This is a genomic window from Pseudomonas sp. 43A (assembly GCF_013363935.1).
GTDB classification, from domain to species: Bacteria; Pseudomonadota; Gammaproteobacteria; order Pseudomonadales; family Pseudomonadaceae; genus Aquipseudomonas; species Aquipseudomonas crudilactis.
Window position 1 is genome coordinate 115344 of record NZ_CP054880.1, and the last position, 57671, is coordinate 173014.

Genomic DNA, 57671 nt, shown 5'->3' on the forward strand with positions numbered 1-57671 from the left:
AGCGCTACATCGCGCTTGAGGAATGTTTCGATCCTGCCGACATCCACACTCCCGCCACCCCGGCACAAATGATCCCGGTTTCCTGTCTCGATGACGCCGAACGCGCAGCAGAGCAACTTCGTCAGTTCTGGGGAATTGGTAGCGACCCTATCGCCAATCTGACCGAACAGCTGGAGGAGCACAGCATAAAAGTCGCCATGCTAAACGGCCCGGACGACTTCGACGGCGCTTGCGCTGCCACCGGTAACGGCGAACACGTGTTGATTGCACTGAATGCCGATCGCCCAGGCGAACGAATCAGGTTCACTGCCGCGCATGAACTCGGTCACTGGGTCATGGCATTACCAGAGGATATGCCGGAGAGGGACAAGGAAAATTGTTGCCATCGATTCGCAGGCGCGTTTCTTTACCCGGCGAAAAGTGTCACCGGCGACTTCGGTAGCCATCCTCGCTCCAGAGTTCATCCACGAGAACTGCTGATTGCAAAGCGTCAATACGGGATCTCAATGCATGCCGCGCTGAGACGCCTGAAAGATCTGAAGCTTCTCAGCGAGAGTGGCTATAAATCCCTCACTATCCAATTCAGCGCCAACGGCTGGCGCAAATCAGAACCTGAGCCGCTACCTTGCAAACCGCCACAAAGATTTGAGTCGCTAGCATTCTGGGCGTTGGCAGAAGGGCTGATCACCAAGTCTCGGGCTGCCGAACTCCTGCGCAAACCAGTTAGCGCACTGGACCCCAATTTCCTGGGTTCACTGGAGAATGCATGAGTTTGATCTTCATCAGTGATACGAATATCTGGATTGACTTCAGAAACGCCGGATTACTGGAGCAGATGTTTCAATTGCCATTCACACTTTGCTGCACCGACTTTGTCATGCAGGAGCTTGCAGACTTTCCCCACCAGGAATTGCTTGATCGAGGACTGAGTGTCGAATCGTTCGATGAATTTGGCGTGATCAGACTCTTTGAGCTGAAAGTCGAGCACAACAACAGCTCACTGGCGGACGTGTCTTGTTACCTGCTCGCACAGGAAACAGGACGTCCGTTGCTGACCGGAGATGGCAAGTTAAGGCGCCAGGCACAACGAGATGGACTGGAGGTGCACGGCGCTCTTTGGTTACTTGATCTGATGGTTGAGCATCAAGTAATTGAAAAGTCGGATGCCGCAAACGCCTTGACCCACATGCTTGAGCATGGCGCTCGACTCCCGACTGGAGAATGTGAAACAAGGCTCTCACTCTGGCGAGAGCCCTAGAAGCAGAATCTCAGGATCAGCGCCCCTTCTTCCATAGCCACGCCCCCACCAGAATCCCCATCGCGCACAGCACCGCCACATAGTAGGCCGGCCCCATCGCGCTTTCTTTCAGCAGCAAACTCACCACCATCGGCGTCAAACCGCCAAAGATCGCGTAAGCCACGTTGTACGAGAACGACAACCCGCTGAAGCGCACCACCGGCGGGAACGCTTTAACCATCACATACGGCACCGCACCAATGGTGCCGACCAGAAAACCGGTCAGCGCATACAGCGGGAACAGCCAGTTCGGGTGATCGGCGAGGCTGTGATAGAACGTCCACGAGCTGATCAGCAGGCCCAGGCAACCGAACACGAATACGCGGCCGGCACCAAAGCGATCCGCCAGTGCGCCAGAAATGATGCAGCCGATGCTCAGGAACACGATCGCCAGACTGTTCGATTGCAACGACTCGGTCGGCGTGAAGTGATAAACGGTTTGCAGCACGGTCGGGGTCATCAGAATGACCACGACGATGCCAGCGGAGAGCAACCAGGTCAGCAGCATCGAGATCGCAATCGCGCCGCGATGGTCGCGCAGCACCGCACGCAGCGGCACTTCTTCGGCCAGCGCCTTGCGCTGTTGCAGTTCGGCGAACACCGGGGTTTCGTGCAGCCAGCGGCGCAGATACACCGAAAACAGGCCGAACACACCACCCAGCAGGAATGGAATCCGCCAGGCGTAATCGGAAACTTCCGCTGGCGTATAAATGCTGTTGATCGCGGTGGCGACCAGCGAGCCAAGCAGAATGCCGGCGGTCAGACCGCTGGTGAGGGTGCCGCAGGCGTAACCCATGTGCTTTTGCGGGACGTGTTCGGAAACGAAGACCCACGCGCCCGGCACTTCCCCGCCAATCGCCGCGCCCTGAATCACGCGCATCACCAGCAGCAGGATCGGCGCCCACATGCCGATCTGTGCATACGTTGGCAGCAGGCCCATGATCAGGGTCGGCACGGCCATCATGAAAATGCTCAGGGTGAACATCTTCTTGCGCCCCAGCAGGTCGCCGAAGTGCGCCATGACGATGCCGCCCAGCGGCCGCGCGAGGTAGCCGGCGGCGAAGATGCCGAAGGTCTGCATCAGGCGCAGCCACTCGGGCATGTCGGCCGGGAAGAACAGCTTGCCGACCACGGTGGCAAAGAACACGAAGATGATGAAATCGTAAAACTCCAGCGCGCCACCAAGGGCGGACAGCGACAGAGTCTTGTAGTCATTGCGGGTCAACGGTCGTGCGGGTTGCTCGGGCTGCGCGAGGCTCGAAGGCGCTGTGGTCATGGCAAGGGCTTCTCTTATAGTCGGATCTGCCGCCACAACAACGCTGGCGGTGGCTTGGGCAGGTTCGGCACCATAGCAAATTGTTCGAAAAAGCACATAGAGGCGCGTATTTGACGGTCGAAATGAGAACCGGATGGTCGTCGCGGAGTCTACCGACCGATATACTCGCAACCTGCTCCGGTTTGTAGGGGGTTGCTGTGCGAAAACGTCGTTGGCCCGGCCTTTGCTCGGGATTAGCCGGTTTCGCAGAGTTTCTCCTTAGGCGCCTGATGGAAAACGTGACGAACGTAGTATGTTCGGTGCTGAATCGTTTTTCCCGAAGACGGCTACCACCAGCAATACCAACGAAGAGTCACGGGTCAGAGGCACCCCCGGCATGATAGAGCTCGAACAAGAAGATCCGATCCCGCAAGGCGACCTGGCCCTGCAAATCACCGCACTCCCACGCGAAACCAACGGCTTTGGCGATATTTTCGGCGGCTGGCTGGTAGCGCAGATGGATTTGGCCGGCACCGCGATGGCCAGCCGTGTCGCCGGTGGCCGTGTGGCAACCGTTGCCATCGATCGCATGGCTTTCCTCGTCCCGGTCGCTGTCGGCGCGCAATTGTCCTTTTATACCCAGACCCTGGAAATCGGCCGCAGCTCGATCCAGATGATGGTCGAAGTGTGGAGCGACGACCCACTGTCCAGCGAGTGGCGTAAAGTCACCGAAGCGGTATTCGTCTTCGTTGCCATCGACGGCAGCGGTCGCACTCGCTCGGTTCCGCCACGCGCGCGTTAAACCTCGCGGCCGTTTTGCGGTCGATAATCGTCCCAAGTGTCTGATCGAGAGCTGTCCCATGAACACGCCCAACGTTGAAGCGGTGAAACTGGATGAACTGAACTGCTGGCGCATCCGCCACGGTCAGGCCGAAGTGCTGGTGGCCCAGCAAGGCGCGCACATCCTCAGTTATCAGATCGATGGCCAGCCGCCGATCATCTGGCTCAACGACAAGGCCGAGTTCAAGACTGGCAAAAGCATTCGCGCCGGCGTGCCGGTGTGCTGGCCGTGGTTCGGCAAGTTCGAACGCAACCCGCAGAACGTGCAGGCCATGTACACCGGCGATCAACCGGCGTCGGCGCACGGTCTGGTGCGGGCAATGGATTGGGAGCTGGGCGGCATCGAATCAGAGGCTGACGGCGTCAAGGTCGAGTTCAAACTGCCCTACCCCGAAGGCGGCCTGCCGGGCTGGCCGCATCAGGTCGATCTGACCCTGACCCTGCATTTGTCCGAGCAACTGAGTTTCAGCCTGACCAGCCATAACCGTGGCGGCGAAACCGTCAGCCTGAGCCAGGCGCTGCATACATATTTCGCGGTCAGTGATGTGCGCAACGTGCACGTCGATGGAGTTGATGGCTTGAATTACATCGAGACGCTGGATGACTGGAAAACCAACAGTCAGCAAGGCGACCTGCATTTTGCCGGTGAGACCGACCGCATCTACCTCGATGCGCCGCCACAACTGAGCATTGTCGACCCGGCGTGGGAACGACGCATTGTGCTGACGGCTACCGGTTCACGCACGGCGGTGATCTGGAACCCGTGGATTGATCGCGCGGCAGCGTTGGCGGATATGGATAACGATGGCTGGCAGCGCATGCTGTGCATCGAGACGGCGAATGTGATGGATGACATCGTAACGCTGGCGCCGGGGGCTAGCCACACAATGGGCGTCAGCGTCGCCAGCAAATCGCTTTAAGCCACACCCGATAAAACTGTGGGAGCGAGCTTGCTCGCGAAAGCGTCGTATCAGTCAACATCAATGTGACTGAGAGACAGCATTCGCGAGCAAGCTCGCTCCCACAATTGTTTTGTATAGGTCCTACAGATCTGATTCCTGCACCACCCGCACTTTGTCCGCTTCCAGCGCATACGCCGCATCAGCCAGATCATTGCTGACCTTCTCGACTTTCAGCGTGCCGGTCACCCACAGCGGCGTGTAGATATCGTCCAGTTTCAAACCTTTCGGATAACGCACCAGCACCAGTTGATTCGGCGGCGGTGGCGGCACATGGATGCAGGCGCCCGGGTACGGCACGAGGAAGAACAACGTGCTGCGGCCCTTGGCATCGGACTCCAGCGGCACCGGATAACCACCGATGCGGATGTGTTTGTCGTTCATTGACGCCACGGTTTTGGTCGAATACATCACCGCCGGCAGACCTTTGGCCTGTTTCATCCCGCCCTTCTCGGTGAAGGTGCCGGTGGCTTCCGGGGAGTTGTGGTCGATTTCAGGCATGGCCTCGAGGGCCTTTTGATCCGACTTGGGCATCAGTTCGAGCCAGTCGGTTTCCGGCAGTTCGCCGGCGTGGGCCAAACCGCCGCCCAGGAAAAGGAGAGTCAACAGAAGACGGCGCATGAAGGTGCTCGGTATGGAAAGGAAGGAACAGTGAATCGCCGAGCATTCTAGCCCTCCCGGCCGCTTTGGCAGAGAGGGCTTTGTCGCTTTGGATCAGTTCTTTTTGATCAGGCCGTAGATCACCAGCAACACGATGGCGCCGACCAGTGCGCCGATGAAACCTGCGCCCTCGCCTGCGTGATAGATGCCCAGAGCCTGGCCGCCGTAAGTGGCTGCCAGCGAACCGCCGATACCGAGCAGGATGGTCATGATCCAGCCCATGCTGTCATCGCCCGGTTTCAGGAACCGCGCCAGCAGGCCGACGATCAAGCCGATAAAGATGGTTCCGATAATTCCCATGGCATTTCCCTCTGAATAGTAGATATGCGAAGCCTAGTCAGACTTTGGCATCCTGCCATGAGAGAACGGCGGCCCCTGAATGGTTCCGCCGCTGCCACATGAAACTGTTTTACTCGGCGATCAGCGCTTCGACTTTGACGATCTGCGCTTGCAGCGTGGCCATGTCGGCGCAGCGCAGGTTGGCGTGGCCGACCTTGCGCCCGGCCTTGAAGGCTTTGCCGTAGTGATGCAGGTGGCAATCTTCGATGGCGATGACCTTCTCAACCGGCGGTACCACGCCGATGAAGTTGAGCATCGCGCTCTCGCCGACCTTGGCGGTCGAACCCAGCGGCAGGCCGGCAACGGCACGCAGATGGTTTTCGAACTGGCTGCACTCGGCGCCTTCGGTGGTCCAGTGCCCGGAGTTGTGCACGCGCGGGGCGATTTCGTTGGCTTTCAGGCCACCGTCGACTTCAAAGAACTCGAACGCCATGACGCCGACGTAGTCGAGTTGCTTGAGCACACGGCTCGAGTAGTCTTCGGCCAGCGCCTGCAACGGGTGATCGGTGCTGGCCACCGACAGCTTGAGGATGCCGCTGTCGTGGGTGTTGTGTACCAGCGGATAGAACTTCGTTTCACCATCGCGAGCACGCACGGCGATCAGCGAGACTTCACCGGTGAACGGCACAAAGCCTTCCAGCAGGCAGGACACGCTGCCCAGTTCGGCGAAGGTGCCAACCACGTCTTCCGGCTTGCGCAGGACTTTCTGGCCCTTGCCGTCATAACCCAGAGTGCGGGTTTTAAGCACGGCCGGCAGACCGATCGAAGCCACGGCGGCATCCAGATCGGCTTGCGATTGAATGTCGGCGAAGGCTGGGGTCGGAATGCCCAGGTCCTTGAACATGCTCTTTTCGAACCAGCGGTCGCGAGCGATGCGCAGGGCTTCGGCGCTCGGGTAGACCGGGACGAATTGCGACAGGAATGCCACGGTTTCGGCCGGGACGCTTTCGAACTCGAAGGTCACCAGATCGACTTCATCGGCCAGTTGGCGCAGATGATCCTGATCGCCGTAATCGGCCCGCAGGTGTTCGCCCAGCGCCGCGGCGCAAGCGTCCGGCGCAGGGTCGAGGAAAGCGAAGTTCATGCCCAACGGAGTGCCCGCCAGAGCCAACATGCGACCCAACTGGCCGCCACCGATTACACCGATCTTCATCTCAACAACCTCAGGCAATACGTGGGTCTGGATTGTCCAGGACGCTGTCTGTCTGCTCGGCACGGAAGGTTTTCAGTACCGCGTGGAACTGTGGATGCTTGGCGCCGAGAATGCTCGCCGAGAGCAGCGCGGCGTTGATCGCGCCAGCCTTGCCGATGGCCAGGGTGGCAACCGGAATACCGGCTGGCATCTGCACGATCGACAGCAGCGAGTCGACGCCCGAGAGCATGGCCGACTGCACCGGCACGCCCAGCACCGGCAGGTGGGTCTTGGCCGCACACATGCCTGGCAAGTGGGCTGCGCCACCGGCACCGGCGATAATCACCTCGATGCCGCGGCCTTCAGCCTCTTCGGCGTACTGGAACAGCAGATCCGGGGTGCGGTGGGCAGAGACCACTTTGACCTCGTACGGGATGCCGAGCTTTTCCAGCATATCGGCGGTGTGGCTAAGGGTGGACCAATCGGACTTGGAGCCCATGATCACGCCAACCAGTGCACTCATCGTCGCGCCTCTTCTCTCTGGAGCGCCCGCAGGCGCGTCATAAAACAACAAGCCACGCAGGTTGCGTGGCTTGATTGTACGAAAAATGGCCGGACGTGCCGGCCGAAGGCCGCGCAGTATACCGCAAAGAAAGCAATAAACAGCCCCCTGCGCGACCATCTGTCATCTGCCGCAAATGCCCGGTTTTATTGACCTGAAGGTCAGCGACAGAACACCGCAAATCCCCTGTAGGAGCGAGCTTGCTCGCGAAAGCGGTGTGTCAGTCGCCATCCATGTTTCTGACACGACGCCTTCGCGAGCAAGCTCGCTCCCACAATTGGCTCTGCAGTCGCTCAGGAGGCTTGGGCAGCGCCGCCTTCGAGCTTGCGCCACAGCAGACGCACGTTGGCTTTGCGCACCAGTGCGCAGCGATACAGACGAATCTCCAGCGGCACATGCCACTGCGGGCCGCCACAGACCACCAGTTCGCCGCGAGCCAGTTCGGCGCGCACGCTCAACTGCGGCACCCAGGCAATGCCAAGGCCTTCCAGCGCCATGCTTTTCAGGCTGTCAGCCATCGCGGTTTCGTAAATAGTGGTGAAGCGCAACTGACGCTGACGCAACAAGCCATTCACCGAACGCCCAAGAAACGCCCCGGCGCTATAAGCCAGCAACGGCACGCTCGCCTCTCCTTCGAGATCGAACAGCGGCTTGCCATCAGCATCCGCTGCGCACACCGGCAGCATCTCGGTCTGGCCCAAATGCAACGAAGGGAAAATCTCCGGGTCCATCTGCATCGCCGCGTCCGGGTCATAGAACGCCAGCATCAGATCGCAGCCACCTTCGCGCAAGGCATGCACCGCGTCGCCGACGTTGGTCGCGACCAACCGCGTGGCGATGTTCAAGCCTTCATTACGCAGTTGCGCGATCCAGCGCGGAAAGAAACCCAGTGCCAGCGAGTGAGCGGCAGCGACTTGCATCACCTCGCCCTGCCCGCCTTCCAGATGATGAAGGTGGCGCAGCACCTCACCGAGCTGTTCGACGACCGTGCGCGCAGTGACCAGAAACAGTTGCCCCGCCGCCGTCAGTTCGATCGGCGTGCGCGAACGGTTGACCAGAGTCAGCCCCAGCGCCGCTTCGAGGCTACGAATCCGTCGGCTGAACGCCGGCTGAGTCACGAAGCGCCGTTCGGCTGCTTGCGAGAAGCTGCGGGTGGCGGCCAGAGCACTGAAGTCCTCGAGCCATTTGCTTTCCAGATTCATCACGTCCTCCCGGACACGCACCAAAACAGGTCACACGTCTGCCGCGCACGCGGCGTCACACGGGCATTATGCCGAATGTGCATAGGGCAGTGCTGAACAGCATTGGCCCAAAATTTCCCACAAGCCTAGCATTCGCAGCGTTCCGGCACAGACCGGGTCCATATCGAGATGATTTCTATCATGTCCTCCGCTGCATCTTTCCGCACAGAAAACGACCTGCTTGGCGCCCTCGAAGTACCGGCTCAAGCGTATTACGGCATCCAGACCCTGCGAGCGGTGAACAACTTCCGTCTCTCCGGCGTTCCGATTTCGCATTACCCGAAACTGGTTGTCGGTCTGGCAATGGTCAAACAGGCCGCTGCTGACGCCAACCGCGAGTTGGGTCATCTGAGCGAAGCCAAGCACGCTGCCATCAGCGAAGCCTGTGCCCGATTGATCCGCGGTGATTACCACGAAGAGTTCGTGGTCGACATGATCCAAGGTGGCGCCGGTACCTCCACCAACATGAACGCCAACGAAGTGATCGCCAACATTGCGCTCGAAGCAATGGGTCACGAGAAAGGCGAGTACCAGTACCTGCACCCGAACGACGACGTCAACATGGCGCAGTCGACCAACGACGCCTACCCAACGGCGATCCGCCTGGGTCTGCTGCTCGGTCACGACACCCTGCTGGCCAGCCTCGACAGCCTGATTCAGGCGTTCGCGGCCAAGGGCAAAGAATTCGATCACGTCCTGAAAATGGGTCGTACCCAACTGCAAGACGCCGTGCCGATGACCCTCGGCCAGGAATTCCGTGCCTTCGCCACCACCATGGGCGAAGACCTGGCCCGTCTGAAGACGCTGGCCCCGGAACTGCTGACTGAAGTGAACCTGGGCGGCACCGCGATCGGTACCGGCATCAACGCCGACCCGCGTTATCAAGCGCTGGCGGTACAGCGTCTGGCCCTGATCAGCGGTCAACCGCTGGTTCCAGCCGCCGACCTGATCGAAGCAACTTCCGACATGGGCGCGTTCGTGCTGTTCTCCGGCATGCTCAAGCGCACTGCGGTGAAGCTGTCGAAGATTTGCAACGACCTGCGCCTGCTGTCCAGCGGCCCACGCACCGGCATCAACGAAATCAACCTGCCAGCGCGTCAGCCAGGCAGCTCGATCATGCCCGGCAAGGTCAACCCGGTGATTCCGGAAGCCGTGAACCAAGTTGCATTCCAGGTCATCGGTAACGATCTGGCGCTGACCATGGCAGCCGAAGGCGGCCAACTGCAGCTGAACGTGATGGAGCCGCTGATCGCGTTCAAGATCTTCGACTCGATCCGCCTGCTGCAACGCGCCATGGACATGCTGCGCGAGCACTGCATCGTCGGCATCACCGCCAACGAAGCGCGCTGCCGTGAACTGGTCGAACACTCGATCGGTCTGGTCACCGCCCTGAACCCATACATCGGCTACAAAAACGCCACCCGTATCGCCGGCCTCGCCCTTGAAAGCGGCCGCGGCGTGCTGGAACTGGTGCGCGAAGAAGGTCTGCTCGACGAAGCCATGCTCGCCGACATCCTGCGCCCGGAAAACATGATTGCTCCGCGTCTGGTTCCGCTGAAAGCCTGAACCGACACGTTACTTGTAGCACCGCTCACCAGGTCGAGGGACTAGACACCTCTCACCTTTTGAGGGCTTGGGGATTTAGTCCCCAAGCCCTTTTTTTTAACTTTCTGACCCTGAGACCCGTATGTCTGGGGACTGCTCGCTCTGACAGAAGAGCAGTCCCTGCACAAGCCCGGCGCCGGTAACGCCGGGTGTTTCAAAGCCTCGTTTCGTCGCTTGCACCACTACCGTGCAGACGGGCGCGTCACTGATCGGTATAGTGCCGCCCCTCTTCGCGTGAGCGGTCGTCGGTAACGAGGCCACAACCCATGCGAAACCCGAACTAATAACAAACCCGCGAAATGGATCCGGGACGAAACCTTCGCCCACCTGTCGTGCCGCGCGCACACCGGTGTAACACGATATTTCTTCCATCCAGCATTTGCTCACACAAAAAACAGCGAGGATAAATCCATGCTCGAAGTCATTAACGACTTCCTCTCAGGGAAAGTACTGATCGTGCTCATTGTCGGGCTCGGTAGCTACTTCACGATTCGCTCGCGTTTCGTTCAATTGCGCCACTTCTTCCACATGTTCGCGGTGTTCCGCGACAGCCTCAAAGGCAGCGCCGGGCAACTCAGCTCGTTCCAGGCCCTGATGCTCAGCCTTGCCGGCCGTGTCGGCGCAGGCAACATCGCCGGTGTCGGCATCGCCGTGACCCTCGGTGGTCCGGGTGCAGTGTTCTGGATGTGGGTGACCGCACTGGTCGGCATGTCCAGCAGCTTCTTTGAATGTACCCTGGCCCAAGTCTACAAGCGCGCCGATGGCGACGGCCTGTACCGTGGCGGCCCGGCCTATTACATCCAGCACGGCCTTAAGTTGAAAGGCATGGCGGTGGTGTTTTCCGTCCTGCTGTTGGTTACCTACGGCTTCGCCTTCATTGGCCTGCAGTCCTACACCGTGACCCACTCGCTGCAGAACGCCTTTGAATTCAACCCACAACACACCGGTATCGTCCTGGCAGTGCTGCTGGCCATCACCTTCATCGGCGGCATCAAGCGCATCGCCTCGGTGTCCGACCTGCTCGTACCGATCAAGACCCTCGCCTATATCGGCGTGACCCTGTACGTGATCGGTACTCAGATCGAACACGTGCCAGCCATGCTGGAAACCATCTTCAAGAGCGCCTTCGGCCTCGATCCGGCCTTTGGTGGTCTGCTCGGCAGCGCCATCGTCATGGGCGTGAAGCGTGGCGTGTTCGCCAACGAAGCGGGCCTGGGCAGTGCGCCGAACGTCGCCGCCGTGGCCGCCGTGAAGCACCCGGGCGCTCAGGGCGTGGTTCAGGCTTTCAGCGTGTTCCTCGACACCTTCGTGATCTGCACCTGCACCGCGCTGCTGATCCTGCTGTCGGGCTTCTACACCCCGGGCTTTGAAGGTGACGGCATCGTCCTGACCCAGAACTCGCTGGCCGCGGTGGTCGGTGACTGGGGTCGCATGTTCGTCAGCGTCGCGCTGTCGCTGTTCGTCTTCACCTGCATCCTCTACAACTACTACCTGGGCGAAAACAGCCTGCAGTTCCTCACCCGCAACCGCGCCGCGCTGATGGTTTTCCGCGGTCTGGTGCTGGCGCTGGTGGTATGGGGTTCGATGCAGGACCTGTCGACCGTGTTCGCCTTCGCCGACATCACCATGACCTGCCTGGCCTTCGTCAACCTGGTGGCCCTGGCCATGCTGTTCAAGGTCGGCATGCGCGTGATGCGCGACTACGACGGGCAGCGCCGCGCCGGCGTCAAACAGCCAGTGTTCGACTCCAGCAAATTTGCTGATCTGGACCTCGACCTGAAAGCCTGGCCAACCAACCCGTCTGCCGCTGCCGGCAAGACCGAAGCCGAGCCGCAAGGCGTGCCTGCAGCGCAACGCTGACAGGTGAATGACGGGCGCATCCCCTGCGCCCGTCAGTTATTGTGGTGCAATAACTTGTAGGAGCGAGCCTGCTCGCGATAGCGGTCTTTCAACCAACATCAATGTTGAATGATGAACCGCCATCGCGAGCAGGCTCGCTCCCACAAGGACCTCATCCTTTCGGAGAATCCCCATGAATTCGTCGACCTACCCCGCTGCCCAACACGTCATGGTGCTCTACACCGGTGGCACCATCGGCATGCAGGCCAGCGCCAACGGTCTGGCCCCGGCATCCGGTTTCGAAGCGCGGATGCGCGACTACCTGCACAGCCAGCCTGAGCTGGTGGTGCCACAGTGGCGCTTCCGTGAAATGTCGCCGCTGATCGACAGCGCCAACATGACCCCGGCCTATTGGCAGCAACTGCGTGAAGCGGTGGTCGATGCCGTGGATGTGCAAGCATGCGACAGCGTGCTGATCCTGCACGGCACCGACACACTGGCTTACAGCGCGGCGGCGATGAGTTTCCAGTTGCTCGGCCTGCACGCCCGCGTGTGCTTCACCGGCTCCATGCTGCCGGCCGGCGTTACCGACAGCGATGCCTGGGAAAACCTTGGCGGCGCACTGGTTGCCCTGGGCCAGGGCCTGGCACCTGGCGTGCATCTGTATTTTCACGGCGAACTGCTGGCTCCGACCCGTTGCGCGAAGGTGCGCAGCTTCGGACGTCATCCGTTCAAGCGTCTGGAGCGTCAGGGCGGCGGTGTCAAAGCCCCTTCGATTCCAGCGTCGTTGAACTACAACCAGCCGAAGCAACTGGCGAAGGTCGCCGTGCTCCCGTTGTTCCCGGGTATCAGTGCCGAGGTGCTCGACGGCCTTCTCGACAGCGGCATTCAAGGTCTGGTGCTGGAGTGCTACGGCAGCGGCACCGGGCCGAGCGACAACCCTGAGTTTCTGGCTAGCCTTGGCCGTGCGCGGGATAACGGCGTCGTCGTGGTTGCGGTTACGCAGTGCCATGAAGGTGGCGTTGAGCTTGATGTGTACGAAGCAGGCAGCCGCTTGCGCGGTGTGGGCGTGTTGTCCGGTGGTGGCATGACCCGCGAGGCGGCGTTCGGCAAGTTGCATGGGTTGCTGGGGGCAGGGCTGGCTACAGGTGATGTCCGCCGGCTGATGGAGCTGGATTTGTGTGGTGAGTTGCTCTGAGCAAGGCTCTGGATCGGCCCTCACCCTAGCCCTCTCCCGGAGGGAGAGGGAACTGACCTTAGTGTCTTGCGCTATACGCCGACCTGAAAAAAGTGTCGATTATGGATTCGGCACAGTTTTTTCACGTCGGCGTATCTCTTCAATCTCCCCCGATCGGCCCCCTCTCCCTTTGGGAGAGGGCTGGGGTGAGGGGCTACTGCGGCATGCAACTTGCTGCGTTCCAGCCACCCTCAGGCTGGAAGATCTTATGCTTCACTCCCACCTCACCACCCTCAACGCCGTCTCGCTGGTGCTCAACACCTTCAAGGCCGAAGGCTTGTCGAGCGAAGCGTTGTTGGCCGGCAGCGGCATCAGTGCGGCAGATTTGCAGCGCGCCGACACCCGCATCACCACCAATCAGGAGATGCAGGTTTGCGCTAATGCCGTCGCGCTCAAGCATGACATCGGCCTGGAACTGGGCCGGCGCATGCACGTTTCCTGCTACGGCATCCTCGGTTACGCGCTGCTTACCTGTGCCACCTTCGGTGACGCTTTGCGTCTGGCGATCCGTTATCCGGCGCTACTGGGAACACTTTTCGAACTGAGTCTGGAAGATGACGGCGAGCGCGTCTGGTTTGTCGCCGCCGACTATCGTGAAAGTCCGGCAATGGCGGTGTTCAACGCCGAGTTCTGTCTCGTTTCACTTAAAGTCATTTGCGACGACTTGCTCGGGCACCCGTTGCCCTTGCTGGCGACGCGGTTCGAGCACGCCGCGCCGGACTATCGCGACAGCTACGCCGAGCACTTCGACAGTCAGCTGCACTTCACCGCCAAGGACAACGCCTTCGCCTTCGACCGTCACTGGCTCGATCAACCGCTGCCGCTGGCCGATCTCATCACCCACCAAGCCATGGCCGAACGTTGCCGCAAGCAGAACCTTGAATTCACTGGGCGTCAGGCGTGGTTGGGGCGGATTCGGCAGCTGCTCAGCGCGCAATTGAACGCCGCGCCGGGTTTGGAGGGTTTAGCGCAGCAGATGAAGTGCTCGCCGCGCACCTTGCGCCGGCATCTCAAGGACATGGGCTGCAGCTATCAGGAACTGCTCGATGAACTGCGCTTCGAGCGAGCCAAGCAGATGTTGTGTGAGGATCAACTGCCGATCTACCGCATTGCCGAAACCCTCGGGTTTAGCGAGACAGCCAGTTTCCGCCATGCGTTTGTGCGCTGGAGTGGCGTGGCGCCGAGTCAGTTCAGGGCCTGAGACAGGGGCGAATTGCGGTCAGTGTTTTTGGCCATATCCATCCCCTTTTGGCCTTTCCTGCCGTTCTCCGATTCGCCGCGCGCCGCAACACTGACAACAACCGAATCAGCCCTGCGGAGAACAACAAATGCTGACGATCTACTCGGACGATCACCACCTGCACCATGGCCGCTGCGAATTGATCGATGGCCAGCTCAAGCCCTGCTTCGAGATGCCATCGCGCGCCGACCATGTGCTGCAAAGGGTGCAGCAGCAGAATCTCGGCCCGGTCGAGGCGCCCAGGGATTTCGGCCTCGAACCGATTGCCCGTATCCACAGCCGCGACTACCTCGACTTCTTCAAAGGCGCCTGGGAGCGCTGGACCGAATTCAACACCGACGGCGATCTGCTGCCCTACACGTGGCCGGCACGCACCCTGCGGGCGATCAAACCGACCAGCCTGCATGGCCAGCTCGGTTACTACAGCTTCGACGGCGGGGCGCCGATCACCGCGGGCACCTGGCAAGCCGCCTACAGCGCAGCGCAGGTTGCCCTGACCGCACAAGCGGCGATCCAGCAGGGTGCGCGCAGTGCCTTCGCCCTGTGTCGTCCGCCGGGACACCATGCTGCCAGCGATTTGATGGGCGGTTATTGCTACCTCAACAATGCGGCCATCGCGGCCCAGGCTTTCCTCGATCAGGGCCACCAGAAGGTCGCGATCCTCGATGTCGACTATCACCACGGCAACGGCACGCAGTCGATTTTCTACGAGCGCAGCGACGTGCTGTTCACCTCGATTCACGGCCATCCGGAAGCCGAGTTCCCCTTCTTCCTCGGGTACGAAGATGAACGTGGCGAAGCTGCCGGTGAAGGCTTCAACTTCAATTATCCGCTGCCGGCCGGTTCTGCCTGGGATGTCTGGAGCGCGGCACTGGATCAGGCCTGCAATGAGATCGACAGCTACGGCGCCGACATCATCGTCGTCTCGTTGGGGGTCGACACGTTCAAAGACGATCCGATCTCGCAATTCAAACTCGACAGCCCGGACTATCTGGCAATGGGCAGGCGCATTGCCGCCCTCGGCAAACCCGTACTGTTTGTAATGGAGGGCGGATACGCGGTGGAAGAAATCGGAATCAACGCAGTGAACGTACTTGAAGGTTTCGAAAGCGCGCAGTAACCCGAAAACAGCTGAGGACCCGCGCTCGCGGGTCTTTTTTTGCCCGCAAGATTTATGTACCGCACACCGCCACGACGCGACCTCTACCTTGCCCTGATATGAATCTCTCTCGTCAGATCAGGAATGGCTCATGCCCGATTTTCCCCTCCCCAATACCATTGATGTAGTGACCCAACTGATGACCGGCCCCTCGTTGCGCGAGGTCGCCTCGAAAACCCTGCAACCGGCACTCAAGACGCTGTATCCGACGCTGGGCATTGATCCGCAACAGGCCATGGTGGTGACACCGTCATGGTTCTACGAGGGCGGGCGCATCGTCCCCGGCCGCGAACAGATCGAATCGCTGACCGATGCTCTGGTACGGCTCACGCTGAACGGAACCACCGTGACCTACCTCGATGCAGAGCACTTTCTGACGTTGCAGCCCGGCAGACTGGCGATCCAGTTACCGGTAAAGATCGACGCCGTCGGCCGCCTGCTCAACGAACTCGCGCCCCTGATGTTCGTGGCCTTCAAAGAACAACATATTACTTATTGGGGCGCATTCACCGCTGCGCATCAGCCACGCTGGCAGCAAATGTCGGACGCTCTGCGCAACGTCTGGAATGTCAGCGCCCGTACTGGCTGGGATACCGATCAACTGGCCATGGCTCAGGCTGTTTTCAAGGTCCCGGACAAGCACCAGCGCTTGCCCGCAGACCCCTACAAGACCCGCGCCTGCCTGATTGACCTTGATCAGAGCCAGGCCGCTGACGAAGACAGCAGTCACCTGACCCTGCTGGACAGCGCCGTACTGATCGGCACAGTTGGGCAGCGCACGATGATCCTGACGTATTCAGTGATCCATGGCTTCCAGAATTTCGATTCGCTGGATGAGCTCGGTGAGGCGCTGCCGCGCAAGTACTGGCAACGCACCCCTGACCGCGGGCTCAAGTGGCGGCTGGTGGAACCGCAAGGCAACTTCTTCGACCACCAGGCCTGCACGCTGATCGCGCTGGAAGGCGACGCGCTCGGCGAGATCAATTTTTTCGAAGGCCCGACATTCAATCTGCTCTACCCTCACACCGGTCGCCCCCGGCGGCCACCGCCAGGCATCAAGCCCCATGTCGACCGCCTGCGCCCGATGCTGCCTGCCTGGCTGGACAACGCCGCGCCCGCCGATCAGGCCGCTTTCAGTCGTTACCTGTTGGACCTGACGGTGTTGCAGCATTCGCACAAGGGTCGGTCGTTTCAGGCACAGGTCGCCAGTCTGCAGACCTTTACTCGCGATGCCCTGACGCGGCAGATTCTCAAGGAGCACCCGAGCGCGGGCGACGTGAAAATCGACGACATCGAGATCAGCATCGCCAGTCTTGAGGTTTGGGGCACATTCGTCTTGCCGGGCCAGATTCAAACCAGGAGCCTGTCGCTGACCGAGCTTGCCCTGCAAAACCTGGCAGGTCTGCCGCTGGGCAATAAAACCGTACGCTACAAGGGCGACAGTGCTCTGCCGGACTGGATGACCGTGGCTTATGTCGAGCGACTGGTGAGCACCGTCGACATCGGCAAAACCTACCCCGCGCACCTGAAGAAGCTGCTGATTGACGATGCCGTGCAAGCGGCTGCCTTGCAGAAGCTTTACACCGATCAGTTGGCTCTCGAACTACCGTTGCTGGCACTGCAAAACAAGATTCGTGGAACAGCAGGTATCGACGAGCAGGGTTACCGATACGTGGTCGCCGTCCTTGACGATCGTGCCGAAGCGCGTCAAGTCGATGGGCAAGAGATCGTCATCCGGCCACTGGCGTTCGTAGCCCATCGCACAAGTTCAGCGGCCGACACCGTGACCAACATGTTCGTCATCGGCCCGCGCGACGCAAGCAAGGGCCCCTGCGTGCTTTATCGGCCGCTGTTCGACATGGCACTGATTCAGTACCCCAGTCACGCCAACCTGCTGTATTCGATCCGGCATTCACGACACCTGCGTGAGTCGGTACTGGCCTGGTTGCCGGACGATGTGCGATTCAATTACAGCCAGTTCGTGTTCACCGCTAAATTGCCGTCGGTGTGGACGATCCCGCAACTGTTGGTCAACCCGCTCACCTCAATCGATATGTCCGGCCCCGTTGCCCTGGGTACTGCCGTCATCGAAAGTGACATCCTGGCGACCTTGCACACCACCAACGCTCAAGCTGTCATCACTCAAGCCGACCGCCAGTCTGTCTCCAATGCGGAAGCGCGTTGGGCCACACTCAAAAGCGGCGGCTGGATGCTTTTCAATGCGGCACTGCCGTTTCTGGGCCGCAGTGTCGGCACGGCGGCATGGATCTGGCAGATCATGGACGACTTGCAGGAGATCAGCGACGTCGCCAATCAAGAGTCCGGCAAGTTTGCCTGGACGGCGCTGGCCGATATTTTCCTCGCGCTGGGCATGGTGCTCGCTCATCGCGCCGCGGTCGGCGACGCGCCCCCCGCCGAATCAGCCTATGTGGAGCCAGAGGAAGAGGCGCAGGCAACAACCCCACGCCCTGCGACGATCAAACCGTTGCGCTTGCCCGACGTCACCCGTACCGAGCTGCCCGCCGCCCATGAATCCTCGGTCAACGCCATGGCCGCGCTACTGCGCTCGCCCCTCGCGCTGAAATCCCTGCTCGACCGTTTCAACGTCGAGAAACCAGAAGGGCTTGGTGATGCCGCCAGTACCGGTCGACATCAACACCTCTATGCACATCAGAACAAATGGTATGCCCCCGTCGGCAAACGCTGGTTTGAGGTCGCGATCAATGACAACGAAGATGTGCAGATCATCGACACGCGTATGCAATCGCTGATATCCGGCCCCTTGCTCACCCGCAGCACCGGCGGTCTATGGGTGGTTGACCTGCGCTTGCGCCTGCGCGGGGGCGGGCTGCGCAATCGCCGCAAGGACGCCAAGAGCAAAAGCGACAGGCAAGCGAAAAAGCTGACCATCGATCTCAAGGCTTTCGACTTGACGATGGAGGACAAACAGAACCGACTCGATCAAGCCCACAGCGCAATGCTCTCGGCTCAGCCACAAGCCCTCGCAGCGGCACGTCAGCAGTATCTGGACACCCTCGATGCGCAGAGCAAGGACTACGGCGCGAACATCGAGAAGATCAAGGCATTGAACCTCGCGCAGGACATCCCCAACTATCGCACGACCATGATTCAGCGGTTGGAGATGCAGTTGTTTCTTGGCCAGGAGTGGCTCAGCCAGCATTCCACCGACTATCAAGCCAATGTAATGACGACGATGGCGATGATTGCAGACGACACCCGCGTCGAGCGGCAGGCCTTTATCCAGGCCTGTGAACAAATGACCGATCAGACCCAAGGCATCATCGACAAGATCGAGTCGGCGCATAGCCGATTCCGCGAGCTCGAACTGCTTGGCAGGGACGCCGTGGAAACCCTGGCCATTTATCGAAAAGCGTTGCCGGCCTACGATTTGAATGATCTCAAGCTGTTGCAGATCAGCCTTGGCCAAGAGATTTGCATCAAGCCCGGCGAAACAGCAATCCGCGCCGATGCGCAGCAGACCCTGGAAACGCTTATTGAAGATGCTGCGCTGAATATTCAGAGTTCACTGAACCTGACCGCCGATGAAAGCCTGAGCAATCTGCGCGAAAGAATCGACGCCCTGAGCAATGTCTCGGAACAGTTTGCCGCTGTGGATCAACGCTTTGCCGATTTCGCCGTAGAGTTTCCCGAGCAGATTCAGTCGGCTCGACTGGGGCACGTGCGCACTCGAGTGATCGAGTTCAAGGCGCAAACGGATGTGCGACTGGCGGATCTGCTGCGTAACAAACACTTGCTGAATCCCCAGCCCGGCCCATCGAGACCGCCTTCGGCCTCGGCCTCCAGCCGAAAAATCATCAAGACCCGGTTCAAAGGCACCCTGGTCGGCGAACGAAAAAAGAGTATTGATGGCCAAGACACCGACCTCGTTGAAGTGCGCAGCGAACTGACCGGGGTAATCGCTACGTTTCATGAGAAGACGCCGGGGGAGTGGGTCGAACACGGCACGACGCCATCGCCTCCTGCCAGGCCCAAGGCCAGGCCGAATCTTAAATCCAGCATTGAGGAGGGGCAGGCGTTGATCGATGGCCTGCCTGCGTTCGAACAGCGTACCGAGGCCCGCATCAAACGCGCACAACGAATTCCGGTCGAGATTGAAGAGGCCTTTCATCATCATGCTGCCCGCCTGCGCAAGGCCAGCGCGGCGATCGATGAAGCGCTGACGGCAAGCAATCTCACTGCCGGCTCGTCACCCGGGACGGAAACCCTCGGTCACGCCCTCAACGATGCCGCAACCCGTCTTTACGAAAAAGGCACCAGCCTGCGCATCAACATGATCAAACAGCAACCGCCCACGGCCGCAGGGGTTGAGTGGCTGAAAAGCCAACGTGAAGTAACCATCACCAAAACCGTTACTCGCCGCAGGCTGAAAAAACACGCCAACGACTTTCTCGACGAATACGAAGTACGCGATGCGAAAACCGACAAGGTCCTGTGCTATGCGCACTTTCACTATCAAAGTGTCGACGCCCCGCTGACGCCCATCGGCGCCGCACACATGAAAACCGTGGCACAGCGTCACCTCGGTGGTGCATACGACTTGCGCGGCCTGAACAATCAGCAAGTGATCGAAATTCATCGCAGCGAGATTCTTTCAAGCCAGCTCGCCGAAAGCGTTTTCTTCACGCCCGCCAAGCCAGATGTAAGCGGGTCAGCGCCGCTTTGATCGCCGGCTCAGGGACAGCGGCAAAGCCCAGAACCAGGCCGGCACGCTGGTCCAGAGGCGTCGTGGAATCAGGCAGCCAGTAGCTGCTCAAGCCGTTTATCTCTACATCGACGCGAGCAGCCTGCGCAATCAACTGCTGCTCGCGTTCGATGTTGTCAACGGCCACGGTCAGATGCAACCCCGCCGATACCGCGGGTAAATCGCCCACACCGGCAATGGCTGCCGGCCAACCGTCGAGCAAGGTGTTGCGACGGCTCAGGGCGGCGCGGCGCATGCGTCGGATATGCCGTTGGAAATGCCCGGCCGCCATGAATTCGGCCATCACCGCTTGTGTACTGACCTCGGAATGGCGGACATCCACCGCCCGGCGTTGCGAGAAGGCATCGACCAGCGCCGGTGGCAGCACCAGATAACCGAGGCGCAATGCCGGAAACGCGACTTTGCCGAAAGTGCCGACATACAGCACGCGACCCTGTCGATCGAGGGCCGCCAAAGGCGCCAGCGGCGCACCGGTGTAGCGGTATTCGCCATCGTAGTCGTCCTCGACGATCCAGCCTTGGCAGCGCTCGGCCCAGGCGAGCAGTTCGAGACGTCGCGCCAGGCTCATCACCACGCCGGTCGGATATTGATGCGAGGGCGTGACATACGCCACCCGACAATCCCCGGTGGCCGACAGCCCCGAGCAATCCATGCCCTCTTCGTCCACGGCAATGCCGTGCAAACGAGCGCCTGCCACGGCGAACGCATGACCGGCCGCACGGTAGCCAGGATTCTCGATCGCCACACCGTCGCCCGGTGCCACCAGCAACTGTGCACAAAGGCTAATACCTTGCTGTGCGCCGCTGGTGATCACAATTTGCTCAGGTGAACACTGCATGCCGCGCGAACTGCGCAAATAGGCAGCGATCATTGCACGCAGGCGCGCATCGCCGGACGGATCGCCGTAACACAGCTGCTCCAGATCCGGTTTACGCCAAAAAGCCGCGTTCAGCTTGGCCCACACCTCGAACGGGAACAGATCAAACGCCGGAACACCCACCCTGAATGCTCGTGGCGGACCACTCGGTGGCCGGGCCAAATGGTTCTTTTCGATTCGCGAAAAACTATCGCTGTGGATAACTTTACTGGATGAAATTACAGGTAAATCCAGCCAATTTGTGGATAAGGCTGTGGGTAAGCCTGTTGAAAACCCTGTGGATACTTTTGTGGATAATTTTTTCGCAGGACTCGCTACCGGCATCAATTGTGCGACGTAGGTGCCATCCCCTACCCGCCCTTCGATAAAGCCTTCGGCATACAGTTGATCGTAGGCACGCACAACACTGTTACGCGAGATCCCCAGCGCCGCCGCCAGATCGCGACTGGCCGGCAACCGCGTGCCACTCGCCAGCCGCCCGTCCAGCACCCGCAGGCGCAACGCCTGATAGAGCTGACGACTCAAACCCTGGCGGCGATCAAGCTCGATACCGGCAGGGTTGAATGGCATGGACATCGTTGGCGAATCGGACATGGCAATGGACCTATGAAATTGGTCATCAATGGCTCTTACAACAGACCAATAGCCTGCCTACGATGCTGGCATTCGCCAAGGAAAATCTGTCCATGTACACGCCACGCGCCTTTGCCATCGAAGACCTGTCCCAACTGCACGAACTGATTCTCGCCACCCGCCTCGCCATTCTGGTGACCCATGGCGAAAGTGGCTTGCAGGCCAGCCATGTGCCGGTGCTGCTGCATTGCGAACAAGGCGAGTACGGCACGCTGTACGGGCACCTGGCCCGCGCCAACCCGCAGTGGAAAGACTTGCGCGACGGTGCCGAAGCCATGCTGATCTTCGCCGGCGCCGATGCCTACGTCAGCCCGGGTTTTTATCCGAGCAAGGCCGAGCACGGCAAAGTCGTGCCGACCTGGAACTACATCGCCGTGCATGCCTATGGCCACGCCGAAACTTTCAGCGACGGCGGACGCCTGCTCGACATCGTCAGCACCCTCACCGACCGTCACGAAGCGGGCCGCGCGCAACCGTGGTCTGTCGCCGATGCGCCCGCCGATTACATCGACGGCATGCTCAAGGCGATTGTCGGTTTCGCCATTCCCATCGACCGTCTCGAAGGCAAACGCAAGCTCAGCCAGAACCGCAGTGCCGAAGACATTGCCGGCGTGCGCGAAGGCCTCGCAGCCAGCCCGGAAATCAATGATCAAACCCTCGCCCGATTGATGCGCTAAGGAAATTCCCATGAGTCAGATCGATATTCGCCCGGTCAGCGCCGACGACCACGCCGCCTGGCTGCCGCTGTGGCAGGCCTACCTGCAGTTCTACAACACCGAACTGCCTGACGCTGTAACCGACAGTACCTGGCAGCGCTTTCTCGACCCAAGTGAACCGACCCACGCGGCATTGGCCTGGGCCGACGGCAAAGCAGTGGGCATGGTGCATTACATCTACCATCGCTCGAACTGGAGCATCGAAAATTCCTGCTACCTTCAAGATCTGCTGGTGATGCCGCAAACCCGTGGCACCGGCATCGGCCGTCTGCTGATCGAACATGTCTATGCCACCGCCAAGGCTGACGGCTGCTGCAAAGTCCATTGGTTGACCCACGAAACCAACGCCACCGCGATTCAGCTCTACGAGCGTATCGCCGAACGCCCGGGCTTCATCCAGTTTCGCAAAGCCATTTAAGGAGACGCACGCATGACCGCTTCACTCGCTGACTGGAAAGGCGTCCCTGCCCCTAGCGCCACACTGCTCGAAGGCCGTTTCATTCGCCTGGAACGACTCGATCCGGCACGCCACGGCGACCAGCTGTTCGCCGCCCTCGAAGGCCCGGGCGCCGACCCGAAACTCTGGGATTACTTGCCCTACGGCCCGTTCCCGGAACGCAACGTTTTCGACGCTTGGCTGAACAACCACGCGGCCGCCAGCGACCCGTATTTCTTCAGCATCGTTGATCGCTCAACCAATCAGGTACAAGGCATCCTCAGCCTGATGTCGATTGTCCCGGCCCAGGGCCGTATCGAAATCGGCCACGTCACCTTCGGCGCGCCGATGCAGCGCTCGCCGAGAAGCACCGAAGCGGTGTACCTGCTGGCCAAACACTCCTTCGACCTCGGCTACCGCCGCCTCGAATGGAAATGCAACAACGGCAACGCCCGCTCCAAATACGCCGCCGAGCGTCTGGGTTTCAGTTTTGAGGGTGTGTTTCGCCAGCACATGGTGGTCAAGGGGCAGAACCGCGACACCGCGTGGTACTCGATTCTGGATGGCGAGTGGCCGGCGATTGCGGCAGGTTTTGAGCGGTGGCTGTCCGATGAAAATCAGACGCCCGACGGGCAGATGAAAGGGTTGGTCGAGTGCCGTTCCTGATTATGTAAAAAGCAAAAGATCGCAGCCTTCGGCAGCTACAAGGTGAACATCAATCCCATGTAGGAGCTGCCGCAGGCTGCGATCTTCTGATCTGTTGTTCACCCCAGCTTTTGCGCAAGCACCGCAATGTGCTCCGGCCCGATCCCGCAGCAACCGCCCAAATGGCTGGCACCGCGCTGCTGCCAATCAATCGCCCAGTGCAAGTAACCCGGCGGATCCAGATCCTCGCGTAGCGGATCGAGTCCATCGTTGGCCGTGGCTTCTTTTGGCTGCGGCGGAAACGCATTGGCGTAAGCACCAATGTTTATCGTCACCCCCAGACGCTCGAAGGTTTCACGCGCGGCATCAATCGCGGCACCGATCACTTCTGGCTGACTGCAATTGAACAACAACGTCTCGACACCCAACTCAGCCGCCACCGCCGCGGCCTCGGCGACAGGCTCTCCAGAGCGCAGGCGCGGCACTTCGTCGGTGTCTTCGTCCTTCAAGGTGAACGACAACCAGAACGGTTTGCCATCCTTCGGCAATCCGGTGTGGATGGCTCGCGCCTCGATGATCGAACTCTGGGTTTCCGCCAGCCACAGATCAACGTGCGGTGTCAGGCCATTGACCAAGGGCGTCAGCAACTCGGTTACTCGTGCGGCCTCGAACAGATCCGGACGATAGGAGCCAAACAGCGGCGGCAATGAGCCGGCCACCCGCACGGATTTCCCCGAGGCTTGCACCGCACGCCGCGCCAGCTCACCGGCCAACGCTGCCAGCGCCTGCCCTTCAGCGGCGAAGCGCTCTTCGCCAATATGGAACGGCACCACGGCATAACTGTTGGTGGTAATCACATTGGCGCCGCTGGCGATATAAGCGGCATGCACCCCCTCAACCGCTTGCGGTGCTTCGCTCAACGCCAGCGCCGACCACTCCGGCTGACGAAATGGCGCACCGGCGCGTTGCAATTCACGGCCCATGCCGCCATCGAGAATAATCGTGCTGCCTGCGCCCATATGCTTTTCACTCATATGCTTATGAAAATAACTCACTATCAGAGTCGTTCTTATAACTATTTAATACGCACCATTCCGTTAAAAACAACCTCTTTTTTACCCAGGGATCGACTGTGAAATTTCAACCGCTACTGGCCCTGGGCCTGACCATTCTGGCCGCCTCCACGCAAGCCTTTGCTGGCACGACGCTGGAGCGTATCGAGCAAAAGAAAGAACTGGTCGGTGTGCTGATGGAAAGCTATCCACCGTTCTCGTTTCTCAATGACCAGAACCAGCTCGATGGCTTCGACGTGGACGTCGCCAAGGCCGTGGCTGACAAGTTGGGCGTCAAGCTACGACTGGAAACGCCGTCCTGGGACGTCATTGCCGCCGGCCGCTGGAGCGGGCGCTACGACATCTGCATCTGCTCGATGACACCGAGCAAGGCCCGCGCCGAAGTGTTCGATTTCCCGGTCGAGTACTACGCGTCGCCGGCAGTGATCGTGGTCAACGCCAAGGATGAGCGGATCCACGACGCCAAGGATCTGAGTGGCAAAAAAGTCGGCCTCACCAGCGCTTCCAGTTACGAAAGCTATCTGAACAAGAACCTGGTCATTGAAGGCGCCGAAGACACGCAGCTGCAGTACCCGTTCGACGATGTGCAGATCGCGCCGTACGACACCGACAACGTCGCCTTCCAGGACTTGGGCCTGGGCGCCGGCGTGCGCCTGGATGCGATCCTCACCAACCTCGTCACCGCGCAGCCACGCCTGAACCAAGACAAACGCTTCAAACTGGCCGGTGCGCCGCTGTATTCGGAACCGAACTCGGTGGCCATCGAAAAGGGTGACGCGCAATGGGATGCCAAAGTGCGCGAGGTGTTCGCGCAACTGAAACAGGACGGCACCCTGAGCAAGCTGTCGCAAAAATGGATCGGCGCCGATATCAGCCAATGACTTCTTTCCCGACACCGCCACAGCCACCACAACCGGTGGCTGAATCACGCCTGCAACGGCTGTTCGGTTTTCGTACGCGGCTGTATCTGACCTGGGCAGCGCTGTTCTGCCTGTTTGCCGGGTTCTTCCTGAGCTTCGACCTGAAGTTCTCGATCATCCTCGACAAGCTGCCCAATCTGGTCGGCCTGCACCTGGCGCCCAACGGTTTCTTGCAGGGTGCGGCGCTGACGCTTTTCCTCTGTGTGTGCTCGATTGTCGCCTCGTCCCTGCTGGGCTTCATCACGGCATTGGCACGCCTGTCGAAAAGCGCCGTGGCGTTCGGCATCGCCAGTTTTTACACCTCGTTCTTTCGCGGCACGCCACTGCTCATCCAGATCCTGCTGATCTACCTCGGCTTGCCGCAACTGGGCATCGTGCCTGGCGCCATCGTCGCGGGCATCATTGCCCTGTCGTTGAACTATGGCGCCTATCTCAGCGAAATCTTCCGCGCCGGCATCCTCGGGGTCGACCATGGCCAGCGCGAAGCTTCGCTGGCCTTGGGGATGCGCGAGACCGTGATTTTCTGGCGCATCACCCTGCCGCAAGCCATGCGCACAATCATCCCGCCCACCACCAACCAGTTCATCTCGATGCTCAAGGACTCGTCACTGATCTCGGTGATGGGCGTCTGGGAAGTGATGTTTCTCGCGCAGTCATACGGGCGCTCAAGCTACCGCTACATCGAAATGCTGACGACGGCGGCGATCATCTACTGGCTGATGTCGATCGGGCTGGAGTTGATTCAGGCGCGGATGGAGCGGCATTACGGCAAGGCTTACGTGCGTCGAGATCAGTGATCTCATCACCTAAAAGACATCATTCTGTAAAAACCCTTCGCTATACAGGACGGCCCGCTTATAACAAAAAGGCCGTCCGACCATGCCGTTTCCGCCCCAGCGTCTGTCCCTCGCCATTGCCCTGTTGATCGCTGCTACATCTGCAAACGCTAAAACCGTGCAGATCGACACCGCCACCACGGCAGCACAAACGCTCGGTGGCAGCGACACGTTGACGATTTCGGCGCCGGGCAGCATCACCAACAGCGGCAAGGCCGTGAGCCTGAAAGACAAGACCAGCGGTGCCGGTGTGGTGATCGACAACGCCGGCAAAATCGTTTCCAGCGGTGGCCGGGCCATCGACAGCAGTGGCGACCTGACCCAGCCGCGCAACTACACAATCTATAACCGCAGCGGCGGGCAGATTCTCGGCGCCAACGATGCTTTGCGCATCGACAGCAACTTCGTCAGCGGCAGCCTGTTGATCGACAACAGCGGCGTGATTCGCTCAACCACGGGCCAAGGTCTGGACCTCGATGCGCTGCGCAGTGCCGGCGTGAAAACCACCATCATCAACCGCGCTGGCGGGCTGATTCGCGGCGACGCCAGTGACGGCATGAAGACCGGCGCGAATGCGACGATCAGCAACTACGGCGAGATTTCGACCGGTGATTCGCACAATGCCGACGAGAAGTTCGATGGCATCGATATTGACTCCGCGAGCGGCGTCAGCGTGACCAACTATGGGGTAATTTCCGGTGGCCGGCATGGCATCACCACCGATCTGGGCGCGACGTTGATCAACTACGGGCAGGTCACCGGCCGCAATGGTTCCGGGTTCGGTTCCGACGGCGATGGCACGGTGATCAACTACGGCACCATCACTGGCGCTTACTCAGGCTTGCAAGCGAACGGTGATGGCGATGGCGTGGACATCGACAAGGTTGCCCACATCGAAAACTACGGGACCATTCAGGGCATCGGTGCCGGCGGTGTGGATAAGGGCGGTTTCGCCAATGGCAGCGAAGGTATCGCCCTCGGTGGTGGCTACATTCTCAACGCCAGTAGTGCACTGATCAGCGGTGCCGACAGCGCCATTCTGGTCGACGATGGCAGCGGCGGTTCGGGGCTGGCGACGACTACACTGGAAAACTTCGGCACCATTCAAGGCCTCAACGGGTTCGGCGTGAAATTCGTCGGCGAGTTCGCCGACAGCGTCATCAACGGCGGCACGATCAGTGGCAGCAATGGCCTGGCGCTGGATCTGGGTGCCGGCAACGACAATCTGACCTTGCGCAACGGCAGTCGCTTTGTCGGGGTGGTCGACGGCGGCAGCGGTTATGACCGTGTGGTGATGGATGACGCGGCCGGTGGCAGTTTCGGCGCCAGTCGCAATTTCGAATGGCTGGAGGTCAGGCAAGGCGCGTGGACGCTGACCGGCCATGATGATTTCAGCGACGGCGGCGCAGTGCGCAACGGCGCGACCCTGATCAACCAAGGCAGCATCGCCGGCAACCTGAGCGTCGACGCTGGTGGTGTGTATGCCGGCGGCGGTTCGGTGGGCAATCTCAACGTCAACGGCACGTTGCGCACGGACACCGCACTCGGCCGCGCCACAATCGTTCACGACTTGAACATGGGCAGCGCCGCCACCCTCGCCTACGGCGTCAATGCCGATGGCAGCAGCGCGCCGGTACAGGTCGGCGGCATCGCCAATCTCAACGGCGCAACCCTCGCGGTGAATCCCGGCAGCGGCACGTATCCGTGGCAGAGCCACTACACCGTGCTGCAAGCGGCACAGGTCAACGGCATCTTCGGCAAGGTCAGCAGCGACTATGCATTCCTGACGCCGACCCTTGCCTACACGCCGACTCAGGTCGACCTGACCTACACCCGTAATGACGTGGCGTTCAATGAGTTCGCCATGACCGGCAACGGCAGCAACGCCGCTAACAGCCTGGCCTCGATCGGTAAAAACAACGCGCTGTACAACGCCCTGCTCAATACCAGCCAAAGCAGCGCTGGCGCGGCGATCGAACAACTGGCCGGCGCCAGCAACGCCAACCTGACCAGCGCCACACTCGGCGCCAGCAGTCAGGTCGGCAGCAGCATGCTTTCGGCGATGCAGAAAATGGGCGGCAGCCCGGGTTTGATGGTCGGTCTCGATCAACGCGACACCCCCGTGCTGGCAGCCAATGGCGTGCCGTCCGAAGCGCGCAATCTGAATGATCCGAACGCGCGCGGCCGCCTCTGGCTGCAAGGCATTGGCGGCTACGGCAAACTCGATGGTGAACACGGCAGCAGCGGTCTGGAGCAACGCACCAAGGGCAGCGTGCTGGGCGCCGACTGGACACTGAGTCCGGCGTGGCGCCTGGGCGTACTGGGCGGCTATTCGAAAACCGATCTGGACGCGACCGGCGTCGACGGCAACGTCGAGAGCTGGCACGCCGGCGTCTACGCGTTACATCAAAACGGCCCGATCTCGCTGCGTCTCGGCGCGGCGTACAGCGGCCATCAGGGCGAAAGCAAACGCACCATCGCCTTCAATGGTTTCAGCGACCGCCCGAAAGGCGACTACGACGCCAACAGTCAGCAAGCCTTCGCCGAACTCGGCTACGCCATGGGCAGCGGCCGCCTCAGCGCCGAACCGTTCGCCAGCCTCGGTTATCAGCGTTACCACCGCGACAGCTATAAGGAAAAAGGCGGCGCCGCCGCGCTGCAAGTCGACAGCCAGACCCAGGACAACTTCAGCAGTACCTTCGGCCTGCGCCTGGCGCACCTGAGCAGCCTCGACAATGGCATGAGCGTGACTCCGCGCATGGCCGCTGGCTGGAAACACACCTACGGCGATGTCGGCAGCTCGACCCGTCAGGCGTTTGTGACCGGCGGCACGGCGTTCAGTGTCGATGGCAGCTCGCTGGATCGCGACAGTCTGGTGTTGGAGGCCGGGCTGGATGTAGGGATCTCGGCGTGGCACACATTGGGTGTGGGATACAGCGGTGAGATCGGCAGCAACAGTCGCAATCACGGCTTGATCGGGCAGTGGCAGATGAGTTTTTGAGGGTTGAACAGCCGGCGGGGTCTTGATTGGCTGTAGGAAAAGGGAACGCTGCAGCCGAGTAAAAGGCTTGGTTGCGGGTCTGAGGGTCATTTTCTACAAAACGATGCGATGTCGCCTGCAAGCCTGCGGGAAGCAGCCGACATCGGATTTTTCGGGGCATCAATAGAGTTGGGTCTCTTATTAAAAGAGATCCTACTGAATGTCTGTACAACACAAATTCGCACCAAAATACTTGGCTCTAGCCGTTGCGCTGGCACTTGGCGGCTTACAGCTTGCCAGCGCTCAGCAGCAGCCTGACGTAGCCGAGTCACTCCCCGACATAAACGTGCCGGAGCTGCCAGAAATCGGGTCATATCAGGAGGCTCTCGAAAGGATTCAGCGTTTCATTGGCGATAAAAACACTGTGCCCATCGTGCTCAATACACCCGAAAGTATTTTCCAAGGTGCAGCACTCAACGATTTGATCGTTCTCAATGACGGCGCCACCGTCAGCGGGCGGTTAGATGGCGGCGAGGGGGAAAACGTATTGGTAGTGAATGCCTCTAACGGCGGCACGTTAAAAGACACCCGTAATCTCAATGGATTGCATCTCGTCCAGGGAGACTGGACGCTCAGCAGCAAGGGAGACTTCAAGGAAGGTGTGCTGGTAGAGCCCAGCGGTACGCTGACAAACCTGGGCGCCATCGAGGGAGGCGCGATTAGCGCCGGCAAGCTTTTCAACAAGGGAAGTATCAAGGGCAACGTACAAGTAGAGAAAGGCGGCAGTTTTGCGGGCAAGGGTACGGTAGGAAATCTGCACGTGAATGGCCTGCTCACGGTCAATGAGTTGCACGGCAGTCCGAGGGTGAAAGGCAACCTGAGCTTTTCCCCAAACGCCGAACTGGCTTATGAAGTCAGTCCCGTCGGCAGTCAGACGATCAAGGTCGATGGTGCAGCCAAGCTTGACGATGCCACCCTGAGAATTGTCGCTACTCCGGGGGAGTACCCATCAAGTCGCCAGTACAAAATCATCGAAGCTGGCAGCGTAGAAGGTAAATTCGGCGCAATTGTGAACGACCTCGCCTTCATGACAGCCACACCGCAATACAACAAAAAGTCCGTCGGGCTGACTTACGCCCGTAACGGTGAGTCGCTTTCGAGCGCTGCCACGACAAACAACGCTCGTGGAGTTGCCGAAAGCATTGTCGATCCAACAGCACCTGCGCCATCAGCGGCGCCAACGCCATTGACGGCGTCTGCACCAGCTCCAATTTCTGTTCCTGTTCCTGTTCCGACTTCAGCGCCGACTCCCATTGCAGAGTCCGTCCCATCGCCAATGCCGGACGAACCTCTTACTGCGCAAGTCAACGAGTCCGCCGAACAGCCCGCGCCTGCGCCAATAAAACCTGCAAACGCAGCAGTCGCCGCGCTTCTGACCAGCGACAAAACCACCGCACCGGTCGCCCTCGAACAACTCGCCGCCGGCAGCAACGCCAACCTCGCCAAAGCCACGTTGAGCAGCATCACTCCCGTAAGCGCGAGCATGCTCTCGGCGATGCAGCAACTGAATAGCCGTTACGGCTCTGCCTACAGCTCAGGCAACTCACCGCGTCAGGCCGCCGGCGCTGCCGATTCAGGGCGCGTGTGGATTCAGGCGCTTGGCCATGGCGGCAAGGTCGACCGCGACTTCGACAGCACCCTGAAACACGCCACCCAAGGTCTGGTCATGGGCGCCGACTGGCGGCTCGATGAGCAATGGCATATCGGCCTGATCGGCGGTAAATCGCAGACCAGACTGGACGCTCGGCAATACGATGGCGACCTCGACAGCTGGCACCTCGGTGCCTACGCCGTGCGTCAGGACGGACCATTCTCACTGCGTCTCGGGGCGACATACGCCAGCCATGACGGCGACAGCAAACGTCGGGTGGCCTTCAACGGGTTCAGCGATCGACTCAAGGGCAATTACGACGCCAACACTCAGCAAGCCTTTGCCGAACTGGCGGTCAATGTTGGCCGGCACAACGCGACGCTCGAACCGTTCGCCAGCGTCGGTTATCAGCGCTACCAGCGCGACAGCTACAGCGAAAAAGGTGGAGATGCGGCGCTGAAAGTCTTTGGGCAAACCCGCGACAACCTCAGCAGCACCTTCGGTCTGCGTACGGCGAAAATCAACCGGCTGGATAACGGCATGACGTTGACGCCGCGATTCAGTGCCGGCTGGAAACACACCTTTGGCGAGATTGAAAGCGACACCCGCCAGCAACTGGTCAAGGGTGGCAAGCGGTTTGAGGTTGCCGGTGCCGCGCTGGATCGCAACAGCCTGGCCTTGGATGCAGGCATTGATCTCGGGCTGTCTGCCAATCACACGGTCGGTGTTGGGCTCACCGGTGAGATGGCCACTGACAGCCGCACCCACGGCGTGATGGGCCAATGGCGCATGGCGTTCTGATGGATTGAACATCGTCACTGCGGGAACGAGCCTGCTCGCGAATGCGATCTGTCAGTTGAATAAATATCGACTGACACTCCTCTTCGCGAGCAGGCTCGCTCCCACATAGGCCTCATGTGATGCACACAAACTCCACATGAAAAAAAAGGGGAGCACATGCCCCCCCGAGGTTTAAAGCGTTGAATCGCGGCGGTTATCTCAGCCTTCGATCTCGATCAGAATTTCGCCCGGGTTGACCCGATCCCCCTTGGCCACATGAATCGCGGTGACCTTGCCGGCAATCGCTGCCTGGACTTCGGTTTCCATCTTCATTGCTTCGGTGATCAGCACAGCCTGGCCGGCCTTGACGGTGTCGCCCTCCTTGACCAGCACATCGACGATGTTGCCCGGCATGGTGGTGCTGACGTGGCCCGGTGCCGAGGCTTGCTTGCGTTTGCTGCTGCCACCGCTGACGAATTCATTGAGCGGTTCGAACACCACTTCTTCCGGCATGCCGTCGATGGACAGGTAGAAGTGACGCTTGCCTTCAGCCTTGACGCCGACACCGGTGATGTCGACGCGGTAGGTTTCACCGTGCACATCGATGACGAACTCGGTCGGTACGCCTTCGCCGCCCGCTTTTGTCACTCCGCCAGCTTCAGGAATCGGCAGCAGCACTTCAGGGCTCAGGGTGCCGGCGGCACGCTCTTCGAGGAACTTGCGACCGATGTCCGGGAACATGGCGAAGGTCAGTACGTCTTCTTCGGACTTGGCCAGTGCGCCAATGTCGGCACGCAGCTTGGTCATTTCCGGCTTGAGCAGGTCGGCCGGACGTACATCGATAACTTCTTCACTGCCGATCGCCTGACGACGCAGTTTCTCGTTGACCACGCCCGGCGCCTTGCCGTAGCCGCCTTGCAGGTAGAGCTTCACTTCGTTGGTGATGGTCTTGTAGCGCTCGCCGGCCAGCACGTTGAAGAACGCCTGAGTGCCGACGATCTGCGAAGTCGGGGTCACCAGCGGCGGGAAGCCGAGGTCTTCACGTACACGCGGGATTTCCGCCAGCACTTCGGCCATGCGGTTCAGCGCGCCCTGCTCTTTCAACTGGTTGGCGAGGTTGGAGATCATCCCGCCCGGCACCTGGTTGACTTGCACACGGGTGTCGACGGCAGTGAATTCGCTTTCGAACTGGTGGTACTTCTTGCGCACGGCGTAGAAGTACAAGCCGATCTCTTGCAGCAGCTCAAGGTTCAGACCGGTGTCGTACTCGGTGCCCTTGAGCGCCGCGACCATCGACTCGGTGCCCGGGTGGCTGGTGCCCGACGCGAAGCTGGAGATCGCGGTGTCGATGTGATCGGCACCGTTTTCGATTGCCTTGAGCTGGCACATGGTCGCCAGACCGGCAGTATCGTGCGAGTGGATAAACACTGGCAGCGACTGCTCGGCTTTCAGTGCGCGAACCAGTTCACCGGTGGCGTACGGGGTCAGCAGACCGGCCATGTCCTTGATCGCCACCGAGTCGCAACCCATGGCTTCCATTTGCTTGGCTTGTGCCACAAACGCATCGATGGTGTGCACCGGGCTGGTGGTGTAAGCGATAGTGCCCTGGGCATGTTTGCCGGCGGCTTTCACTGCTTCGATGGCCACGCGCAGGTTACGCACGTCGTTCATCGCGTCGAAGATGCGGAACACGTCGATGCCGTTGACCGCAGCTTTGGCGACGAAGGCTTTGACCACGTCGTCGCTGTAATGGCGGTAGCCCAGCAGGTTCTGGCCGCGCAGGAGCATTTGCAGACGCGTGTTAGGCAGTGCCGCGCGCAGTTGGCGCAGACGCTCCCACGGGTCTTCTTTCAGGAAGCGTACGCAGGCGTCGAACGTCGCGCCGCCCCAGCACTCCAGCGACCAATAGCCGACTTTGTCGAGCTTGTCGCAGATCGGCAGCATGTCTTCGGTGCGCATGCGGGTGGCGAGCAGCGATTGGTGAGCGTCGCGCAGGATGGTGTCAGTGACAAAGATCTTCTTGGACATTGTTGTATTCCTCACAGGCCTGCGTGGGCGGCGATGGCGGCGGCGATGGCCAGGGCCAGCTCTTCGGGTTTGCGCTTGATCGAGTAGTTGGTCAGTTCAGGGTGGCTTTCAACGAAGCTGGTATTGAACTGGCCGCTACGGAATTCCGGGTTGCGCAGGATTTCCTGGTAGTACGCGGCGGTGGTCTTCACGCCTTGCAGACGCATGTCGTCCAGCGCCCGCAGACCACGGTCCATCGCCTCTTCCCAAGTCAGTGCCCACACAACAAGTTTCAGGCACATCGAGTCGTAGAACGGCGGAATGGTGTAGCCGGTGTAGATCGCTGTGTCGGTGCGCACGCCCGGACCGCCGGGAGCGTAGTAACGGGTGATCTTGCCGAAGCTCGGCAGGAAGTTGTTCTTCGGGTCTTCGGCGTTGATGCGGAACTGCAACGCGAAACCACGGTGCTGAATGTCTTCCTGTTTCACCGACAGCGGCAGACCGGAGGCGATGCGAATCTGCTCGCGGACGATGTCGATCCCGGTGATTTCTTCGGTGATGGTGTGTTCCACCTGCACCCGGGTGTTCATCTCCATGAAGTACACCTCGCCCTCGGCGAGCAGGAACTCCACGGTGCCGGCGTTCTCGTAACCAACAGCCTTCGCCGCACGTACCGACAGGTCGCCGATGTAGGCGCGCTGTTCCGGGGTCAATTGCGGGCTCGGGGCGATTTCGATGAGTTTCTGGTTGCGGCGCTGGATCGAGCAATCACGCTCGAACAGGTGCACGACGTTGCCGAAGCTGTCGCCGAGAATCTGCGCTTCGATGTGCTTGGGATTGACGATGCATTTTTCGAGGAACACTTCGGCAGAACCGAAGGCCTTGGTCGCTTCGGAAATCACCCGAGGGAAATTCTGTTCGAGCTCTTCGCGGCTGTTGCAGCGACGGATACCGCGACCGCCACCACCGGAGGTGGCTTTGAGCATCACCGGGTAACCGATGCGGTCGCCCTCGGCCAAGGCTTCTTCGATGTCGGCCACGTTGCCTTCGGTGCCCGGCGTGACTGGTACGCCAGCCTTGATCATGCTGCGGCGCGCTTCGGTCTTGTCGCCCATGCGGCGGATGACTTCTGCCGACGGGCCAATGAATTTGATCCCGCGCTCGGCGCAGATATCAGCCAGCTCGGCGTTTTCCGAGAGGAAACCGTAACCGGGATGCAGTGCATCGCAACCGGTTTCGACGGCGAGGTTCACCAGCTTGCGCGGGTTCAGGTAACCGGCCAGTGGCTCGGCACCGATGCTGTGGGCCTCATCCGCACGCTTCACATGCAACGCATGACGGTCGGCGTCGGAAAAAATCGCAACCGAGCGAATGCCCATTTCGGCGCAGGCTCGCACGATTCGTACGGCAATCTCACCACGGTTGGCGATCAGGATCTTTGTTATCACTTGGAGGTTCCCTTGAGCCGGTGGCACCACGACCTGCTAGACCCAGGTCGACGCGTGACCAAATGTTTCAATTTAGTCGCAGGTCCACACTAGCGCTCATGAGGGATTAACAAAAATGAATAAAAATTGGGTTAGGCATAAGTAAAGACTTATAGTTGAAACATCCGCCAGCCGTCAGAGCCTGTAAAAATGCGTAAGTCCTTGATGCGTATGACATTGCGCCAATTGCAGATTTTCAACGAAGTGTGTGATTTACGCTCCTACAGCCGCGCAGCCGAGGAAATGTCACTCACACAGCCAGCCGTCAGCCTACAGATTCGTCAGCTCGAAGAGCTGATCGGGCAGCCATTATTCGATTATGTCGGCAAAAAACTCTACATGACCGAGGCTGCCGAAGCACTTCAGCGCGCCAGCCGGGACATTTTCGGCCGCTTGGAAAACCTCGATATGCAGCTGTCAGACATGCAAGGCTCGCTGCAAGGTCAGCTGAAACTCGCAGTGGAGTCCAGCGCCAAATACTTCGTCCCGCACCTGTTCGCCGCGTTCAAACGTCAGCACCCGGAAGTGAATCTGCAACTGACCGTGGTCAACCGTGGCCAGGTGATTCGCAGGCTTTCGGACAACCGCGACGATCTGGTGATCATGTCGATGGTGCCGCAGGACATGGGCCTGGAATTCCTGCCGTTCCTGAACAACCCGATTGTTGCCGTGGCGCGCCCGGATCACCCGTTGGCGCATATGGGGCCACTGCGTCTGCAAGATCTTGAGCCTTACACGCTGCTGATTCGCGAACCCGGTTCAGGGACGCGGTTGGCGTGCGAGGAATATTTCAAAGAGAAACGCGTGCACTTCACCCAGACCCAGGAAGTGGCCTCGGCCGAAGCACAACGTGAATGTGTGCAGGCGGGTCTGGGCCTGGCGCTGTTGACGCGCCACGCCCTGAACCTGGAGCTGGCGACCGGCGGACTCGTCGAGCTACCGGTCGAGGAATTGCCGCTATTGCGTAGCTGGTGCCTGGTGCAGGCCAAGGCCAAACGCTTGTCACCGGTGGCGCACGCCTTCCTGGCGTTTATCCGCAGCGAACGCGTGCAGATCAGCGCGCTGGTTGAGCGCTTCGACGGGAAGCTGCGGGTGCTGCCTGCCAGTGAGTGATCTCGGGAAAGTCGCCGATTTCGGCCTGAAGCTGGCGGAGTTCGAAGCGATCTTCGATAGCGCGACGGAATTCCATGCGGCGCTGGTCTTCCTGCTGACGACGGGTTTTCGCGGCGCTGTTGCGTTCTTCGTAAGGCTGAGCCATTTCGAGTCTCCCAAGGCGATTACGGGAGTTTCACGATAGGCGTGGGGGATGACGGTTTGATGAAAGTTGCCGGCAAGAAAGCAAAAGATCGCAGCCTTCGGCAGCTCCTACATTGACCGTGTAGGAGCTGCCGCAGGCTGCGATCTTTTGCTCTTAATCGTCGAGGGCTTTTGCCGCTTTCGGCGACAAGCGCAGGCTGCGCAGACTGCGCTTCACGCTCTTGAGGTGGTTGACCAGGCTCGGCCCGCGCGCCATGGCAACGCCCATCGCCAGCACATCGATCACCACCAGGTGCGCGATACGCGAGGTCAGCGGCGTATAGATTTCGGTGTCTTCATGCACATCGATCGCCAGATTGACGGTCGACAACTCGGCCAGTGGAGTCTGGCTCGGGCACAGGGTAATCAGCGACGCGCCGCTCTCGCGCACCAGATTGGCAGTGATCAGCAAATCCTTGGAACGCCCGGACTGCGAAATGCAGATCGCCACATCGGTCGGCTTCAAGGTTACCGCTGACATCGCCTGCATGTGCGGATCGGAATACGCCGCCGCCGTCAGCAGCAAACGGAAGAACTTGTGCTGCGCATCTGCTGCCACTGCACCCGACGCACCAAAGCCGTAGAACTCGACCCGCTGCGCCTGCGACATCAGCGTCACCGCACGCTGCAACTCGATCGGGTCGAGCTTCTCGCGAACCTCCATCAAGGTGTGCAACGTGGTGTCGAAAATCTTCAGGCTGTAGTCGGCGACCGAGTCGTCCTCATGGATCGCGAATTGGCCAAAGCTGGCACCGGCAGCCAGACTTTGCGCCAGTTTGAGTTTGAGATCCTGAAAACCGGAACAACCGATGGCGCGACAGAAGCGCACAATGGTCGGCTCACTGATGCCGACGCTGTGGGCCAGGTCGGCCATGGAGCTGTGCATCACCGCCGCAGGGTCAAGCAGCACGTGGTCGGCGACCTTGAGCTCCGACTTGCGTAACAGGTGACGTGACTGGGCGATGTGTTGCAGCAGATTCAAGGGGCTGGACTCTTCTTATGGGCAAGGATGTAGCACGCTTGTAGTTATACTACATGAATTGGCTTTTTGCCTGCTCAATGCGTAACTCGATGTCCCCATATCAGGCGCGATGAGGTGCATGTAGCCCTTAAAGCGGTTTTTCCTGATCGCGCAAAAGCCCGGCCAGACTGGCAGCTTCCACAGGGCGGCTGATCAGATAACCCTGCACCTCATCGCAACGCTCGGCGCGTAAAAACTCCAGCTGATCCTGTCGCTCGACGCCCTCAGCCACTACTTTCAGCGACAGCCCGTGAGCCATGGCAATGATCGCGCGGGTAATCGCCGCATCTTCACTGCCCTCACCCAACCCGCGAATGAATGCCTGATCGATCTTCACGTAATCCACCGGAATGCGCTTGAGGTAACTCAGCGATGAATAGCCGGTGCCGAAGTCGTCGATGGCCAGTTTCACCCCTAGATCACGCAGTTGCTGGAACGTCGCGATGATGTGTTCGACGCTGTCGAGCAACTGGCTTTCGGTCAGCTCCAGTTCGAGGTAGTGCGGCGCCAGCCCGGTTTCCTCCAGCACTTGCCGCACCAGACTGACCAGCTTGCCCTGCCGCAATTGATGCACCGACAGGTTCACCGAAACGCGGATCGGCTCCAACCCCTGGCGCTGCCACTCGCAGGCCTGCCAGCACGCCTGACGCAGGACGAATTCGCCGATCGGCCCGATCAAACCGGTTTCCTCCGCCAGCCCGATGAAATCCCCCGGCGGCACCCGGCCCATGGTCGGATGATCCCAGCGCACCAGCGCTTCCGCCGCATTCAAGCGTCCGGTTTCCAGGCACAACTTGGGCTGATAGAACACTTTCAGTTGCTTGTCTTCGATGGCTTTGCGTAACTGGTTTTCCAGCTGCAAGCGCTCAAGGGTGCTGGCCTGCAGGCTTTCGGTGTAGAACTGGAAGTTATTGCCGCCGAGGTGCTTGGCATGCTGCATGGCCATGTTCGACTGGCTGACCAGCGCAGAAATCTCCCGCGCATTGTCCGGCAACATGCTGATGCCCATCGACGCGCTGACCACCAGTTCATGGCCTTCCACGGTCAGCGGCAAGCGCAGTTTGGTCGACAAGCGCGTGGCCACCCGGGCCAGACTCGACAGATTGCCGTAGGCATCGAACAGCACGGCGAACTCGTCGCCGGACAACCGCGCGATGGTGTCCGCTTCCGGCAAGGCGTTGACCAAGCGGCGCGCCATTTTCTGCAGTAACTGGTCAGCAATCTCATGGCCAAGGCTGTCGTTAAGCAATTTGAATCGATCGAGATTGATGTGCAGCAGCGCCAGACTGCGCCGGCCCTGACGGGAGCGCTGATGCGCTTCATGCAAGCGTTCGCGGAACAGTGAGCGGTTGGCCAGACCGGTCAGTTCGTCGTAATGGGTCAGGTAACGCATGCGCTCTTCGGATTCACGCCGCGCCGAAAGATCGGCGAAGAAACCGACGATATGACTGACATTTCCCCGACCATCACGCACCGCATTGAGTTGCAGCCACTGCGGATACAGTTCGCCGTTCTTGCGCGTTTCCACCAGTTCGCCCTGCCAACTGCCGTGCTGCTCCAGTGCATGACGGATCGCCACGTAATGGCGGCGCGCATCACGGCTGCACGGCAACTCGACAACGTTGCGCCCGAGCATGTCCTCGATGTCGTAACCGGTGACCCGGCTGAACGCCTGATTGATTGCGATCAGCGCGTAATTCGGGTCGAGAATCACGATGCCTTCACTGGCCGCTTCGAACACCGTCGCCGCCAGACGTTGCTGTTCTTCGAGGCTTTTGCTGGCGCTGATGTCGCGACGGGTGCCGACCATGCGGATCACCCGCCCGCTGTCGCTGCGTTCTACCGCGCGGCCACGGTCTTCGATCCACACCCAGTGGCCATCGCTGTGACGCACGCGGTATTCGATCTGGTAGTCCTCGGTGCGGCCCTTCAAATGCTCGATCAACGCGTATTTCAGCGTCGGCAAATCGTCGGGATGCAGGCGTGGCTTGAGGTCGCGCAGGAGCGCCGTGACGTATTCCGGAGCGAGGCCGAACAGTTCCTGAATCTGCGTGTGGTGGACTTCGTCGGTTTGCAAATTCCAGTCCCACAGCCCCAGCTCACTGGCTTTCAACGCCAGCGCCAGCCGCGCTTCGCTTTTGCTCAGGGCCTGATTGGCTGCATCCAGTTCTCGGCTGCGTTGGGCCACGCGGTCTTCGAGTTCGACCTGGGCTTCGCGCAGCTTGCCCTCGGCGCAGCGGCGATGATCGATTTCCTTGGCCAGTTCCTGATTGAGCTGTTCGCTGCGCGACTGAGTCTGCTGCAGGTGTTCGATCAAGTGCTGATTCTGGAAGCGCCGCAGTAAACCGCGATCGATCAGCCGATTGACCTGCCACGCCACCACGCTCAGCGAGCCGAGCAGGATCAACCCGAGCCAGCCCCAGCCGCGCGCCTGCTCATCGCCGCCCCAGAACAGATAACCGATCGCCGGCAACAAACAGGGCAAGGTAAACGACAGAAACGCCGGCAGGCTCACCGCATAGGCGACGCTGGCCGACAGGGTCGCGGCGCCGATCAGGCCGAACACCCAGGCCTGCTGCATGAAGTTGTCGGCGGGCACCAGGGCGATGCCGGCGCCAGCCAAAGTCAGGCCGGTCATGGTCGAGCCGAGCAGAAACATCCGTCGCCAGATCGGTTGCGCCTGCCGATCCGGGATGGCCGAATCGAACGCGGCGACCTGAATCACCCGCAGCGCCACCAGCGACAGCAACCACACCAGCCAGACGCTGACCACGAAGTAACGCTGCGGGCTCCAGAGCAAACCGGCGCAGACCAGACCATTGATCAACATGAACAGCGTGGGCAACAACGAGCCCTGATACAGCAGACGCGTGCGCTCGACCGCCATTTCGACGGCATAGTGCTTGCGGATAACCCGGGGTTCCACAGAGGGGCCCGACAGTTCAGAGCTGAGGGTCATGGGCAACGTTCTTGTTCTTATAAGGAGGGCGTGCGCCCGAAACGTGGACGGAGCATACACAAGCAGCTCCCGTTGCCAAACTGCTCCAGATCACAATTTCAGCGAAACTTTTCCGCCCTTTGCCACCCGCGAAACCCTTGGAGCGCGGCGGGCCGATGCCTGTAGCCAGTGACCGACCGGTCGTCATCGGCAGGAGTTTCATCGGCTAATGCAAAGCTCGGTTTGCCCGGGCCTGCGGCGCACCCTAGAATGCCCCGATGCGCGATGATCTCTCCCTTCTGCTGAATTCCCTCAACGATGCCCAACGCCAGGCCGTAGCAGCCCCCGTTGGCCGTCAGTTGGTCCTGGCCGGTGCTGGCTCCGGTAAAACCCGAGTGCTGGTGCACCGTATCGCCTGGTTGATCCAGGTCGAAAACGCCTCGCCCCACTCCATTCTGTCGGTGACCTTCACCAACAAGGCCGCTGCGGAGATGCGTCATCGCATCGAGCAGTTGCTGGGCATCAACCCGGCGGGCATGTGGGTCGGCACCTTCCACGGCCTGGCGCACCGCTTGTTGCGGGCGCACTGGCAGGAAGCGGGCCTGAGCCAGACCTTCCAGATTCTCGACAGCGACGACCAGCAACGGCTGGTCAAGCGGGTGATCCGCGAGCTCGGTCTCGACGAGCAACGCTGGCCGGCGCGTCAGGCGCAGTGGTTCATCAACGGCCAGAAAGACGAAGGTCTGCGTCCGCAACACATTCAAGCCAGCGGCGATCTGTACCTGGCGACCATGCGCGGCATCTACGAGGCCTACGAGGCGGCGTGCCAGCGTGCCGGCGTCATCGACTTCTCCGAACTGCTGCTGCGTGCCCTCGATTTGTGGCGCGATCACCCGGGCCTGTTGGCGCACTACCAAAAGCGCTTCCGCCATATTCTGGTGGACGAATTCCAGGACACCAACGCCGTGCAGTACGCCTGGTTGCGCCTGCTCGGCAAGGGCGGCGACAGCCTGATGGTGGTCGGCGACGACGATCAGTCGATTTACGGCTGGCGCGGCGCGAAGATCGAAAACATTCATCAGTATTCTTCCGACTTCGCGGATTCGGTGACCATTCGTCTGGAGCAGAACTACCGCTCCACCGCCGGCATCCTCAAGGCCGCCAACGCCCTGATTGCCAACAACACTGGCCGCCTCGGTAAAGAGCTGTGGACCGACGGTGGCGACGGCGAAGCAATCAATCTGTACGCCGCATTCAACGAACACGACGAAGCACGCTACGTTGTCGAAACCATCGAAAGCGCGCTGAAAACCGGCTTGGCCCGCAGCGATATCGCGATTCTGTACCGTTCCAACGCCCAATCACGCGTTCTCGAAGAAGCTTTGCTCCGCGAGCGCATTCCGTACCGCATCTATGGTGGTCAGCGCTTCTTCGAGCGTGCGGAAATCAAGAACGCCATGGCCTACCTGCGTTTGCTCGAAGGTCGCGGCAACGATGCCGCACTGGAACGGGTGATCAACGTGCCGGCCCGCGGCATCGGCGAAAAAACCGTCGAAGCCATCCGCGATCACGCGCGCCACAGCGATGTGTCGATGTGGGAAGCGATGCGCCAACTGGTCGCCAACAAAGGCCTGACCGGTCGCGCGGCCGGTGCCCTGGGTGCGTTCATCGAGCTGATCGAGAATCTCGCCGCCAAGTGCATGGAAATGCCGTTGCACCTGATGACGCAAACCGTCATCGAGCAATCCGGCCTCATTGCCTACCACGAAGCGGAAAAAGGCGAGAAAGGCCAGGCACGGGTAGAAAACCTTGAGGAACTGGTCAGCGCCGCGCGCAACTTCGAGAACACCGAAGAAGACGAAGAACTGACGCCACTGGCGGCATTCCTCGGCCACGCTTCGCTGGAGGCCGGCGACACCCAGGCCGACGAGCACGAAGACAGCATTCAGTTGATGACCCTGCACAGCGCCAAAGGCCTGGAATTCCCTTACGTGTTCCTCGTGGGCATGGAAGAAGGCCTGTTCCCGCACAAGATGAGCCTGGAAGAACCCGGGCGCCTTGAAGAAGAGCGGCGTCTGGCTTACGTGGGCATTACCCGGGCGATGCAGAATCTGGTGATGACCTACGCGGAAACCCGACGCCTGTACGGCAGCGAAACCTACAACAAGGTTTCGCGTTTCGTACGAGAAGTACCGAAAGGCCTGATTCAGGAAGTGCGCTTGTCGAATAGCGTCAGCCGACCGTTCGGCGGCAATCAGTCGATGAGCGGCAGCAACCTGTTCAGCGGCAGCGAAATTCCGGAAACGGGGTTCAGCCTTGGTCAGGCGGTGCGTCATTCGGTCTTTGGCGACGGTGTGATCCTCAACTTTGAGGGTGCTGGCGCACAGGCGCGAGTGCAGGTGAACTTCAGCGAAGGCAGCAAGTGGCTGATGCTCGGTTACGCCAAGCTGGAAGCGATCTGACGCCGATTTTGCATTTATGTGGGAGCGAGCCTGCTCGCGAATGAAATCACCGCGGTTGATCTGATAGACCGCGGTGCGGCGTTCGCGAGCAGGCTCGCTCCCACAGGGCTCGGTGTTCTGAGCCAATAATCCCGCTGAACCTATCTCCTTTTCCTACAGACAAAAGTACATAGGCTGATTGCCTCGCGAAGCTGAACGCGACCTGTCAGGCAAAAGCCCGAAACACTCTCTCGCTAGCCAGTAACACTTCAGCTGTGCAACATGGCGCGCGTGTCTCCACAAACGGGAATTCCCTTTATGAAACGTTTTCTTAGCATCGCCATGGCGTTGTGCATCGGCCTGACGATGAGCCTCGACGCCAACGCCAAGCGCTTTGGTGGTGGCAAAAGCGCCGGCGCTGCGCCGACGCACCAGACCAGCCAGATGGCTCCTTCCTCTCCAGGCGTGGGCGGTGCCGCTGCCACCGCAGGTGCTGCCGGTGCCGCAGGCGCTGCGGCCAAGGCCGGCGGTGCTTCGAAATGGCTCGGCCCTCTGGCCGGTATCGCCGCCGGTGGCCTGCTCGCATCCATGTTCATGGGCGGCGGCTTCCAGGGCATGCAGATCTTCGACATCCTGATAATGGCCGTGATCGCGTTCGTGATCTTCCGCTTCATCGCCGCACGTCGACGCAAGCAACAGGAGCAGTTCGCTCCCGCCGGCGCGCCGATGCAGCGTGAAGTGTTCGAGCAGAAGCCTGCTGCCATGGGTTCGATCTTCGGTGGTTCGGCTGCACCTGCTGCCGCCCGTCCGGTGATCAACGCGCCGGCGTGGTTCAACGAGCAGAGCTTCCTTGAAGCTGCACGCAGCCACTTCCAGTCGCTGCAGCAGCACTGGGATGCCAACGAAATGGACAAGATCGCCGAGTTCGTGACCCCGCAAATGCTCGAGTTCCTCAAGCGTGAGCGTGCGGATCTGGGCGACGCGTTCCAGTCGACCTACATCGACAACCTCCAGGTGCAACTGGATGGCGTCGATGACCGTGCCGACAAGACCATCGCCACCCTGACTTTCAACGGTGTGTCGAAGTCCTCGCGCTTCGACCAGGGCGAAGTGTTCAGCGAAAGCTGGAACATGGAACGTCCGCAGGGCGAGAACCAGCCTTGGCTGGTTGCCGGTATCCGCCAGAACGGCTGATCACTTCCAGGCGTCACCTGCCGTAATAAAAAACCCCAGCCTCGGCTGGGGTTTTCTATTTCGCGGTTGCATCTATAGCGAGCTACTGTATAAACCGGCCCATATAAACCGCGCCATTCAAGCAAGAGGATCCCGGACGTGGAAGAAATCATCGAACAACTGCGTGAAGCCAACGAACCCGTGCCGGTTCCTTTGGAATTGCCTGACGAAGACCAACTGGTGGAAGTCGAAGAAGAGCTCTTCATCAACATCCCGTTTGTCTTCAAAGAGTTTTTGCTGACCGTCAGCGATGTGGTTTACGGCAGCCTCGAGCCGGTGACTGTCACCGACCCGCAATCGCACACCTATCTGCCGGATGTCGCGGCCAATGCGTGGGACATCGGCGTACCGCGTGACCTGATCCCGATCTGCCAGGACGGTGAGAACTACTACTGCGTCGAAGAAGACGGCACCGTGGTGCTGTGGTCCGGCGAAGAAGAGCTGATCACCGAAGAGTCCTGGGAATCGGTGTGGCACTGGGCGCGGGACGTCTGGCTGGAAAGCTGATCAGCCAGATACCCCCCGGCAGTCAATGCCCCGACGACTCTTTATGGTTGTCGAGGGTTTCCAGCAGCGCCACCTGCATCCGCGTATGCACGCGGATGAACCAGCGCCAGAGCAACGCCGCCACGGCGGCCGCGACCACGGCGATCAGCACCAGCAACTTGTTGGTCGGCAGAATACTGGCCGACAAGGCTGCCAACAGCAGGAAAATCACCAGCAGCGAGAGGATCGGGATCACTTCGGAGATCACCCGACGCACTCGCTGCGTGTGACGCCCGGCCATCTCCGGCTTCACGCCCATCTCCGCCAGCAGCATCGACAACGCCTTGAGCTTGCGATACGCCGCAATCAAAAACGGCAGCGACACCAGCAACGCCCCGCCCCAGATCAACGCTTTCTGCCAGCTCGGATCGCTGATCCAGTCCTGTAGCCAAGCCGAGAGGCGCGCAGCGAAAAATGCCCCGCTAAAGAAGATCGCAATCACCAACGCCAGATTGACCCCGACCTGTAGCAGGATCTTGCGGATGATCGACGCCAGCATCGCGCCCTCGCCTTGCGGCTGGATGCTGCGCAGCCATTCGCCGTACATGCCCAGTACACGGCCTAGAGGCTTGGGCACCGCCGCCGACAGCTTGATCGACAGCGGATCAGCCGCGCGAATCAGATAAGGCGTCAGCAACGTCGTAATCACCGACACCGCCACAGCGACCGGATAAAGGAAGTTGCTGGTCACCTGCAGGGTCATGCCCAGTGCGGCGATGATGAAGGAAAATTCGCCAATCTGTGACAGACCCATTCCCACACGCAGCGAGGTGCGTCCGTCATTGCCGGCGATAAAGGCCCCGAGGCCGCAGGACAACATCTTGCCGAGCACCACGGCTACGGTGATCACCGCAATCGGCCACGCGTATTGCAGCAGAATCAGCGGATCAAGCATCAGTCCGATGGCGACGAAGAAAATCGCACTGAACAGGTCGCGGACCGGTTCAATCAGGCGCTCGATCTTCAGCAATTGCCGCGACTCAGCCATGATCGCGCCGATCAGGAACGCGCCGAGCACCATGCTGTATTCGAGTTTGACCACCAGCAGACAGAAGCCGAAACACAGGCCGAGCACGGTGATCAACAGCATCTCGTTGCTTTCGAATTTTGCTACGTAAGCCAGCAGGCGCGGCACCAACAGAATGCCGATGACCAACGCGACAATCATGAACAACGACAGCTTGCCAACAGTGGAAAACACTTCGCCGGAGCTGACCGTACCGCTGACCGCGATGCTGGATAGCAGCGCAATGATGCCGATGCCAAGGATGTCTTCAACAATCAGCACACCGAAGATCAACTGAGCAAAGCGCTCGTTCTTCATCTTCAGGTCATTGAGCGCCTTGACGATGATGGTGGTCGAGGAAATCGCCAGAATCGCGCCTAGGAACAGCGAGTCCATGGTGTTCCAGTCAAACCATTGGCCGATCTCGTAGCCGATCCAGATCATCAGCACGATTTCGAGAAACGCCGCGATAAACGCCGTGGCGCCGACCTTGAACAGCTTGCGCAGGCTGAACTCCAGCCCGAGGCAGAACATCAGGAATATCACCCCGAGTTCAGCGAGGGTCTTGATGGTTTCTTCGTCGTGGATCAGGCCGAACGGCGGTGTGTGCGGACCGATGATGAAGCCAGCGACGATATAGCCAAGCACTACCGGCTGCTTGAAGCGGTGGAACAACACGGTCACCACACCTGCGACCAACATGATCACTGCCAGGTCCTGAATAAAACTGATGGCATGCATGGCGTGGGCTCCTTGGATGACGAGGCTCGCGAGCAGACGTCAGAAATGTCTGAGCGAGCTAGGTAAAAATCCGCTTTTCGTGTGGGAATTGCCCTTGAGGCGGGCTTTTGCAGGGTAACACCGCGACTTCCGCCTGAAAGGCGGTGCAATATATGGAAACAGATCGATTCCGGCGTGACGGCGGCCAGTCGCCCGGCGTCCCGATAACGGTGCTTTTGAAAAGTGACCAGGCACCCGCAGAGGTGCTTCCAGAAATCAGCCTTGATCCGTGAGAACGTTATGGAACCCGGAAACGCCCAGCTGTCGATGACGGTACTGATGACCCCCGACATGGCCAACTTCTCAGGCAATGTCCACGGCGGCACCCTGCTCAAATACCTCGACGAAGTGGCCTACGCCTGCGCGAGCCGTTATGCCGGCCGCTACGTGGTAACGCTGTCGGTGGATCAGGTGATTTTCCGCGAGCCGATTCATGTCGGCGAACTGGTGACCTTCCTCGCCTCGGTCAACTACACTGGCAACACGTCGATGGAGGTCGGCATCAAAGTCGTCACCGAAAACATTCGCGAGCGTTCGGTGCGCCACACCAACAGCTGCTTCTTCACCATGGTTGCGGTGGATGACCAGCGCAAGCCGGCCGCAGTGCCGCCGCTGCAACCGCAGAACAGTGAAGACAAGCGTCGCTACATGCAGGCGCAGCAGCGTCGGCAGATTCGCCAGGAGCTGGAGAAGCGCTATCAGGAAATCAAGGGCGACGCCTGAGATTTATAGCGATCGGATGACCGCTTTCGCGAGCAAGCTCGCTCCCAAATTTGGTTTTGTGTACGCCACAGATCCAGTGTGGGAGCGAGCTTGCTCGCGAATGGGGGCAACGCGGTCTTACAGACTGATCGCCGTCGCCTCGAACTTCACCCGCGGATGCGCAATGCGATCCTGCGCCCGCACCAGTTGCAGCTCATAGCTGGCGCAGGCTTGAGTTTCCAACAGCACCTCATGCACCGCCGCCGCCGTGAATTCAAACGCCGCCACCAGGCTATCGCCCAACAACACCCGCGCCAGAAACAGGCCAGACGTCAGATCGCCCACGCCCACTGGCTGACGCGGAAACGCCAGCAGCGGACGGCGCAGATGCCAGCTGCCTTCAGTCGTCACCAACAACATCTCGAAGCCATCGGCCGGTTTGCCCGGATAGTCCAGATGCTTGACCAGTACTGCTTTCGGCCCACGCGCCAGCAAGGCCCGCGCCATTGCCAGGCAATCGAACAGCGACTGTGGCTTACGCCCGGAGAAGCTGTCCAGCTCCAACTGGTTCGGACACATGATGTCCGCCACGGCTGCTGCTTCCTCCAAGAGGAAATCGCTGACTTCGGTCGGCACGCTGCAACCCTTCTCCGGATGGCCCATCACCGGATCACACAGATACAGCGCTTTCGGGTTGACCGATTTGATGCGCTCGACGCCGCTGAGGATCGCTCGACCCTGCGCCGCGCTGCCAAGGTATCCGGACAGCACCGCATCGCAGTTGCCCAGCTCGCCAATCGCTGCGATACCTTCAACCAGCTCGGGAATCTGCTGCGGCGCCAGCACTTCGCCAGCCCATTGGCCGTACTGGGTGTGGTTGGAAAACTGCACGGTGTTGAGCGGCCAGACATTGACCCCAACCCGCTGCATCGGAAAAACCGCGGCGCTGTTGCCGGCGTGGCCGAACACCACGTGGGACTGAATGGCGAGCAGATGAGGCGTACGTTTCATTCGGGTCATTCCGTAAAACGATTGAAATTCAAGCCGCGCAGTATGCGACGAAACGCAGCCTGTACGACAGACCGGCGACGCAGTTAAGCTGACGCTATCTTTTGGAGTTCGATGTTGATGCTGACCCTGGAAAACATCTTCGTGCTGATACTGTTCGCCGCTGCCGGCGCCTGGCTATGGCACAACCACGGCTTGCGCGAGCGGGCGCTGGAGCGGGTCAAGCAGCATTGCCTGAACGTGCGGGTCGAGTTGCTTGACGGCAACGTCGCCCTGAAGAAAATCGGCTTCATCAAGGATGCCAACGGTCGCCGACGATTGGCGCGGGTGTACAACTTTGAATTCACTGTGACCGGCGAAACCCGGCATAACGGCACGATCACCCAGTTTGGCGCGCACAGTGCGCAAATCGAGCTGGCGCCCTACCCGGCACCGTTCGACGACACACCACCGGTGGTTGAAGTACACAAGCCGCGCGCCGAAGTCATCGAGTTAAGCCAGTGGCGCCAGGAACATACAAAGTGGAAGCCTTGAGCTGATTCACTGAATCCGGCATTGCGCCAAACCCTTCTGTAACTCAGCGATATTGTGCGGGTCGACGAAGATCAGCTCGATTCGTGAATCTTTCCGCCATTCGCTAGCCTGCCAAATCAACTCTCCGTTATCCAAGGCATTCGCAGATACCCAGCCCTCCGAGCTGTGGATAACCAGTTTCGCCCGCTGCCAATTGAGGCTGGCTAGCCAGTCAGCCATGCGCCGTTTGTCGAACGTCTGCCCCGGATGCCAACGCCAACCAATGCTCCAGCCCCCCTCCTGCGCCTGACTCAGGCAAATCGGCAGCGCCGGATCCGTCCAGACGGACGGCATTTGTCCTAATCCCTTGGGTACGGCCAGGTTATCCACACCGTTGAGCGCTTTTGCGGCCAGGCCCGGCAGTTCGCTCAGGCTTAATAGCGCCTCTCGAGTCCAAACCAACGGCACTGCCGGCAACTGGCTAGCGATTTTTTCCCTGGCCCTGTCATCAAGGTTTTCAGCCTTGTTCAACAACAGCAGACCAGCGGTTTCCAAGGCTTCCTGTTGCGCTGCCGGCAAGGCTTTCCCCGCTTCAAGCGCCTGAGCATCCAGCACCAGCACACACGGCTGCACCGCCAGCACACCCCGCCACGGCGCCTCATTCAACTGTTTAATCAACTGCGCCGGATGCCCCAGCCCGGAGGGTTCGATGAATAGCCGATCCGGCCTCGCCTTGCGCAACAACCGCCCAAGACCAATCTGAAAAGGCGCGCCATTGACGCAACACAGGCAGCCCCCGGCTACCTCGCCCAGTGCGATACCATCGGCGTCACTCGTCAGCAGTGCGGCATCGAGGCCGATCTGGCCGAACTCGTTGATCAGCACCGCCCAACGCTCACCTTCCGGCCGTTGGGCCATCAGTTGACGAATCAGGCTGGTCTTGCCAGCGCCCAAAGGGCCAGCAATGACATGGGTAGGAATGTTCTGCAACATGGCGGGAAGCTTTCTTGGGAGATGCAAAGATGCGTTGGATGGGATGGTCGTTGCTGTTGACGCTGCTGTCGAGCGAAGCGTGGGCTCAGGCCTGCGTGGTGCACAGTCAGGGCGAGCGGCTTGACGTCAAAGTCTGTCAGCAGAACCGCAATATTCCTGAAAAACTGTTCAACGACGGCTTCTGCCAGCCAACCCTTGCCGGACAAAAAGTCGAGGTGCAATACGTCGATCAATGCCCGAGCGGCGCGTTTGGCGTGTGCAGCAACGCGCAAGTCGCCAATATGCCTTATCGCCAGGATATCCACTATTACGGCGTCGCCACGGATGCCGCGTATCTGAAACCGTACTGCGAAGGCCAGAGCCAGGGTTCTTGGCTCAAGCCTTGAGGCGTCAACCGAGCCAGTCGAGGGTCATTATCAGACGACGCTCACCTGCGGCCGGCTGCGGCGAGCGGTGAATCAGGCCGAAGCCTTCATTGCCACGCGATTTCTCGCCTTTCAGTAAGGCGACGTCGCCGCAATTGAGTTGCTGTATTTGCGCTTGGGGCTCGGCGTTGGCCTGCCCCAATTGACTGCGATCCATCGCGCCTTCCTTGAGCCATTGGCTGCCGACGCCGGCGTAGGTCGTGATCAGCCGCACCGGCACATGATCAACGTGAAAGCGCGGGCACATGGCTTTATCCAGCACCCGCAGGCGCAGGCCGATACGCCGCGCACCGAGCAAGCAGGCGAAGGCGCTGACTAACCATTTCAGGTCGGCGATAAAGCCTTCGTAGCCCTCCAGATCGCGGAAGCCCAGAGCCAGACCGGCAAGATCAGGCTCCGCGTCCTCATCCGGCAACTCCAGACACAGTGACTCCGCCAAAGGCTCGTTGAGCGACAGCAGCAAGTGAGCGAATTCGCTGATGTGCAACGGTAGTTGGCGTTGCCAGACGGCAAGGTTGGTGTCGTCTTCGAGAATTCGCGTCAGCGCTTTCGGTGTCGGGCCTTGATGCTGGTGGCGCGTGCGGTTCTGCAGCAATTCAAGCGCGAGCATCAGGCGGCCTCTTCGTGCCAAGGGCCGAACGGATCCGGCAACAATCGCCAGCCTTCGACACCGAGTGCCATTTCATCATCGGTAAGCAGGCAGGCATCGAGTTCGGCAGAGAGCTGCAGGAAATCGATGTTCTGCCCGATGAACACCAGTTCCTGGCGGCAGTCTCCTACGCTCGGCGTCCAGTTTTCCATGATGGCGGCGGTGCTTTCCTGCTCTTGTGGCCACTGCTCCTTTGGCACGAAACGCCACCAGTGCCCAGCAAAACCATGGCGCATCAAACCACCGGCCTGCGACCAACTACCAGCGTCAGTGGGTTTGCTCGCGAGCCAGAAGAAGCCTTTGGAGCGCAGCAACTTACCGTTCAGCCAAGGACGGTCGATAAAGCTGAAGAAGCGTTGCGGGTGAAAGGGCCGGCGGGCGCGATAGGCTGTGGAGGCAATGCCGTACTCATCGGTTTCCGGCACGTGCTCACCGCGTAACTCCTGCAGCCAACCGGGGGCCTGCGCGGCTTTTTCGAAATCGAAACGTCCGGTATTGAGGACTTTTTCCAACGGTACCTCACCCATCACCATCGGGATGATTTCCGCTTGGGCATTGAGACGCTGGAGGATCGCGATCAACTCCTCACGCTCGCGCTGGCTGATCAAGTCGATCTTGCTGATCAACAACACGTCGGCGAACTCGATTTGTTCGATCAACAGATCGGTGATGGAGCGTTCGTCTTCTTCGCCAAGGATCTCGCCACGGGAGGCGAGGCTTTCCGCCGCTTGGTAGTCCGGCAGAAAATTCACCCCGTCGACTACAGTGACCATGGTGTCGAGCCGGGCGATGTCGGAGAGGCTTTGGCCGTATTCATCGCGGAAGGTAAACGTCTCTGCCACGGGCAATGGCTCGGAAATCCCGGTGGATTCGATCAGCAGATAATCGAAGCGATCTTCACGGGCCAGCTTGCTTACCTCTTCCAGCAGATCTTCGCGTAACGTACAGCAGATACAGCCGTTACTCATTTCGACTATTTTTTCTTCTGCACGATTCAGGCTGACATCACGCTGGACTTCGCTGCCATCAATATTGATCTCGCTCATATCATTGACGATAACAGCTACGCGCAAACCCTCTCGGTTACGTAGTACGTAATTCAAAAGTGTACTTTTTCCAGCACCGAGAAATCCTGAAAGTACGGTGACAGGCAACTCTGCTGACATTGGATAATCCTCTTCAGAAGGCAGCCAATTGGCGCTTTTGCTGCGCGTGGCGTTTTCGCGCCTCCCACGGTGAATCACGTAGAAAACAAACGCTTTGAAATTGGCCTGCCCAGGCTTAATTCGAATCAATGTTATAGTATAACAATAAGAAGACACCAGCCTTCTCTTGTCCTGATCGACAAAGAGCAGGAAGCTGTGCCAATCCCGAGCCCGGAACTCACCATGAAAAATGCGCTGAAATGCTCAATGTTGAGCCTTGGGTTATTGCTGGCCGGCAACGCCTGCGCTCAATTGCCAGCGCTCGCCAGCTGTACGCGGAGCGCCAATCTGCTGGCGTGCGTGGACGCCGACGGCAACGCTTATAGCGTCAACACCGTCGGCAACACCCTTTATCTGCGGGGTTTTGAAAAGAACGGCCGGCGTTATTGGGCGCAGACCAACAGTCGTTTCGGCCAATTGACGTTCTTCACCGGGATCGCCTCTGATGGCGAAGCCTGGGTTGGCTACACTCGACGTGTCGGCTGGACGACCATCAATCGCTTCTCCAGCTCGGGCGGCGGCAGTGCTAAATTCACCTGCAGCCGCATTACTGGCTGCTAAACCGGCGTGTTTTGTTGGGCTTTCTGCCAGGCAAGATAACTGTCGACAGGCGGGCTCTTTTCAAAGTAACGCTTTAAACCGTCAAACAAGCCGTTGGCCACAGCCTGCTGGTGTCGCGCCGTGACCAGTCGCTGACTGTCGCGTGCATTGGAAATGAAGCCGGTCTCCACCAGAATCGAAGGTACATCTGGCGATTTCAGGACTGCGAATCCTGCCTGTTCCACCCGCTTCTGATGGAGTGTGGTGATGCCGGCCAGACTCCCCAGAACCGCGCCTCCCAATTGCAGACTGGCGGCGATCGTAGCGTTCATCGACATATCGAGAATCACCCCGGCCAGCATCGGATCTTTATCTTTCAGATTGAGCAGGCTGGCGCCGAGCAGATCTGCACCGTTCTCCCGCTGCGCCATGAATCGTGCCGTTGCCGACGTTGCACCGCCCTCCGACAGACAATAGACCGATGCCCCGGAAGCGGTCAGACGCGGAGCCGCGTCGGCGTGCACTGAGATAAACATGTCAGCCTTGTGCTGGCGCGCGATCTCCACGCGCTTGCGCAATGGAACGAAAAAATCGTCATTGCGCACCAGTTTCACATCGAAGCCTTTCTCTTTTTTCAGGCGTTTGGCGAGCAACTGCGCAATGGAAAGCACCACATCCTTTTCTCGTTCCCCCTTGGCGCCGACTGCGCCGGGATCCTTTCCGCCATGACCTGGGTCGACGACAACAATGATGTCTCGTCTTGGGTGTGCCTTCAGCGCAGGTGTTTCACGTGGAACCATTGGCGTATTTGTCGCGGACTTGGCGCGAACCAAATCGAGAACCAAGCGATGACCCTGGCCGTTCTGCGGCGCCAAAAGGAAGCTGTTCAGCAGCGTTGGGCTGCTCAGATCCAGGACAATCCGCGTATCACCGTGGCCAAAAGGCCCGGAGCGAATCGAACGAATCACTGTACCGTTCAGCGCCAGTTGGCTGAAATCTGCGCCAACGCTCGCACCGGACACATCAATGATCAGCCGCTCCGGAGCGCTGAGGGTGAAGGTTTTGTAGCGCACCGGCCCACTCAAATCAAAGACCAATCGCAGTTTCTCATCAGAACGCCATAGCCGCGCGTTGCGAATCTGCGTGGCCGAAGCACTGAAAGGAAGGGCGAAGGCCGTGCTGGCCAGAATCAGATTGAGCAGATGGCGTCTGTGCATATGAAAGCCTGTTCATGAAAAAGGCGTCGTGATTTGTATCGTTATAATGTAACATTGATTTCAATCAACACGACGGTTCCTAACATGAATTCGCTGACACTTCCGGATATCGCTGCGCAATCCGCTCGCCATGCCTTGCCCCTCGAATGGGTGGGCATGCACGGCATCGCGTTACCTGTTTTATTGGAAGGCCAACGCTTGAGCGCGAAGGCAGATGCGGGAGTGAGTCTGGATGACGGCGAGGCTCGCGGGATTCACATGTCGCGGCTTTATCTGGCGCTGGAATCGCTAGAACAACAGAGCCTTAGCCCTGCTCTGCTGTACCAAGTGCTCAAACGTTTTCTTGATAGCCACGAAGGTTTATCCAACTGTGCCTTCCTGAATATCCACACCGATTTACTGCTGAAGCGCCCTGCGTTGATCAGTCCATTGGCCGGTTGGAAATCCTATCCAGCGACCATTTCAGCCAGCATGAAAAACAAGATGTTCCACGTGGAACTCAAGATCGAAGTGCCTTACTCGTCGACTTGCCCTTGTTCAGCTGCCTTGGCTCGACAGTTGATCCAGCAAAAATTCGTCGACGACTTCGCCAATAAGGCCCTTCAGCATGCAGAGGTTCTAGCCTGGCTCGGCTCGACCCAAGGCATCATCGCCACCCCTCACAGTCAACGCAGCACCGCACAACTTCATCTGCACCTCGACGAGTTCATCGATGAATTACCGCTGAGCGTGATCATCAATGACGCCGAAGCGGCCCTCGGCACCGCCGTACAAACAGCGGTCAAACGCGCCGATGAACAAGCCTTCGCCCTCGCCAATGGACAGAACCTGATGTTCTGCGAAGACGCCGCACGCCGGCTGAATCTCGCACTTCGCCGCACACCCGGCGTTAACCAGTTCCACCTGCGCGTGATCCACGCCGAAAGCCTACACGCCCACGACGCTGTCGCCGAAAGCCACTGGCAGCGTGAGCAAGCATGATCCGCTGCCAATCCCTGAGCTGGGGCGCTCCCGGTCAACCGCTGACCACGCCCCTGAATCTTGAGCTGGAAAGCGGCAGCCTCACAGCAATCATCGGTGCCAACGGCTGCGGCAAAAGCAGTCTTTTGAAAGTCATCGCTGGGCTGCAAAAACCCTTGGCAGGCAAAGTTAGCCTGAGTGTTCCACGTCAAAGCGGCTTGTCTTTCCTGCCCCAACAACAGCACCTCGACCGCCAATTCCCCATTAGCCTAGAAGAGTTGATCGCCGCCGGTTTCTGGGGACGCCGACTCTCAACCCGATTGCGCGCACAACGCATGAAAGACGCACTGGAAAACTGGCACCTGAGCGGACTCGAACACCGCCCGCTCATGGCCCTCTCCGGCGGCGAATTACAGCGCGCCCTGCTCGCTCGTTTGAGCCTGACCGACGCCCCGGTTCTGCTCCTCGACGAACCCCATGCCGCCCTCGATGAACTCGGTCAACAATTGCTCTGGCAGCACATCCATGCCTGGCATAACCAAGGCCGAACAATCGTCGTGGTCTGCCATGACCTCGCCGCCGTACGCCAACACATCCCGCAAACCTTGCTGATCAAAAACCGTGAATGCGTGTTCGGCGCCAGCGTCGAACTGATCCAGCAAACCCCTCACACGCAGGTGGCCTGATGCTCGCCGTCGCCCACTTCTGGCAACCGTTCAACGAGTTCGTGTTCATGCGCCGCGCCCTCCTTGGCGGACTGGTCTTGGCGTGCAGCACGGCACCACTCGGCGTGTTTTTGATCCTGCGACGAATGAGCCTGATCGGTGACGCCGTCGCCCACGGCATCCTCCCCGGCGCCGCACTGGGATTCTGGTTCGCTGGCCTGAGCCTTCCCGCCCTCACACTCGGCGGCCTCGGCGCCGGTCTGAGCATGGCCGGTCTCGCCGCCTGGATCACTCGCCGCACCGGTCTGCGCGAAGACGCCAGTCTCGCCGCGATCTACCCGATCTCCCTCGCCAGTGGCGTGCTGATTCTCGGCATCGCCGGCAAACGACTCGATCTCCTTCATCTGCTGTTCGGCTCGGCACTGGCCGTCGACGGTCCGACCCTCAACGGCATGTTGTGGGTCTCGGGATTCAGCCTTCTCGCGATGGCACTGATCTACAAACCTCTGCTGCTCGACACCCTCGACCCACTGTTCCTGAGAACCGTCAGCCGCCTCGGCCCACTCGCCCATGGCGTCTTTCTGACCCTCGTGGTGCTGAATCTGGTAATCGGTTTCCAGGCCATCGGCGCGCTGATGGTGGTCGGACTGATGATGCTCCCCGCCGCCGCCTCACGATTCTGGAGCCGCCGTCTGCCGATACTGATTGCCATCGCAGCCGTCATCGGTTGCCTCTCGGTGTGGTTCGGCTTGTTGCTCTCGTTCTACTACTCGTTGCCCAGCGGCCCGGCCATCGTGCTGGTAGCAGGCCTTGGCTATCTGTTGTCCGTGGTGTTCGGGCCGGTACACGGTCTGTTGCGCCGCCCACCGTTGCTCACATCCCAATGAGGTGTTTCCCGATGCGCGCTCTACTCGTGCTGTTCAGCCTGATGTTGTCGATGTCATTGTCGGCCGCGGAAAAACTGCCCGTGGTCACCAGCTTCAGCATTCTCGCCGACATGGTCCATCAGGTCGGCGGCGAGCATATCCAGATCACCAACATGGTCGGCCCGGATGCCGATGCGCACACCTACGAGCCGACGCCGGACGATGCCAAAGCGCTGCTCAGCGCGAAACTGATCATCAAGAACGGCCTCGGTTTCGAACCGTGGCTGGATAGAATGGTGACCAGCACCGAGACCAAGGCCACGGTCATCAGTGCCAGCCATGGCGTGATTCCACGCTCACTGGATGAAGATGGCCAAACCGTTCCCGACCCGCATGCCTGGCACAATCTGGCGAACGCCGAGTTGTACGTCGCCAACATCACCAAGGCGCTGATCTCTGCCGACCCGGCGAACAAGGCTGACTACGAACGCAACAGCCAAGCCTATCTGAAGCAGATTTACGCGCTGCTCGCCGAAGCCAAAAGCAAACTCGGTTCGCTGCCGCCGGGCAATCGCAAGATCGTCACCAGCCATGATGCCTTCGGTTATCTCGGTCAGGCGTACGGCATCGACTTCATGGCGCCACAGGGTTTGTCCACTGAACGTGAACCCTCCGCCGCCGAAGTCGCAGCACTGATCACGCAGATTCGTCAGGCCAAAGTCAAAGCGGTATTCATGGAAAACATCAAGGACGCCCGCCTGCTCAAACAGATCGCCGACGAAAGCGGCGCGCACATTGGTGGCACGCTCTACTCCGACGCACTCGCCGCCAGCGGCCCCGCCAGCACCTTCACCGGTCTGTTCGAATACAACCTCAACACCCTCTACAACGCGCTGAGCCGACCATGATCCGCAAGAATCCTTCAGGTGATTTACCACAGATCGCCGAGTCGGCCTACGTCGATAAAACCGCGATCATCTGCGGCAAGGTGGTGATCGGCGAGAACGTCTTCGTCGGCCCCTATGCGGTGATCCGCGCCGACGAAGTGGACGCCTCAGGCGAAATGGAGCCGATCATCATCGGCGCCAATTCGAATATCCAGGACGGCGTGGTGATCCACTCCAAATCCGGTGCAGCGGTGACCATCGGCGAGTTCAGCTCCATCGCCCACCGCTCGATCGTCCACGGCCCCTGCGTCGTTGGCGACCGCGTGTTCATCGGCTTCAACAGCGTGTTGTTCAACTGTGTGGTCGGCAATGGTTGCGTAGTTCGACACAACTCAGTGGTCGACGGCCGGGATCTGCCGGACGCCTTCTATGTACCCTCCACTACTCGCATTGGCCCGAGTACAGATCTGTCGTTGTTCCCTCCTGTGAGTGTCAGCGCTTCGGAGTTTTCCGAGGACGTGGCGCGCACCAACGTCGATCTGGTGCGCGGCTACAAAGCCTTGCAGAACGAGTTCTGAAACCATGAGCAGCGTGCTGATTCGTAACGCCAGGCTGGTCAACGAAGGACGC

At 59.8% G+C, this 57671-nt stretch carries 50 protein-coding genes (2 of these 50 cut by a window edge); 31 read left to right on the forward strand and 19 right to left on the reverse strand.

The features are described from left to right. Positions 1–770 carry the 3' portion of a helix-turn-helix domain-containing protein gene (locus tag HUW52_RS00540; RefSeq protein WP_016985761.1) on the forward strand. Its footprint begins 289 nt before the window's first position, so 770 of the gene's 1059 nt are visible here — the last part of the coding sequence; the start codon falls outside the window, past its left edge; its stop codon occupies positions 768–770. Further along, a complete protein-coding gene (locus tag HUW52_RS00545) occupies positions 767–1258 on the forward strand; it encodes a type II toxin-antitoxin system VapC family toxin (RefSeq protein WP_016985760.1) in 492 nt (163 codons plus the stop codon). The genes HUW52_RS00540 and HUW52_RS00545 overlap by 4 nt, the downstream gene beginning before the upstream one ends. A 16-nt stretch (positions 1259–1274) precedes the next feature. On the opposite strand, the gene HUW52_RS00550 is transcribed toward HUW52_RS00545, so the two are convergent. After that, positions 1275–2573: an MFS transporter gene (locus HUW52_RS00550; RefSeq protein WP_064116477.1), complete on the reverse strand. Its 1299-nt coding sequence runs from the start codon at positions 2571–2573 to the stop codon at positions 1275–1277. Between the two features lie 376 nt (positions 2574–2949). Here HUW52_RS00550 and HUW52_RS00555 point away from each other — a divergent pair, with 376 nt between their 5' ends. Beyond that, positions 2950–3354 (forward strand): acyl-CoA thioesterase, encoded by a 405-nt coding sequence (locus HUW52_RS00555; protein ID WP_003229628.1) that lies wholly within the window; start codon positions 2950–2952, stop codon positions 3352–3354. A 58-nt stretch (positions 3355–3412) separates the two neighbouring features. Continuing rightward, positions 3413–4312, forward strand: coding sequence for a D-hexose-6-phosphate mutarotase (locus HUW52_RS00560; protein ID WP_175552702.1), 900 nt, complete (start codon positions 3413–3415; stop codon positions 4310–4312). Positions 4313–4435: 123 nt separating this feature from the next. Here the strand turns inward: HUW52_RS00560 and HUW52_RS00565 are convergent, their stop codons facing one another. From HUW52_RS00565 to HUW52_RS00585, 5 genes are all read right to left on the reverse strand, one after another. Continuing rightward, positions 4436–4972 carry a DUF3299 domain-containing protein gene (locus tag HUW52_RS00565; protein WP_175552703.1) on the reverse strand — a complete coding sequence of 179 codons (537 nt, stop codon included), beginning with the start codon at positions 4970–4972 and terminating at the stop codon, positions 4436–4438. 93 nt (positions 4973–5065) lie between these two features. After that, the gene (locus tag HUW52_RS00570; RefSeq protein WP_007920223.1) at positions 5066–5311 is read right to left on the reverse strand and encodes a GlsB/YeaQ/YmgE family stress response membrane protein; all 246 of its coding nucleotides are present in this window, start codon (positions 5309–5311) and stop codon (positions 5066–5068) included. A 109-nt stretch (positions 5312–5420) separates the two neighbouring features. Continuing rightward, positions 5421–6503 carry a 5-(carboxyamino)imidazole ribonucleotide synthase gene (locus HUW52_RS00575; RefSeq protein WP_007920221.1) on the reverse strand — a complete coding sequence of 361 codons (1083 nt, stop codon included), beginning with the start codon at positions 6501–6503 and terminating at the stop codon, positions 5421–5423. Positions 6504–6513: 10 nt separating this feature from the next. Beyond that, positions 6514–7005 carry a 5-(carboxyamino)imidazole ribonucleotide mutase gene (gene purE / locus HUW52_RS00580; RefSeq protein WP_007954291.1) on the reverse strand — a complete coding sequence of 164 codons (492 nt, stop codon included), beginning with the start codon at positions 7003–7005 and terminating at the stop codon, positions 6514–6516. Positions 7006–7337: 332 nt separating this feature from the next. Then, on the reverse strand, positions 7338–8246 hold the full coding sequence (locus HUW52_RS00585) for a LysR substrate-binding domain-containing protein (RefSeq protein ID WP_007962273.1): 909 nt from the start codon (positions 8244–8246) through the stop codon (positions 7338–7340). Between the two features lie 180 nt (positions 8247–8426). On the opposite strand from HUW52_RS00585, the gene HUW52_RS00590 reads away from it, so the two are divergent. The 6 genes from HUW52_RS00590 to HUW52_RS00615 all read left to right on the forward strand — a co-directional run bounded on the left by HUW52_RS00590 (position 8427) and on the right by HUW52_RS00615 (position 20070). Then, positions 8427–9851: an aspartate ammonia-lyase gene (locus tag HUW52_RS00590; RefSeq protein WP_016985755.1), complete on the forward strand. Its 1425-nt coding sequence runs from the start codon at positions 8427–8429 to the stop codon at positions 9849–9851. Positions 9852–10301: 450 nt separating this feature from the next. Beyond that, positions 10302–11750 carry a sodium:alanine symporter family protein gene (locus HUW52_RS00595; RefSeq protein ID WP_175552704.1) on the forward strand — a complete coding sequence of 483 codons (1449 nt, stop codon included), beginning with the start codon at positions 10302–10304 and terminating at the stop codon, positions 11748–11750. 172 nt (positions 11751–11922) lie between these two features. Then, a complete protein-coding gene (locus tag HUW52_RS00600; protein ID WP_175552705.1) occupies positions 11923–12927 on the forward strand; it encodes an asparaginase in 1005 nt (334 codons plus the stop codon). A gap of 247 nt (positions 12928–13174) precedes the next feature. Continuing rightward, complete coding sequence (locus HUW52_RS00605) at positions 13175–14167, forward strand: AraC family transcriptional regulator (protein WP_175552706.1); 993 nt, start codon at positions 13175–13177, stop codon at positions 14165–14167. A 127-nt stretch (positions 14168–14294) separates the two neighbouring features. Further along, a complete protein-coding gene (locus HUW52_RS00610) occupies positions 14295–15326 on the forward strand; it encodes a histone deacetylase family protein (RefSeq protein WP_175552707.1) in 1032 nt (343 codons plus the stop codon). Positions 15327–15456: 130 nt separating this feature from the next. After that, on the forward strand, positions 15457–20070 hold the full coding sequence (locus HUW52_RS00615; RefSeq protein WP_175552708.1) for a dermonecrotic toxin domain-containing protein: 4614 nt from the start codon (positions 15457–15459) through the stop codon (positions 20068–20070). Here HUW52_RS00615 and HUW52_RS00620 read toward each other — a convergent pair. Next, positions 20027–21580: a PLP-dependent aminotransferase family protein gene (locus HUW52_RS00620; RefSeq protein ID WP_175552709.1), complete on the reverse strand. Its 1554-nt coding sequence runs from the start codon at positions 21578–21580 to the stop codon at positions 20027–20029. The two genes, HUW52_RS00615 and HUW52_RS00620, sit on opposite strands and share 44 nt — an antisense overlap. A 92-nt stretch (positions 21581–21672) precedes the next feature. Here HUW52_RS00620 and HUW52_RS00625 point away from each other — a divergent pair, with 92 nt between their 5' ends. Genes HUW52_RS00625 through HUW52_RS00635 form a run of 3 tightly spaced genes read left to right on the forward strand, consistent with a single transcriptional unit; the run spans position 21673 to position 23437 of the window. Further along, positions 21673–22296: an FMN-binding negative transcriptional regulator gene (locus HUW52_RS00625; RefSeq protein WP_026000519.1), complete on the forward strand. Its 624-nt coding sequence runs from the start codon at positions 21673–21675 to the stop codon at positions 22294–22296. Positions 22297–22306: 10 nt separating this feature from the next. Beyond that, the gene (locus tag HUW52_RS00630) at positions 22307–22753 is read left to right on the forward strand and encodes a GNAT family N-acetyltransferase (protein WP_175552710.1); all 447 of its coding nucleotides are present in this window, start codon (positions 22307–22309) and stop codon (positions 22751–22753) included. A gap of 12 nt (positions 22754–22765) precedes the next feature. Then, positions 22766–23437: a GNAT family N-acetyltransferase gene (locus tag HUW52_RS00635; protein ID WP_175552711.1), complete on the forward strand. Its 672-nt coding sequence runs from the start codon at positions 22766–22768 to the stop codon at positions 23435–23437. Positions 23438–23535: 98 nt separating this feature from the next. Here HUW52_RS00635 and HUW52_RS00640 read toward each other — a convergent pair whose 3' ends face one another. Next, positions 23536–24435, reverse strand: coding sequence for a homocysteine S-methyltransferase family protein (locus HUW52_RS00640; protein WP_016984001.1), 900 nt, complete (start codon positions 24433–24435; stop codon positions 23536–23538). Between the two features lie 113 nt (positions 24436–24548). Here HUW52_RS00640 and HUW52_RS00645 point away from each other — a divergent pair, with 113 nt between their 5' ends. The 4 genes from HUW52_RS00645 (at position 24549) to HUW52_RS00660 (ending at position 31677) form a co-directional block, all read left to right on the forward strand. Continuing rightward, positions 24549–25370, forward strand: a complete 822-nt coding sequence (locus HUW52_RS00645) for an ABC transporter substrate-binding protein (RefSeq protein ID WP_016984002.1) — start codon at positions 24549–24551, stop codon at positions 25368–25370. Then, positions 25367–26206: an amino acid ABC transporter permease gene (locus HUW52_RS00650; protein ID WP_016984003.1), complete on the forward strand. Its 840-nt coding sequence runs from the start codon at positions 25367–25369 to the stop codon at positions 26204–26206. The genes HUW52_RS00645 and HUW52_RS00650 overlap by 4 nt, the downstream gene beginning before the upstream one ends. Positions 26207–26288: 82 nt before the next feature. Continuing rightward, the gene (locus HUW52_RS00655) at positions 26289–29246 is read left to right on the forward strand and encodes an autotransporter domain-containing protein (protein WP_175552712.1); all 2958 of its coding nucleotides are present in this window, start codon (positions 26289–26291) and stop codon (positions 29244–29246) included. Positions 29247–29445: 199 nt separating this feature from the next. Then, on the forward strand, positions 29446–31677 hold the full coding sequence (locus HUW52_RS00660) for an autotransporter domain-containing protein (RefSeq protein WP_175552713.1): 2232 nt from the start codon (positions 29446–29448) through the stop codon (positions 31675–31677). 198 nt (positions 31678–31875) lie between these two features. On the opposite strand, the gene oadA is transcribed toward HUW52_RS00660, so the two are convergent. Together oadA and HUW52_RS00670 are read right to left on the reverse strand one after the other, a co-directional pair. Further along, positions 31876–33684, reverse strand: coding sequence for a sodium-extruding oxaloacetate decarboxylase subunit alpha (oadA, locus tag HUW52_RS00665; RefSeq protein WP_175552714.1), 1809 nt, complete (start codon positions 33682–33684; stop codon positions 31876–31878). Positions 33685–33695: 11 nt separating this feature from the next. Then, positions 33696–35111 (reverse strand): acetyl-CoA carboxylase biotin carboxylase subunit, encoded by a 1416-nt coding sequence (locus tag HUW52_RS00670; RefSeq protein ID WP_025112637.1) that lies wholly within the window; start codon positions 35109–35111, stop codon positions 33696–33698. 189 nt (positions 35112–35300) lie between these two features. Between HUW52_RS00670 and HUW52_RS00675 the strand changes: the two genes are divergently transcribed. Then, positions 35301–36263 carry a LysR family transcriptional regulator gene (locus HUW52_RS00675; protein ID WP_016984010.1) on the forward strand — a complete coding sequence of 321 codons (963 nt, stop codon included), beginning with the start codon at positions 35301–35303 and terminating at the stop codon, positions 36261–36263. Here HUW52_RS00675 and HUW52_RS00680 read toward each other — a convergent pair. From HUW52_RS00680 to HUW52_RS00690, 3 genes are all read right to left on the reverse strand, one after another. Next, on the reverse strand, positions 36205–36408 hold the full coding sequence (locus HUW52_RS00680; protein ID WP_008078845.1) for a PA3496 family putative envelope integrity protein: 204 nt from the start codon (positions 36406–36408) through the stop codon (positions 36205–36207). The two genes, HUW52_RS00675 and HUW52_RS00680, sit on opposite strands and share 59 nt — an antisense overlap. A gap of 153 nt (positions 36409–36561) precedes the next feature. Continuing rightward, positions 36562–37428 carry a transcriptional regulator HexR gene (gene hexR / locus HUW52_RS00685; protein ID WP_008078846.1) on the reverse strand — a complete coding sequence of 289 codons (867 nt, stop codon included), beginning with the start codon at positions 37426–37428 and terminating at the stop codon, positions 36562–36564. Between the two features lie 127 nt (positions 37429–37555). Then, positions 37556–40426, reverse strand: a complete 2871-nt coding sequence (locus HUW52_RS00690; protein ID WP_175552715.1) for a bifunctional diguanylate cyclase/phosphodiesterase — start codon at positions 40424–40426, stop codon at positions 37556–37558. Positions 40427–40683: 257 nt separating this feature from the next. Here HUW52_RS00690 and uvrD point away from each other — a divergent pair, with 257 nt between their 5' ends. The 3 genes from uvrD to HUW52_RS00705 all read left to right on the forward strand — a co-directional run bounded on the left by uvrD (position 40684) and on the right by HUW52_RS00705 (position 44586). Further along, complete coding sequence (gene uvrD, locus HUW52_RS00695) at positions 40684–42867, forward strand: DNA helicase II (RefSeq protein WP_016984013.1); 2184 nt, start codon at positions 40684–40686, stop codon at positions 42865–42867. Between the two features lie 297 nt (positions 42868–43164). After that, complete coding sequence (locus HUW52_RS00700) at positions 43165–44040, forward strand: Tim44 domain-containing protein (protein WP_064389632.1); 876 nt, start codon at positions 43165–43167, stop codon at positions 44038–44040. A gap of 138 nt (positions 44041–44178) precedes the next feature. Continuing rightward, the gene (locus HUW52_RS00705; protein WP_008078852.1) at positions 44179–44586 is read left to right on the forward strand and encodes an SMI1/KNR4 family protein; all 408 of its coding nucleotides are present in this window, start codon (positions 44179–44181) and stop codon (positions 44584–44586) included. Between the two features lie 22 nt (positions 44587–44608). Here HUW52_RS00705 and HUW52_RS00710 read toward each other — a convergent pair whose 3' ends face one another. Continuing rightward, complete coding sequence (locus HUW52_RS00710; RefSeq protein ID WP_175552716.1) at positions 44609–46372, reverse strand: cation:proton antiporter; 1764 nt, start codon at positions 46370–46372, stop codon at positions 44609–44611. Positions 46373–46651: 279 nt separating this feature from the next. Between HUW52_RS00710 and HUW52_RS00715 the strand changes: the two genes are divergently transcribed. After that, the gene (locus tag HUW52_RS00715) at positions 46652–47134 is read left to right on the forward strand and encodes an acyl-CoA thioesterase (RefSeq protein ID WP_003229693.1); all 483 of its coding nucleotides are present in this window, start codon (positions 46652–46654) and stop codon (positions 47132–47134) included. A gap of 117 nt (positions 47135–47251) precedes the next feature. Here HUW52_RS00715 and pdxY read toward each other — a convergent pair whose 3' ends face one another. Continuing rightward, positions 47252–48124: a pyridoxal kinase PdxY gene (pdxY, locus tag HUW52_RS00720; RefSeq protein ID WP_175552717.1), complete on the reverse strand. Its 873-nt coding sequence runs from the start codon at positions 48122–48124 to the stop codon at positions 47252–47254. A 117-nt stretch (positions 48125–48241) separates the two neighbouring features. On the opposite strand from pdxY, the gene HUW52_RS00725 reads away from it, so the two are divergent. Continuing rightward, positions 48242–48655, forward strand: coding sequence for a DUF3301 domain-containing protein (locus HUW52_RS00725; RefSeq protein WP_026000521.1), 414 nt, complete (start codon positions 48242–48244; stop codon positions 48653–48655). A 6-nt stretch (positions 48656–48661) separates the two neighbouring features. On the opposite strand, the gene HUW52_RS00730 is transcribed toward HUW52_RS00725, so the two are convergent. Then, positions 48662–49627: a GTP-binding protein gene (locus tag HUW52_RS00730; RefSeq protein ID WP_175552718.1), complete on the reverse strand. Its 966-nt coding sequence runs from the start codon at positions 49625–49627 to the stop codon at positions 48662–48664. A 29-nt stretch (positions 49628–49656) separates the two neighbouring features. Here HUW52_RS00730 and HUW52_RS00735 point away from each other — a divergent pair, with 29 nt between their 5' ends. Then, positions 49657–50013 carry a hypothetical protein gene (locus tag HUW52_RS00735; RefSeq protein ID WP_016984020.1) on the forward strand — a complete coding sequence of 119 codons (357 nt, stop codon included), beginning with the start codon at positions 49657–49659 and terminating at the stop codon, positions 50011–50013. A gap of 4 nt (positions 50014–50017) precedes the next feature. On the opposite strand, the gene HUW52_RS00740 is transcribed toward HUW52_RS00735, so the two are convergent. Both HUW52_RS00740 and zigA read right to left on the reverse strand, forming a co-directional pair. Next, positions 50018–50662, reverse strand: a complete 645-nt coding sequence (locus HUW52_RS00740) for a DUF1826 domain-containing protein (protein WP_016984021.1) — start codon at positions 50660–50662, stop codon at positions 50018–50020. Further along, on the reverse strand, positions 50662–51867 hold the full coding sequence (gene zigA / locus HUW52_RS00745; protein ID WP_175552719.1) for a zinc metallochaperone GTPase ZigA: 1206 nt from the start codon (positions 51865–51867) through the stop codon (positions 50662–50664). The genes HUW52_RS00740 and zigA overlap by 1 nt, the downstream gene beginning before the upstream one ends. A 222-nt stretch (positions 51868–52089) precedes the next feature. Here zigA and HUW52_RS00750 point away from each other — a divergent pair, with 222 nt between their 5' ends. After that, the gene (locus HUW52_RS00750; RefSeq protein ID WP_175552720.1) at positions 52090–52467 is read left to right on the forward strand and encodes a glutamine synthetase; all 378 of its coding nucleotides are present in this window, start codon (positions 52090–52092) and stop codon (positions 52465–52467) included. On the opposite strand, the gene HUW52_RS00755 is transcribed toward HUW52_RS00750, so the two are convergent. Continuing rightward, a complete protein-coding gene (locus tag HUW52_RS00755) occupies positions 52464–53663 on the reverse strand; it encodes an N-acetylmuramoyl-L-alanine amidase (RefSeq protein WP_175552721.1) in 1200 nt (399 codons plus the stop codon). The genes HUW52_RS00750 and HUW52_RS00755 overlap by 4 nt on opposite strands. Positions 53664–53747: 84 nt before the next feature. Between HUW52_RS00755 and folE2 the strand changes: the two genes are divergently transcribed. The 6 genes in view from folE2 to HUW52_RS00785 are tightly spaced (at most 11 nt apart) and all read left to right on the forward strand, a layout consistent with a single transcriptional unit that may run on beyond the window. Continuing rightward, positions 53748–54644 (forward strand): GTP cyclohydrolase FolE2, encoded by an 897-nt coding sequence (folE2, locus tag HUW52_RS00760; RefSeq protein WP_175552722.1) that lies wholly within the window; start codon positions 53748–53750, stop codon positions 54642–54644. Then, on the forward strand, positions 54641–55309 hold the full coding sequence (locus HUW52_RS00765) for a metal ABC transporter ATP-binding protein (RefSeq protein ID WP_016984026.1): 669 nt from the start codon (positions 54641–54643) through the stop codon (positions 55307–55309). The genes folE2 and HUW52_RS00765 overlap by 4 nt, the downstream gene beginning before the upstream one ends. Further along, positions 55309–56175 carry a metal ABC transporter permease gene (locus HUW52_RS00770; protein WP_016984027.1) on the forward strand — a complete coding sequence of 289 codons (867 nt, stop codon included), beginning with the start codon at positions 55309–55311 and terminating at the stop codon, positions 56173–56175. Before HUW52_RS00765 ends, HUW52_RS00770 begins: the two co-directional genes overlap by 1 nt. A gap of 11 nt (positions 56176–56186) precedes the next feature. Beyond that, entirely contained in the window at positions 56187–57062 is an 876-nt protein-coding gene (locus HUW52_RS00775) for a metal ABC transporter substrate-binding protein (protein WP_175552723.1), read from the forward strand. Continuing rightward, positions 57059–57619 (forward strand): carbonate dehydratase, encoded by a 561-nt coding sequence (locus HUW52_RS00780; protein WP_016984029.1) that lies wholly within the window; start codon positions 57059–57061, stop codon positions 57617–57619. The genes HUW52_RS00775 and HUW52_RS00780 overlap by 4 nt, the downstream gene beginning before the upstream one ends. Before the next feature lie 4 nt (positions 57620–57623). Next, on the forward strand, positions 57624–57671 hold the 5' portion of the coding sequence (locus HUW52_RS00785) for a dihydroorotase (protein WP_175552724.1). It continues 1284 nt past the right edge of the window; the window shows 48 of its 1332 coding nt (coding positions 1–48); its start codon is at positions 57624–57626; the stop codon falls past the right edge of the window.

Bases quoted from the DNA above. Each gene is read 5' to 3' on its own strand.
- HUW52_RS00545 (WP_016985760.1), top strand. From the start codon at position 767: ATGAGTTTGATCTTCATCAGTGATACGAATATCTGGATTGACTTCAGA.
- HUW52_RS00550 (WP_064116477.1), bottom strand. From the start codon at position 2,573: ATGACCACAGCGCCTTCGAGCCTCGCGCAGCCCGAGCAACCCGCACGA.
- HUW52_RS00555 (WP_003229628.1), top strand. From the start codon at position 2,950: ATGATAGAGCTCGAACAAGAAGATCCGATCCCGCAAGGCGACCTGGCC.
- HUW52_RS00560 (WP_175552702.1), top strand. From the start codon at position 3,413: ATGAACACGCCCAACGTTGAAGCGGTGAAACTGGATGAACTGAACTGC.
- HUW52_RS00565 (WP_175552703.1), bottom strand. From the start codon at position 4,972: ATGCGCCGTCTTCTGTTGACTCTCCTTTTCCTGGGCGGCGGTTTGGCC.
- HUW52_RS00570 (WP_007920223.1), bottom strand. From the start codon at position 5,311: ATGGGAATTATCGGAACCATCTTTATCGGCTTGATCGTCGGCCTGCTG.
- HUW52_RS00575 (WP_007920221.1), bottom strand. From the start codon at position 6,503: ATGAAGATCGGTGTAATCGGTGGCGGCCAGTTGGGTCGCATGTTGGCT.
- purE (WP_007954291.1), bottom strand. From the start codon at position 7,005: ATGAGTGCACTGGTTGGCGTGATCATGGGCTCCAAGTCCGATTGGTCC.
- HUW52_RS00585 (WP_007962273.1), bottom strand. From the start codon at position 8,246: ATGAATCTGGAAAGCAAATGGCTCGAGGACTTCAGTGCTCTGGCCGCC.
- HUW52_RS00590 (WP_016985755.1), top strand. From the start codon at position 8,427: ATGTCCTCCGCTGCATCTTTCCGCACAGAAAACGACCTGCTTGGCGCC.
- HUW52_RS00595 (WP_175552704.1), top strand. From the start codon at position 10,302: ATGCTCGAAGTCATTAACGACTTCCTCTCAGGGAAAGTACTGATCGTG.
- HUW52_RS00600 (WP_175552705.1), top strand. From the start codon at position 11,923: ATGAATTCGTCGACCTACCCCGCTGCCCAACACGTCATGGTGCTCTAC.
- HUW52_RS00605 (WP_175552706.1), top strand. From the start codon at position 13,175: ATGCTTCACTCCCACCTCACCACCCTCAACGCCGTCTCGCTGGTGCTC.
- HUW52_RS00610 (WP_175552707.1), top strand. From the start codon at position 14,295: ATGCTGACGATCTACTCGGACGATCACCACCTGCACCATGGCCGCTGC.
- HUW52_RS00615 (WP_175552708.1), top strand. From the start codon at position 15,457: ATGCCCGATTTTCCCCTCCCCAATACCATTGATGTAGTGACCCAACTG.
- HUW52_RS00620 (WP_175552709.1), bottom strand. From the start codon at position 21,580: ATGTCCGATTCGCCAACGATGTCCATGCCATTCAACCCTGCCGGTATC.
- HUW52_RS00625 (WP_026000519.1), top strand. From the start codon at position 21,673: ATGTACACGCCACGCGCCTTTGCCATCGAAGACCTGTCCCAACTGCAC.
- HUW52_RS00630 (WP_175552710.1), top strand. From the start codon at position 22,307: ATGAGTCAGATCGATATTCGCCCGGTCAGCGCCGACGACCACGCCGCC.
- HUW52_RS00635 (WP_175552711.1), top strand. From the start codon at position 22,766: ATGACCGCTTCACTCGCTGACTGGAAAGGCGTCCCTGCCCCTAGCGCC.
- HUW52_RS00640 (WP_016984001.1), bottom strand. From the start codon at position 24,435: ATGGGCGCAGGCAGCACGATTATTCTCGATGGCGGCATGGGCCGTGAA.
- HUW52_RS00650 (WP_016984003.1), top strand. From the start codon at position 25,367: ATGACTTCTTTCCCGACACCGCCACAGCCACCACAACCGGTGGCTGAA.
- HUW52_RS00655 (WP_175552712.1), top strand. From the start codon at position 26,289: ATGCCGTTTCCGCCCCAGCGTCTGTCCCTCGCCATTGCCCTGTTGATC.
- HUW52_RS00660 (WP_175552713.1), top strand. From the start codon at position 29,446: ATGTCTGTACAACACAAATTCGCACCAAAATACTTGGCTCTAGCCGTT.
- oadA (WP_175552714.1), bottom strand. From the start codon at position 33,684: ATGTCCAAGAAGATCTTTGTCACTGACACCATCCTGCGCGACGCTCAC.
- HUW52_RS00675 (WP_016984010.1), top strand. From the start codon at position 35,301: ATGCGTAAGTCCTTGATGCGTATGACATTGCGCCAATTGCAGATTTTC.
- HUW52_RS00680 (WP_008078845.1), bottom strand. From the start codon at position 36,408: ATGGCTCAGCCTTACGAAGAACGCAACAGCGCCGCGAAAACCCGTCGT.
- HUW52_RS00690 (WP_175552715.1), bottom strand. From the start codon at position 40,426: ATGACCCTCAGCTCTGAACTGTCGGGCCCCTCTGTGGAACCCCGGGTT.
- uvrD (WP_016984013.1), top strand. From the start codon at position 40,684: ATGCGCGATGATCTCTCCCTTCTGCTGAATTCCCTCAACGATGCCCAA.
- HUW52_RS00700 (WP_064389632.1), top strand. From the start codon at position 43,165: ATGAAACGTTTTCTTAGCATCGCCATGGCGTTGTGCATCGGCCTGACG.
- HUW52_RS00710 (WP_175552716.1), bottom strand. From the start codon at position 46,372: ATGCATGCCATCAGTTTTATTCAGGACCTGGCAGTGATCATGTTGGTC.
- HUW52_RS00715 (WP_003229693.1), top strand. From the start codon at position 46,652: ATGGAACCCGGAAACGCCCAGCTGTCGATGACGGTACTGATGACCCCC.
- pdxY (WP_175552717.1), bottom strand. From the start codon at position 48,124: ATGAAACGTACGCCTCATCTGCTCGCCATTCAGTCCCACGTGGTGTTC.
- HUW52_RS00725 (WP_026000521.1), top strand. From the start codon at position 48,242: ATGCTGACCCTGGAAAACATCTTCGTGCTGATACTGTTCGCCGCTGCC.
- HUW52_RS00730 (WP_175552718.1), bottom strand. From the start codon at position 49,627: ATGTTGCAGAACATTCCTACCCATGTCATTGCTGGCCCTTTGGGCGCT.
- HUW52_RS00735 (WP_016984020.1), top strand. From the start codon at position 49,657: ATGCGTTGGATGGGATGGTCGTTGCTGTTGACGCTGCTGTCGAGCGAA.
- HUW52_RS00740 (WP_016984021.1), bottom strand. From the start codon at position 50,662: ATGCTCGCGCTTGAATTGCTGCAGAACCGCACGCGCCACCAGCATCAA.
- zigA (WP_175552719.1), bottom strand. From the start codon at position 51,867: ATGTCAGCAGAGTTGCCTGTCACCGTACTTTCAGGATTTCTCGGTGCT.
- HUW52_RS00750 (WP_175552720.1), top strand. From the start codon at position 52,090: ATGAAAAATGCGCTGAAATGCTCAATGTTGAGCCTTGGGTTATTGCTG.
- HUW52_RS00755 (WP_175552721.1), bottom strand. From the start codon at position 53,663: ATGCACAGACGCCATCTGCTCAATCTGATTCTGGCCAGCACGGCCTTC.
- folE2 (WP_175552722.1), top strand. From the start codon at position 53,748: ATGAATTCGCTGACACTTCCGGATATCGCTGCGCAATCCGCTCGCCAT.
- HUW52_RS00765 (WP_016984026.1), top strand. From the start codon at position 54,641: ATGATCCGCTGCCAATCCCTGAGCTGGGGCGCTCCCGGTCAACCGCTG.
- HUW52_RS00770 (WP_016984027.1), top strand. From the start codon at position 55,309: ATGCTCGCCGTCGCCCACTTCTGGCAACCGTTCAACGAGTTCGTGTTC.
- HUW52_RS00775 (WP_175552723.1), top strand. From the start codon at position 56,187: ATGCGCGCTCTACTCGTGCTGTTCAGCCTGATGTTGTCGATGTCATTG.
- HUW52_RS00780 (WP_016984029.1), top strand. From the start codon at position 57,059: ATGATCCGCAAGAATCCTTCAGGTGATTTACCACAGATCGCCGAGTCG.